Annotated in this window: 54 protein-coding genes (1 of these 54 running past the window's edge); 29 read left to right on the top strand and 25 right to left on the bottom strand. The window is 50.8% G+C overall.

The features are described 5' to 3' along the window. A protein-coding gene (locus tag AB1757_24055; protein ID MEW6130131.1) for a dipeptide ABC transporter ATP-binding protein crosses the window boundary here: on the top strand, positions 1-963 show its 3' portion. 87 nt of this gene lie to the left of the window's left edge; the window shows 963 of its 1,050 coding nt (coding positions 88-1,050); its start codon lies beyond the left edge, outside the window; it ends in the stop codon at positions 961-963. Positions 964-1,058: 95 nt separating this feature from the next. Here AB1757_24055 and AB1757_24050 read toward each other — a convergent pair whose 3' ends face one another. The 3 genes from AB1757_24050 to atpD form a co-directional block, all read right to left on the bottom strand. Beyond that, complete coding sequence (locus AB1757_24050) at positions 1,059-1,835, bottom strand: SDR family NAD(P)-dependent oxidoreductase (protein ID MEW6130130.1); 777 nt, start codon at positions 1,833-1,835, stop codon at positions 1,059-1,061. A 191-nt stretch (positions 1,836-2,026) separates the two neighbouring features. Then, positions 2,027-2,434 carry an ATP synthase F1 subunit epsilon gene (atpC, locus tag AB1757_24045; protein ID MEW6130129.1) on the bottom strand — a complete coding sequence of 136 codons (408 nt, stop codon included), beginning with the start codon at positions 2,432-2,434 and terminating at the stop codon, positions 2,027-2,029. Between the two features lie 158 nt (positions 2,435-2,592). Then, positions 2,593-4,086, bottom strand: a complete 1,494-nt coding sequence (atpD, locus tag AB1757_24040) for a F0F1 ATP synthase subunit beta (protein MEW6130128.1) — start codon at positions 4,084-4,086, stop codon at positions 2,593-2,595. Positions 4,087-4,278: 192 nt separating this feature from the next. Here atpD and AB1757_24035 point away from each other — a divergent pair, with 192 nt between their 5' ends. After that, positions 4,279-5,913, top strand: a complete 1,635-nt coding sequence (locus AB1757_24035) for an alpha/beta hydrolase-fold protein (protein MEW6130127.1) — start codon at positions 4,279-4,281, stop codon at positions 5,911-5,913. On the opposite strand, the gene AB1757_24030 is transcribed toward AB1757_24035, so the two are convergent. Continuing rightward, positions 5,910-6,350, bottom strand: coding sequence for a thioesterase family protein (locus AB1757_24030; protein ID MEW6130126.1), 441 nt, complete (start codon positions 6,348-6,350; stop codon positions 5,910-5,912). The two genes, AB1757_24035 and AB1757_24030, sit on opposite strands and share 4 nt — an antisense overlap. 485 nt (positions 6,351-6,835) lie before the next feature. Then, entirely contained in the window at positions 6,836-7,858 is a 1,023-nt protein-coding gene (locus AB1757_24025; GenBank protein MEW6130125.1) for an alpha/beta fold hydrolase, read from the bottom strand. Positions 7,859-8,192: 334 nt separating this feature from the next. Here AB1757_24025 and AB1757_24020 point away from each other — a divergent pair, with 334 nt between their 5' ends. The 3 genes from AB1757_24020 (at position 8,193) to AB1757_24010 (ending at position 11,707) form a co-directional block, all read left to right on the top strand. Next, positions 8,193-8,828 carry a PH domain-containing protein gene (locus AB1757_24020; protein MEW6130124.1) on the top strand — a complete coding sequence of 212 codons (636 nt, stop codon included), beginning with the start codon at positions 8,193-8,195 and terminating at the stop codon, positions 8,826-8,828. A gap of 121 nt (positions 8,829-8,949) precedes the next feature. Continuing rightward, the gene (locus AB1757_24015; GenBank protein ID MEW6130123.1) at positions 8,950-10,197 is read left to right on the top strand and encodes a DUF6599 family protein; all 1,248 of its coding nucleotides are present in this window, start codon (positions 8,950-8,952) and stop codon (positions 10,195-10,197) included. Between the two features lie 148 nt (positions 10,198-10,345). Continuing rightward, positions 10,346-11,707 carry a sigma-54 dependent transcriptional regulator gene (locus AB1757_24010; protein ID MEW6130122.1) on the top strand — a complete coding sequence of 454 codons (1,362 nt, stop codon included), beginning with the start codon at positions 10,346-10,348 and terminating at the stop codon, positions 11,705-11,707. Here the strand turns inward: AB1757_24010 and tmk are convergent, their stop codons facing one another. Together tmk and hfq are read right to left on the bottom strand one after the other, a co-directional pair. After that, complete coding sequence (gene tmk / locus AB1757_24005; GenBank protein MEW6130121.1) at positions 11,708-12,349, bottom strand: dTMP kinase; 642 nt, start codon at positions 12,347-12,349, stop codon at positions 11,708-11,710. Between the two features lie 32 nt (positions 12,350-12,381). After that, entirely contained in the window at positions 12,382-12,672 is a 291-nt protein-coding gene (hfq, locus tag AB1757_24000; protein MEW6130120.1) for an RNA chaperone Hfq, read from the bottom strand. Positions 12,673-12,961: 289 nt separating this feature from the next. Between hfq and AB1757_23995 the strand changes: the two genes are divergently transcribed. Together AB1757_23995 and AB1757_23990 are read left to right on the top strand one after the other, a co-directional pair. Continuing rightward, complete coding sequence (locus AB1757_23995; GenBank protein MEW6130119.1) at positions 12,962-14,005, top strand: DUF4912 domain-containing protein; 1,044 nt, start codon at positions 12,962-12,964, stop codon at positions 14,003-14,005. Positions 14,006-14,092: 87 nt separating this feature from the next. After that, entirely contained in the window at positions 14,093-14,695 is a 603-nt protein-coding gene (locus tag AB1757_23990) for a GNAT family N-acetyltransferase (protein ID MEW6130118.1), read from the top strand. Here the strand turns inward: AB1757_23990 and AB1757_23985 are convergent. The 4 genes from AB1757_23985 to AB1757_23970 form a co-directional block, all read right to left on the bottom strand. Then, positions 14,679-15,947, bottom strand: a complete 1,269-nt coding sequence (locus tag AB1757_23985; GenBank protein MEW6130117.1) for a S8 family serine peptidase — start codon at positions 15,945-15,947, stop codon at positions 14,679-14,681. The two genes, AB1757_23990 and AB1757_23985, sit on opposite strands and share 17 nt — an antisense overlap. A gap of 180 nt (positions 15,948-16,127) precedes the next feature. Then, the gene (locus tag AB1757_23980; protein ID MEW6130116.1) at positions 16,128-18,962 is read right to left on the bottom strand and encodes a CHAT domain-containing tetratricopeptide repeat protein; all 2,835 of its coding nucleotides are present in this window, start codon (positions 18,960-18,962) and stop codon (positions 16,128-16,130) included. A gap of 1 nt (position 18,963) precedes the next feature. Continuing rightward, positions 18,964-19,557: a zf-HC2 domain-containing protein gene (locus AB1757_23975; protein MEW6130115.1), complete on the bottom strand. Its 594-nt coding sequence runs from the start codon at positions 19,555-19,557 to the stop codon at positions 18,964-18,966. Positions 19,558-19,638: 81 nt separating this feature from the next. Further along, positions 19,639-20,211, bottom strand: a complete 573-nt coding sequence (locus AB1757_23970; protein MEW6130114.1) for a sigma-70 family RNA polymerase sigma factor — start codon at positions 20,209-20,211, stop codon at positions 19,639-19,641. Between the two features lie 115 nt (positions 20,212-20,326). Here AB1757_23970 and AB1757_23965 point away from each other — a divergent pair, with 115 nt between their 5' ends. From AB1757_23965 to AB1757_23950, 4 genes are all read left to right on the top strand, one after another. Beyond that, positions 20,327-21,472 (top strand): membrane dipeptidase, encoded by a 1,146-nt coding sequence (locus AB1757_23965; protein MEW6130113.1) that lies wholly within the window; start codon positions 20,327-20,329, stop codon positions 21,470-21,472. A gap of 69 nt (positions 21,473-21,541) precedes the next feature. Continuing rightward, complete coding sequence (locus AB1757_23960) at positions 21,542-21,778, top strand: DUF2281 domain-containing protein (protein MEW6130112.1); 237 nt, start codon at positions 21,542-21,544, stop codon at positions 21,776-21,778. Continuing rightward, a complete protein-coding gene (locus AB1757_23955) occupies positions 21,779-22,168 on the top strand; it encodes a type II toxin-antitoxin system VapC family toxin (GenBank protein ID MEW6130111.1) in 390 nt (129 codons plus the stop codon). A gap of 98 nt (positions 22,169-22,266) precedes the next feature. Further along, positions 22,267-23,856: a 1,4-alpha-glucan branching protein domain-containing protein gene (locus tag AB1757_23950; GenBank protein MEW6130110.1), complete on the top strand. Its 1,590-nt coding sequence runs from the start codon at positions 22,267-22,269 to the stop codon at positions 23,854-23,856. A gap of 249 nt (positions 23,857-24,105) precedes the next feature. Here AB1757_23950 and AB1757_23945 read toward each other — a convergent pair whose 3' ends face one another. Continuing rightward, a complete protein-coding gene (locus AB1757_23945; GenBank protein MEW6130109.1) occupies positions 24,106-24,804 on the bottom strand; it encodes a hypothetical protein in 699 nt (232 codons plus the stop codon). A 115-nt stretch (positions 24,805-24,919) separates the two neighbouring features. Between AB1757_23945 and AB1757_23940 the strand changes: the two genes are divergently transcribed. Continuing rightward, positions 24,920-25,105, top strand: a complete 186-nt coding sequence (locus tag AB1757_23940) for a hypothetical protein (protein MEW6130108.1) — start codon at positions 24,920-24,922, stop codon at positions 25,103-25,105. A gap of 93 nt (positions 25,106-25,198) precedes the next feature. Here AB1757_23940 and phoU read toward each other — a convergent pair whose 3' ends face one another. From phoU to pstS, 5 genes are all read right to left on the bottom strand, one after another. Then, the gene (gene phoU, locus AB1757_23935) at positions 25,199-25,858 is read right to left on the bottom strand and encodes a phosphate signaling complex protein PhoU (GenBank protein MEW6130107.1); all 660 of its coding nucleotides are present in this window, start codon (positions 25,856-25,858) and stop codon (positions 25,199-25,201) included. Positions 25,859-25,874: 16 nt separating this feature from the next. Next, positions 25,875-26,639 carry a phosphate ABC transporter ATP-binding protein PstB gene (gene pstB / locus AB1757_23930; GenBank protein MEW6130106.1) on the bottom strand — a complete coding sequence of 255 codons (765 nt, stop codon included), beginning with the start codon at positions 26,637-26,639 and terminating at the stop codon, positions 25,875-25,877. 181 nt (positions 26,640-26,820) lie between these two features. Continuing rightward, positions 26,821-27,657, bottom strand: coding sequence for a phosphate ABC transporter permease PstA (gene pstA / locus AB1757_23925; protein ID MEW6130105.1), 837 nt, complete (start codon positions 27,655-27,657; stop codon positions 26,821-26,823). After that, complete coding sequence (gene pstC / locus AB1757_23920) at positions 27,650-28,648, bottom strand: phosphate ABC transporter permease subunit PstC (protein MEW6130104.1); 999 nt, start codon at positions 28,646-28,648, stop codon at positions 27,650-27,652. Before pstC ends, pstA begins: the two co-directional genes overlap by 8 nt. A gap of 55 nt (positions 28,649-28,703) precedes the next feature. Further along, positions 28,704-29,780: a phosphate ABC transporter substrate-binding protein PstS gene (pstS, locus tag AB1757_23915; GenBank protein MEW6130103.1), complete on the bottom strand. Its 1,077-nt coding sequence runs from the start codon at positions 29,778-29,780 to the stop codon at positions 28,704-28,706. A 339-nt stretch (positions 29,781-30,119) separates the two neighbouring features. Between pstS and AB1757_23910 the strand changes: the two genes are divergently transcribed. Then, entirely contained in the window at positions 30,120-31,682 is a 1,563-nt protein-coding gene (locus AB1757_23910; protein ID MEW6130102.1) for a putative porin, read from the top strand. Between the two features lie 275 nt (positions 31,683-31,957). On the opposite strand, the gene AB1757_23905 is transcribed toward AB1757_23910, so the two are convergent. Then, positions 31,958-34,174, bottom strand: a complete 2,217-nt coding sequence (locus AB1757_23905; GenBank protein ID MEW6130101.1) for a S9 family peptidase — start codon at positions 34,172-34,174, stop codon at positions 31,958-31,960. Positions 34,175-34,434: 260 nt separating this feature from the next. Here AB1757_23905 and AB1757_23900 point away from each other — a divergent pair, with 260 nt between their 5' ends. Further along, positions 34,435-38,634 carry an HYR domain-containing protein gene (locus AB1757_23900; GenBank protein ID MEW6130100.1) on the top strand — a complete coding sequence of 1,400 codons (4,200 nt, stop codon included), beginning with the start codon at positions 34,435-34,437 and terminating at the stop codon, positions 38,632-38,634. On the opposite strand, the gene AB1757_23895 is transcribed toward AB1757_23900, so the two are convergent. The 3 genes from AB1757_23895 to htpX all read right to left on the bottom strand — a co-directional run bounded on the left by AB1757_23895 (position 38,628) and on the right by htpX (position 40,786). Next, the gene (locus tag AB1757_23895; GenBank protein ID MEW6130099.1) at positions 38,628-38,765 is read right to left on the bottom strand and encodes a hypothetical protein; all 138 of its coding nucleotides are present in this window, start codon (positions 38,763-38,765) and stop codon (positions 38,628-38,630) included. The genes AB1757_23900 and AB1757_23895 overlap by 7 nt on opposite strands. Positions 38,766-38,769: 4 nt before the next feature. Next, positions 38,770-39,825 (bottom strand): TerC family protein, encoded by a 1,056-nt coding sequence (locus AB1757_23890; protein ID MEW6130098.1) that lies wholly within the window; start codon positions 39,823-39,825, stop codon positions 38,770-38,772. A gap of 94 nt (positions 39,826-39,919) precedes the next feature. After that, on the bottom strand, positions 39,920-40,786 hold the full coding sequence (gene htpX / locus AB1757_23885) for a zinc metalloprotease HtpX (protein ID MEW6130097.1): 867 nt from the start codon (positions 40,784-40,786) through the stop codon (positions 39,920-39,922). A 1,235-nt stretch (positions 40,787-42,021) separates the two neighbouring features. On the opposite strand from htpX, the gene AB1757_23880 reads away from it, so the two are divergent. Both AB1757_23880 and AB1757_23875 read left to right on the top strand, forming a co-directional pair. Beyond that, the gene (locus AB1757_23880; GenBank protein ID MEW6130096.1) at positions 42,022-42,825 is read left to right on the top strand and encodes a histidine kinase; all 804 of its coding nucleotides are present in this window, start codon (positions 42,022-42,024) and stop codon (positions 42,823-42,825) included. A 4-nt stretch (positions 42,826-42,829) separates the two neighbouring features. Then, positions 42,830-43,600, top strand: coding sequence for a LytTR family DNA-binding domain-containing protein (locus AB1757_23875; protein ID MEW6130095.1), 771 nt, complete (start codon positions 42,830-42,832; stop codon positions 43,598-43,600). Between the two features lie 93 nt (positions 43,601-43,693). Here the strand turns inward: AB1757_23875 and AB1757_23870 are convergent, their stop codons facing one another. Continuing rightward, the gene (locus AB1757_23870) at positions 43,694-44,515 is read right to left on the bottom strand and encodes a DUF1330 domain-containing protein (protein MEW6130094.1); all 822 of its coding nucleotides are present in this window, start codon (positions 44,513-44,515) and stop codon (positions 43,694-43,696) included. A gap of 241 nt (positions 44,516-44,756) precedes the next feature. Continuing rightward, a complete protein-coding gene (locus AB1757_23865) occupies positions 44,757-45,332 on the bottom strand; it encodes a carboxymuconolactone decarboxylase family protein (protein ID MEW6130093.1) in 576 nt (191 codons plus the stop codon). A gap of 164 nt (positions 45,333-45,496) precedes the next feature. Between AB1757_23865 and AB1757_23860 the strand changes: the two genes are divergently transcribed. The 8 genes from AB1757_23860 to AB1757_23825 all read left to right on the top strand — a co-directional run bounded on the left by AB1757_23860 (position 45,497) and on the right by AB1757_23825 (position 51,835). Next, entirely contained in the window at positions 45,497-46,150 is a 654-nt protein-coding gene (locus AB1757_23860) for a TetR/AcrR family transcriptional regulator (protein MEW6130092.1), read from the top strand. 512 nt (positions 46,151-46,662) lie between these two features. After that, positions 46,663-47,193: a photosynthetic reaction center cytochrome c subunit family protein gene (locus AB1757_23855; protein MEW6130091.1), complete on the top strand. Its 531-nt coding sequence runs from the start codon at positions 46,663-46,665 to the stop codon at positions 47,191-47,193. 229 nt (positions 47,194-47,422) lie between these two features. Beyond that, complete coding sequence (locus AB1757_23850) at positions 47,423-47,866, top strand: hypothetical protein (GenBank protein ID MEW6130090.1); 444 nt, start codon at positions 47,423-47,425, stop codon at positions 47,864-47,866. Between the two features lie 218 nt (positions 47,867-48,084). Further along, a complete protein-coding gene (locus AB1757_23845; protein ID MEW6130089.1) occupies positions 48,085-48,774 on the top strand; it encodes a CPBP family intramembrane glutamic endopeptidase in 690 nt (229 codons plus the stop codon). A 113-nt stretch (positions 48,775-48,887) separates the two neighbouring features. Beyond that, positions 48,888-49,529 carry an amidohydrolase family protein gene (locus tag AB1757_23840; protein ID MEW6130088.1) on the top strand — a complete coding sequence of 214 codons (642 nt, stop codon included), beginning with the start codon at positions 48,888-48,890 and terminating at the stop codon, positions 49,527-49,529. Positions 49,530-49,660: 131 nt separating this feature from the next. Next, positions 49,661-50,149, top strand: coding sequence for a hypothetical protein (locus AB1757_23835; GenBank protein MEW6130087.1), 489 nt, complete (start codon positions 49,661-49,663; stop codon positions 50,147-50,149). A gap of 186 nt (positions 50,150-50,335) precedes the next feature. Further along, complete coding sequence (locus tag AB1757_23830; GenBank protein MEW6130086.1) at positions 50,336-50,683, top strand: CocE/NonD family hydrolase; 348 nt, start codon at positions 50,336-50,338, stop codon at positions 50,681-50,683. Between the two features lie 117 nt (positions 50,684-50,800). After that, positions 50,801-51,835 (top strand): hypothetical protein, encoded by a 1,035-nt coding sequence (locus AB1757_23825; GenBank protein ID MEW6130085.1) that lies wholly within the window; start codon positions 50,801-50,803, stop codon positions 51,833-51,835. A gap of 327 nt (positions 51,836-52,162) precedes the next feature. On the opposite strand, the gene AB1757_23820 is transcribed toward AB1757_23825, so the two are convergent. Together AB1757_23820 and fmt are read right to left on the bottom strand one after the other, a co-directional pair. Then, positions 52,163-52,396, bottom strand: a complete 234-nt coding sequence (locus AB1757_23820; GenBank protein MEW6130084.1) for a hypothetical protein — start codon at positions 52,394-52,396, stop codon at positions 52,163-52,165. A 60-nt stretch (positions 52,397-52,456) separates the two neighbouring features. Further along, positions 52,457-53,431: a methionyl-tRNA formyltransferase gene (fmt, locus tag AB1757_23815; protein MEW6130083.1), complete on the bottom strand. Its 975-nt coding sequence runs from the start codon at positions 53,429-53,431 to the stop codon at positions 52,457-52,459. Positions 53,432-53,804: 373 nt separating this feature from the next. Here fmt and AB1757_23810 point away from each other — a divergent pair, with 373 nt between their 5' ends. From AB1757_23810 to AB1757_23790, 5 genes are all read left to right on the top strand, one after another. Then, positions 53,805-54,512, top strand: a complete 708-nt coding sequence (locus tag AB1757_23810; GenBank protein MEW6130082.1) for an ABC transporter permease — start codon at positions 53,805-53,807, stop codon at positions 54,510-54,512. Continuing rightward, positions 54,512-55,273 (top strand): ABC transporter ATP-binding protein, encoded by a 762-nt coding sequence (locus AB1757_23805; protein ID MEW6130081.1) that lies wholly within the window; start codon positions 54,512-54,514, stop codon positions 55,271-55,273. Before AB1757_23810 ends, AB1757_23805 begins: the two co-directional genes overlap by 1 nt. Before the next feature lies 1 nt (position 55,274). Continuing rightward, positions 55,275-56,396: an MlaD family protein gene (locus tag AB1757_23800; protein ID MEW6130080.1), complete on the top strand. Its 1,122-nt coding sequence runs from the start codon at positions 55,275-55,277 to the stop codon at positions 56,394-56,396. A gap of 27 nt (positions 56,397-56,423) precedes the next feature. Beyond that, positions 56,424-56,660 (top strand): hypothetical protein, encoded by a 237-nt coding sequence (locus AB1757_23795; GenBank protein MEW6130079.1) that lies wholly within the window; start codon positions 56,424-56,426, stop codon positions 56,658-56,660. A 39-nt stretch (positions 56,661-56,699) separates the two neighbouring features. Beyond that, the coding region (locus tag AB1757_23790; protein ID MEW6130078.1) for a hypothetical protein at positions 56,700-57,671 on the top strand (972 nt) is incomplete at its 3' end.

The raw sequence follows: 57,671 nt of genomic DNA, 5'->3' as shown, positions 1-57,671 counted from the left end.
GCCGTTGATGGCATTTCGTTTTCCATCGAACGCGGACGAACGCTTGGACTCGTCGGCGAATCGGGTTGCGGCAAGACCACTGCGGGACGGACGATTTTACGATTGATTGAGCCAACCTCGGGGCGCGTGGTTTTCGATGGGCAGGAAGTTTTTAATTTAAATGCCAGTGAGTTGCGCAAACTCCGGCGCGACATGCAGATTATCTTTCAAGACCCGTATGGCTCTCTAAATCCGCGCATGACGGTTGGCAGTATGCTTGAAGAACCCTTGTTGGCGCATGGCATCGAATCGAGTTTGGTGAATGACAAACGTGATGCAAGTTCATCCGTCGCATCAGCAAATGGAACATCGAATAAACAATCGGCGAAACAGCAGGTCGCGGAACTTTTGCAACTCGTGGGACTCAGACCGGAATACGCCAATCGCTATCCACATGAATTTTCCGGCGGGCAACGCCAACGCATCGGCATCGCGCGCGCTTTGACGCTGCAACCGAAATTCATTGTTTGTGACGAAGCGGTGTCGGCGCTCGACGTTTCCATTCAAGCGCAGATTTTAAATCTGCTTCGTGAACTACAACAGAAATTCAACCTCACCTATCTGTTCATCGCCCATGACCTTGCCGTCGTTAAACATATTTCAGACCAGGTGGCGGTGATGTATCTCGGTGAAATTGTCGAAGAGGCTGATACCGATGAAATTTATGCGCGCCCGCTACACCCTTACACCCAGGCTTTGCTCGCGGCAATTCCGATTGCTAAACCGAGAGCCAAACGCGAGCGCGAAAAATTGCGGGGCGATGTGCCGACGCCAATCAACCCGCCCGCAGGTTGTCGTTTTCACACGCGCTGCCCGATTGCCACAGACGAATGCAAAACCGCGAAACCACCGCTTGTTGAAATTTACAAAGGTCATCGCGTCGCCTGCATTCACACAGATATATCGGCGGGAAGAATTTCGTAGAGAATTACAAATTCATAAGCCTCGCAGGGCTTTGCAAATATTCTGATTATTTTTAAGGCAAACGTTTGAAGCACAGATTGATTGAATCAATAACTTCACACCCAGCCGCCGTCAATTACATAACTTTGATTGGTAATCGCCGAGCTGTCATCAGCAGCAAGAAACAACACAAGCCTTGCAACATCTTCGGGCAGGAGTTGGCGCTTCAAGCATTGGGCATTCATGATTTCGGCTACATAGTCTTCGGTCATCCATAAACGCTTCTGCCGCTCAGTGAAAATCGCCCCGGGCAAAACGCAATTGACGCGAATGTTGGCTGCGCCCAACTCTTTTGCCATCGCGCGCGTGAGTCCGACAATCGCGGCTTTCGCGGTCACATAAACCGGCAATCCGGTTGAAGGAATTTTCCAGGCAATCGAACTCAGGTTGATAATCGAACCGCCGCCCGCTGCCATCATCATCGGCGCGACCGTTTGAATGGCGAAAAACTGATGGCGCAAATTTACCGCGAGGCGATTATCCCAGTAAGCTTCGGTCACTTCCGCGAAATTGTGACGGTCATCGCTTGCGGCATTGTTTACCAGCACGTTGACATTGCCCAGCCGCGTGGTGACTTGTTTTATCGCATTCTGTAAAGCAGCAATGTCTGTCACATCACATTGCAAAAATATTGGCGGAAGGGCGCAGCGCGAAGCTAAATCACTGACCAGCGCGTTGGCGTCTTCAGCGGCAATATCGAGAAACGCGACCTTTGCGCCTTGCAAAACGAAATGTTCGACGATTGCAGCGCCGATACCTGAACCGCCGCCGGTCACCAGTACAACTTTATCTTTGAGACTTGGATAACTGGCAAAACGCCCGGTTTCATTCATCGGTTCCCCCTCTTGCGTTTTCTGCGATGCAAATTCAAAAACTGAATTGAGAAAGTGATTGCCGTCTTTCATCATCGGCGCAGATGCTTACCTCTGGACGCGCAGGCGCGACGCTTCAATCAACAGTTTCTCAAACGGACGAATGACCTTTGGAAAGTCTTTGTGAGTTGTAGAGTTTTGCGAACGGAAAATTATTTTGCTTCAGCCAGTTGTTTTTCGAGGTTGGCGCGTTCGAGTTTCGCCAGGGCTTCATCAAGGTTGTGTTGCGAGGTATCGGTCATCGCCTGTTGCAACAGTTTTTCGGCGTGTTCGCGTTCGGCAATCGCTTGCGCCAAATCAATCTCTTCGGGGGTTACGGCTGAATCGGCAAGCACGGTGACGAGTTTTGGTCCAACTTCGACATAGCCGCCGCTAATGACCATCTTTCCGGCATGATCGCCTTTGTGATAGATCAACAGCCCTGCGGGTTTGAGCATCGACACCAGTTCCGTATGTCCGGGCAGAATGCCGAGTTCGCCATCAAGCCCCGGCACTTCCACACTGTCAATATCTTCATCGAAAACCTTACGCTCCGGCGTTACCACTTCAAGACGTATCATCTGTTTTTCACCTTCTCATTTTTCTGTCCGCGCCGCGCGCCAATCATTCAACTTTTGATTGAACCAACGCGCGCCGAGGTGAAGAGTTGAAATTAACCTCACCTCTTCACCGCTTTCCCCTCTCACCTCTTCATCAGTGACGGTCTGTCATTAACCGCTTATTGCATCGCTTTGGCGGCTTCAACAACTTCATCAATACCGCCTTTGAGGAAGAACGCCTGTTCGGGAATATCGTCGTGTTTACCATCGATGATTTCGCGGAAACCACGAATGGTCTCATCAATGGTGACAAATTTGCCCGGAATGCCGGTGAACTGTTCGGCAACGTGGAAAGGTTGCGACAGGAAGCGTTGCACTTTGCGGGCACGCGACACCGCCAGTTTGTCGTCTTCGGAAAGCTCATCGATACCGAGAATGGCGATGATGTCTTGCAGGTCTTTGTAACGTTGCAAGATGCGTTTGACATCCTGCGCGGTGTTGTAGTGGTCATCACCGACGATGCGTGGATCAAGAATGCGCGAGTTTGAGGCAAGCGGGTCAACCGCCGGATAAATCCCTAACTCGGCAATCTGACGCGAAAGCGCCGTGACTGCGTCGAGGTGCGCGAAGGTGGTCGCCGGCGCGGGGTCAGTGTAATCGTCCGCAGGGACGTAAATCGCCTGCACGGAAGTGACCGCGCCGCGTTTGGTTGAGGTGATGCGTTCCTGCAATTCGCCCATCTCCGTAGCCAGCGTCGGTTGATAGCCGACCGCCGAAGGCATACGACCAAGCAATGCCGACACTTCGGAACCGGCTTGGGTGAACCGGAAAATGTTGTCGATGAAGAGGAGCACGTCGGTTCCGACTTCGTCGCGGAAATATTCGGCAACCGTGAGTGCCGTGAGCGCCACGCGCAGGCGCGCGCCGGGCGGTTCGGTCATCTGTCCATAAACCAGCGCGGCTTTGGAACTGCCGACCGCTTTCATATCGACTTTGCTTAAATTGAATTCGCCGGTCTTTTCAAAATGCTCCTGGAATTCATCGCCGAAATCGATCACCCGGGATTCGACGAATTCGCGAATCAGGTCATTGCCTTCGCGTGTGCGTTCACCGACGCCGCCGAACACCGAATAACCGCCGCTTTTTTTGGCGACGTTGTTGATGAGTTCCATAATCAACACGGTTTTGCCGACGCCTGCGCCGCCAAATAAACCGATTTTGCCGCCGCGCAAAAACGGTTGAATCAGGTCAATGACTTTAATGCCGGTGGCAAACATTTCGAGGTTGGTTGACTGTTCGGCAAATGCCGGCGCGTGACGATGAATGGGGTAGTGTTTATCGGAAGTCACCGCGCCAAGTTGGTCAACCGGTTCGCCAATGACGTTGAGTACGCGACCAAGTGTTGCCGGTCCGACAGGAACGGTGATGGGTCCGCCGGTATCTACAGCTTTCATGCCGCGCACGATGCCTTCCGTGGGTAGCATCGAAACGCAACGACAACGGCCTTCGCCGAGGTGTTGTTCGATTTCAACGACGATGTTGATGGGTTCGGGAACCTCAAAACCTTCACTGACGACTCTCAGAGCTTGATAAATCGGGGGTAACGCTGCTTCATCGAATTCAACGTCCACAACAGGCCCGATGACCTGTATCACTTTGCCCTCGTTTGCCATTAAAAAATTCTCCTTTTGATATGCAGAGCGTATTCCTAGCGGTCAATAATTATGCCGTTCAAAGTGTGAGAAAATAGCATAAAGATTGCGGAATTGGCTAGTCTGTCTCAGCAATTCTGTTATAGCTTGAGCGTATCTGTAAAACAAGCTATGCTCGGCTGACAGCCGAATCGAATCGGAGTCTTTCTGCACATGAATAAATTTCTATTGGTTAGCTTCGCCTTACTGGTTACGGTTTTCGCTTTTTTAGCGGTCAGCCATTTCAATGAACCGATTTACGCGAATGAAAATGCGCCATCGGCAATTGCGCGCCTGCCCGTCGAATACGCTTTGTTGGCTACAGACTCGCAAAGCTCAAGTTTGAAATTTGAAGTGACGGTTGCCGCCGGATTACTCGACAAACCACAAAACGGCAGACTGTTTATGGTTCTCGGAAAATTCGCGCAACCCGAACCGCGCCTGTTGATTGGGCGCACCGGCATGGAATCCGCGCCGGTTTTCGCGCGCGACGTGGAAAATTTTGCAACCGGCAAACCTGGCGTCATTGATAATTCCTGTGTCGCATTTCCGATTGAAAGCCTAGCGAAATTACCGGCGGGCGACTATTTCATTCAAGCGCTTTTCGATATCAACAACGATTTAAAATCGGTGAACGCGCCGCATAATCTTTACAGCATGGTGCAACGCGCCACCATTGACCCGACAAAAGGCGGCACCATAAAAATCGAACTCACGCAAAAAATACCCGAAGAACAATTGCCTGCCGACAGCGACTCGGTCAAATTCGTCAAAATCAAATCCGCATTGCTCAGTAAATTTCATGGGCGTCCGATTTATCTGCGCGCCGGAATCATCTTGCCCAAAGATTTCGCCAAAGAGCCGTCGCGCCAATACCCTTTGCGGGTGCACATCGGCGGTTACGGTTCGCGCTTTACAGGCGTACAGCGCATGATGTCGCCGGGTTCGGAATTTTTCAGCGCCTGGAATGACGACAGTACACCGAAAATGATTGTGTTGCACCTGGACGGCGATGGCCCGTTTGGTGACTGCTATCAAGTCAACTCGGCAAATAACGGTCCCTACGGGGATGCCGTCACGCAGGAATTGATTCCTTTTGTTGAACAGAAATTTCGCGGCATCGGTGAACCTTACGCGCGGGTATTGGATGGCGGTTCGACGGGCGGTTGGGTATCGTTTGCCTTGCAGGTTTTCTATCCCGATTTCTTTAATGGCACCTGGTCATACTGTCCCGATGGCGTGGATTTTCGCGGCTTTCAACTCGTCAACATCTACCGCGATAAAAATGCTTATGTGAATCAATACGGCTTTGAACGCCCAAGCGCCAGAGAGATAAACGGCGAAACCCGCTTCACGATTCGCCACGAATGCCAGATGGAAAATGTCTTGGGCGCGGGCGACAGTTGGGCAATGTCAGGCGAACAATGGGGCGCCTGGAATGCGACCTATGGGCCGCGCGGCGCGGATGGTCGCCCGCGTCCGCTCTGGCATCCCAAGACCGGCGAGATTGATGCGAGCGTCGTCGAACATTGGAAAAAATATGATTTGCGACTGGTGTTGCAAACCAACTGGACGACGCTTGCGCCGAAATTAAAAGGCAAAATCAATATCTGGGTTGGCGAAGCCGATAATTATTTTTTGAATAACGCCGTGCATATGCTGGATGAACATTTCACGCAAGCTAAACCGTCAATCGAAGCGCGAATTTTTTACGGCGCGGGTAAAGGTCATTGTTGGCTCGGACTCACCCAAAGACAGATGATTGATGAAATGGCGGCGCGCATTGAGAAGTCGCGAAGCAATCATTAAACGCTTAACAAGGCGCTGCCTTCAAATTCAGCAATCATTTTTCGCATGGCATCGGGGACGACAACTGAGGCGAGGGTTTTCGGGTCTACGCAAACATAAATCGAAGTCGCTGTGCTGAGGAGTCGGTCTTCGCCTGCCTGGTAAATTTCAAATTCAAAGGTGAGGCTTTTGGCGCCGATTCTCGCGATGCGGGTATAGATTTCCAGCATATCATCGAATCGCGCGGGCGCTTTAAATTCAATAGTGGTTCTGGCGAGCACCGTATCGACGCCGGTGGTTTCCAGAAGCGATTGATAGTTATAGCCCATCGCCCGAAAGTATTCCGTCCAGGCGATGTCGTAATAGGTCATGTAATTGCCGTTAAAAACGATGCCCTGCAAATCGGTATCGGCAAAAATCACGCGGTAGGAGTGATGAAATTTGAAGTCCGTTTTCATACGCGGCTTATGATGAATGAATAGTTGAACGCAGGCAAATCAATATCGGCTGAAAAACAAAAGCGGCAGCCATTACTGACTACCGCTTTCGTTTTGAACTCCTGAGGTAGGGCTCGAACCTACAACCCTCCGGTTACGCTTTCTCCTATGCTTTCGCAAAGGTGCGGACTATTTCATCAACTTTTTCAAGTTGCCGGGCGCTCGTGGGAGTTTTATTGGATGGGTTCCTCAACTCCTAGTCTCTGCACGTTCCTGCTTACTTTGATACCCTTCAGCAGGCTTCGCTCAAGGTTGCCATGCTAACTTGCATTAGCGAAGGGTTCCTTGAATTCACCCAGTTTGTCAACCACAGTCGCCTGTGGAAGCTGCAACGGTTTACAGCCGGATGCTCTACCATTGAGCTACTCAGGAAAAATCCTTCGTGGTGAAGGAACCGATAACTTACCAAAGCCCGCGCAAAAATGTCAACGCCGAATCAAAATTCATCATTCGCTTTTTGCCAGTTTGGTTTTGAAAAATTTAAGCAGGCGTTCGCGATAATCGTGTTTGGCATGGCGCGCGGCTTTCGCATGGCGCACACCATCGACTATCCATAACTCTTTTTCAATCGTCAGTGCCTCGTAAATTTCCTGGGAATGTCTGACCGCGATTAACTCGTCGCCGGTTCCGTGAACCAGATAGACTGGGCATTTGATTTGCGGCGCAAGGGCGACGGGTTCGATGGCTTCGATGTCGAAACTGCCGCGATAATTCGCCCATTGTCTCGCCGTCCACATCACCGGATGTAAAACCACATTCGGCAAACGTGTGGCGCTTTGAATAAATTCGTGCGAGATGCGTCTGAGCGACGCAAACGGGCTATCTGCCCACACACAGCCAATCCAATCGTTCGCCGCGGCTACCTGCAAAGCAATCGCCGCGCCCATCGATTCGCCTACCAGCCCGATGCGGGTTTTATCAATCGCTTTATGGTTCGCCAACCAGTCAATCACCGATTCAACATCGCGGCGTTCGTTAAACCCGTAGGTCACATAGTAACCTTCGCTGTTGCCGTGCCCGCGTCCGTCAAACACCAGCGCATTAAATCCCGCGTGGTGCAATGCCAGGGCGGCGCGTAAAACATCCGTGCGGTTTTTTCTGACGCCGTGAATCACGATGACCGTGGCTGCATCTTTTCCGCTTTCAAACCACCAACCATGCAGTTGCGTTCCATCGAATGAAGGCATCTGGACATCTTCATACTCAATCCCCGCGTATTTGATAAACTCGCGCAGGCGGTGACTTTTGAGTTGCGCGACGCGCTTCATTTTGGGTCGAACCAGCAACCCTGAAAGCGGGAAACTTGCCGCGCCCACCAGCAAGGTCAACGACCCGGCTGCGCCTGCGGCAAACAACCCCGCAAGTTTCAGCCAGCGCGAAGCATGTTCTCTATCTATTTTGGGAAGCCAGCTCGCTGCCGTTGATTCAGTAATCGGGGTCTGGTTTATCTCTTTGTTATCTTCGTTCATTTCATCACCTCATTGATGAAATTCAAATTTGTTGTTGATAAGAAGTCTCACCTTGATTATAAGATGTCCGCCTGCGTGATGCGAATAGCGAACTTCGCTCGGTGATTAAAAACCAGCAGCCTTCAAATTGTCTCCATCAAGTAAATCGCTCACCAATGAGAGGTCAAACTTATCCCCGAATCAGGCGAATGAAAGGGATTTGGCGGATGGGTTTTTCAAAGTATTCGCTGAATGCTGAATAATTTTGCCTTTTCAGGCTTCGCCGCCGCATTTGTTCGTATGTTAGAATGACCGTTGAAGACAAAATTCCAACATAAGGTCAGCGAATAAATCTATGTTTTGTAATCAATGCGGCGCGAAACTCACACCCGGCAGCCGGTTTTGTAATAGTTGTGGCGCAGCCCTGCCCGCAGGTCAAAGCGCGCCTCCGCCGACGGCTCAAGGCGTTCCCAATTATGCTGCGGGATATACGCCATCAGCGCCAACGCTTGGGCCGATTGCCGATGAACACAACATCTTTACCCTCAGACCGACGTTGATTTTCGTGATGGTCTGGTATGCCATCGCGACTGTGCTTTTGCTGGTGGTCGCAGCTTTGCTCGGTTGGCTGAAAAGCGCCTATTTCAAGGATATGAGCAATGGCATCGCCTTTATCGTCATCCTGATTGTGGCGCTGGTGATTTACGCGATTCCGCTTTACAAACATTTTCTCCGCCGCCGCGAAGTTTATGTTTTAACCAATCACAAACTCGAAATGCGTTATGGCATTATCGCCAAGACCGTGCGCAACATTCCGCTGGCGAAAATTCAGGATGTCACGGTCACGGCTTCGGTCTGGCAACGTTTGCTCAAACTTGGCGACATTGAAATCGATAGCGCATCGGAAGGCGGCAAAATTGTCTTGGACGAAGTCCATAACCCTGAGCATTATGCCAACATCATTCTCACGGAATTGCGTCGCGTTAAATAAACCGGTTTGTCGGAACCGAATGAAAATTACAGGTGTCTAATAAAAGAAGTTACTGGTTTCCGGTTATTAAGCCTTATGAACCAGAAACCAGAAATCAGAAACTATCGAAGAGGTTTATCGGATGAAGCGCCTAAGCGTTTTATTATTCAACTTAATTATCGCTTTATTATTTACACAATCGTTTGCGGTCGCCCAGGACAATCAAAATCCCGCGCCACAAATTGTCACTATTGAACCTGCAAAACCCGCGCCCGCAAAACCGCTTGCCGAGTTATTGCCCGCAAGACTTGCGGGTATCATTGCGACCGGCGAAGCCAAAACTTTCAATGCCGAAAGCTTGAATCAACTGGTCGGCGATAAAGCCAAAATCTATCAGGAATACCGCACGGTTGCGGCAGCCTCGCGCGCCTATGGCAAGGTTCGCGTTGATATTTTTCAAAGCGATTCGCCGAGTGCTGCTTTTGGCGCGTTCACTTATCAAGCCGGTGAAACGTTGAGCCAACCGGTGAAATCGGCGATTGGCGCAAATAGCCTGGCGCTTGGCGACAGTTTGATTTTCTGGAAGCAAAATTATTTTGTTCGCATCGCAAGCCTTCAACCGGGGCGAACTGCTGGCGCAAGTTTTAACGCCGTTGCCACCGAGGTCGCGAAAAATATTTCCGCAGATGAAGCCTCGGCAGAGCGCCCGACATTATTCAATAGTTTGCCGAAAAATCCGGCGGCGCGCAGTGAACGTTACTTTCTCGGCGGCCAGTCCCTCGGTAAATATTTCCCGCGCGCTAGTGAAATCTTCATCTTCGATGGCGATGCCGAAGCCGCGTTTGCCGAATATCCGTTGACCGTCGCGACACCCAACCAAACAACTGTCGGAAAGCTTGTGGGTTCGCAAGCCAAAGCCTTGCAGTTAGTGATTGTCGAATATCACACGCCGCAATTTGCCGCAGACGCCGACGCCCAGGCGACCAGTTTTGTTGCATCGCTTTCTGCCGAAGCGCAACAACAACTCATCGTCAAACGCATCGGTAATTTTCTGGTTGGCGCTACGAATTTCACAGACCGCGAACAGGCAGAACAGTTAGTCGGTTCCATCGAATATCCGTATGTCGTCAAGTGGCTGCAAAATCCGGCGATTCCCACACGCGACCCGTTTCACGAACAAAAGGTCGCGCAGATGCTGCTATCGATTTTCAGCCTGATTGGTCTTGCAGGCGGGTTGATGATGTTTGGTGGATTGTTTTTCGGAACCTTTGTTTTTCTCAAACGCCGCAAACAAAATCGCGAATCGTTTTCCGATGCCGGTGGCATGCTGCGCTTGCAACTTGATCCGCTGGAAGACATCATTCTCGGCTTGCCGCCAAAGAAAGAGTAAAAAGGACTGAGGACTGAGGACTGAGTTGTAGAAAGTATGAAGTATGAAATATAAACGATGAACTGAGATTTTCTTCTTGTTCATCCTTCATCGTTCCTACTTCATCGTTTCTTCTCAGTCCTCAGTCCTCAGCACTCAGTCCTGACATATGCCCAATTCCGTTTTAATCGTTGATGATGAAGCAGGGATTCGCAGCACGCTGGCAGCGGTTCTCGAAGACGAAGGTTTTGCAGTTGAAACCGCCGCATCGGGTGAAGCCTGTCTTGCGGCATTTGAACAACGCATTTTCAGTTGTGTGTTGCTCGATGTCTGGTTGCCGGGGATTGACGGCATTGAAACCCTTGAACGCTTGAAAACCACTTTTCCCGAAACCGCCGTGATTATGATTAGCGGTCACGGCAATATCGAAACCGCGGTTAAAGCCACACGTCTCGGGGCGCTCGATTTCATTGAAAAGCCTTTAAAAATCGAACACACGGTTTTAGCCGTCAGCAACGCGCTGCGCCAGAAACAACTCGAAGCCGATAATCAAAGACTGCGCCAGCAACTCAGCGATGAATATGCAATGGTCGGTGAAAGCGTGCCGATGCGCGCCTTGCGCCAGCAGATTGCGCTTGCCGCGCCGACCAACGGGCGCATTCTGATTTACGGCGAATCGGGAACCGGCAAAGAACTCGTGGCGCGTGCTCTGCATCGCGAATCTGCTCGCGCCGCGCAGCCTTTTGTTGAACTCAACTGCGCGGCAATTCCTGAAGAGTTAATCGAATCGGAACTTTTCGGACATACGAAGGGCGCGTTTACCGGCGCGACTCAAGCCAAGCGCGGAAAATTTGAACAAGCCGATGGCGGTACGCTTTTTCTCGATGAAGTCGGTGATATGAGTTTGAAAGTGCAGGCAAAAGTGTTGCGCGTTCTTGAAGAGCAACGCTTTGAAGCAGTCGGGTCAAATACTCCGATTAAAGTTGATGTGCGCATCATTGCGGCTACGAATAAACAGTTAAATGAGGAAATCGAACGCGGCACCTTTCGCGCCGACCTGTTTTATCGTTTGAATGTGATTCCCTTTGAAGTGCCGCCGCTCAGGGAGCGCATCGAAGACATTCCGCTGCTCATTGATTATTTCAATCGCAAGTTTTCCGCAAGCTACAATCGTTTGCCGAAACATTTCACTGCCGATGCGCTTGAAACTTTAGCCGCGCACGCCTGGCCCGGCAATGTGCGGGAACTGAGAAATATTGTCGAGCGGGTGGTGATTATGACTTCCAAATCTGAGATTAAATCGAGCGATTTACCTTCGCTGGATTATAACGAAGAGGCGTTGCCGGTGCGCTTTGATTTCAATTCCTTCAAAGAGGGACGGGATGTATTCGAGCGCAAATACATTTTGCGCAAGCTGGCTGAACATGACGGCAACATCACCCGCACCGCCGAAGCGATGGGCTACGACCGCTCACATCTTTACCGCCGCATGAAAGCGCTGGGGATTAACGGCAAACTCAATCAGAATTGATTAGGGTTGCAGCAAAGGTAAAACTATCGCGAGAACCTGGTCGTGGGTTTCCTGTACGCCGCCGCCAGCTTCGATGATGCGAAAGCGCGAGGTGTGAGCTTTGGCAATCTCTAAATAACCTTCGCGAACCCGACGATGAAAATCCTCTTCTTCATCATCAAAGCCTTTCATTGCTTCCTGCGCTTGGCTCGCATCACGTTTATCGAGTCGCAACCGCGCTACCTGCAAATCCAAATCAAACAGCAGCGTTAAATCCGGCTCAAGGGCAGCCGTTGCCAAACGATTGAGTTCATCGACCGTTGCAATCTCTACGCCGCGCCCATACCCTTGAAACGCCACGCTTGAATCAGTATAACGGTCTGAGAGCACGATGTGACCGCGTTCGAGATGCGGTTTAATGAATTCGGCGACGTGTTGTGCGCGGTCAGCCATCAGGAGCAACAGTTCGGCAAGCGCCGCCAGACGGTGGTGTTCCTTAATCATCAACTCGCGAATTTGTTGACCAATACCGGTGCCGCCCGGTTGGCGGGTGGTGACGACCGGCAACCCGCGTTTGCCTAAAGCATCCGCAAGCATCTCCAATTGCGTACTCTTGCCGCAACCGTCTATGCCTTCAAAGGTGATGAAAAATCCGTTAGCCATTAGTTTCCGGTTGAGAAAATCCTAACGACTCGTTACTCCGGTGATGAATGTTCGGAACTTTCGGAATGGTCGCGGTCGCGGCTGTGATACGAATCTCGTCCCCCGCCCATGCGCGTGATGCAAACCGTTGAAATGGCGTGTTTGAATATCAACTGCTCCTGTGCGCCTGCTTCTAAGATCAATGAATATTTGTCAAAGCTTCGGACTTTACCTGACAACTTGACCCCACTCATCAAGTAAATCGTGACCGGTATCCGGTCTTTTCTAATGTGATTTAGGAAATTATCTTGTATGGTGTTTTGTGTTTGTGGATTTTTTTCCATTTTGCAAAGTCTCCTCCCGCAAAAAGTTAAAGCGGATATCCTGTTCCTGCAATCATGTGAAGAAATCGTTACCTTAGCGATAGCAACAGGGCTTGCGTTTGTTTAATTCGGCTACTGATTTTAAAGACCCTAACCGCTATTCGCAGCCTCTATTATGCTTTGAAACTTTTTGGTTTACAACTGATGTTTCAGACCCTGTAGCTAACTTACTTGACACTCGCCCGCTTGAGCCGACAAACTAGCTGCTTATTTTACTCGGAAAATTCGATCTGACTTAGGAGATATAAAATTGTTTGTACTGAGACCATCGTCGCCTTTTAAGACATCACCGATTCTGAAACCCGCTATATCTGAACCGCCGCTTTCAACCGCTTTGCCTGTACCGGATGCCCAGGCGCAACCCTCGGTAGATGCCGAGCCTTACATAGATTTGGGGTTGCCCATCCCTGAAACTTACGGCACAGACATTATTCGCGCCATGATTCAAGACCCGTTTCGCGTCTTCATTTACTGGGAGGTGCGCGAAGCCCATCTCGAAGCGCTCACCAGACTTTTCGCGCCCGCAGAGGTTGCCACTTTCAAAACCGTGTTGAAATTACGCGATATGAATGGCGGGCAGGAAGCCTTTTTCAATGTCAAAAATCGCGGGCGTTACTGGATGATGGTCTTTCCAGACCGCGCCTATCAATTTGAAATCGGCGTGCATTCGCCGATTCATGGTTACATTTCCCTGATTGCTTCAAACACCGTTCAAACGCCGCGCGGCACGATTTCGCCGCTTACCGCCGACGAAGCCGAATATCGGCTTGAACCGGTCGAGTTTATCGAGGTGCTCGAAAAATCGGGCTTTGGCGCAGAGCAATCCCTGGACATTACGGTCGCGGCGATGCCCGGTATCGAAGTGAGCGAAGATGCGATGGCGGAAACCCTCGATAAACTCTCTGATGATATTCGCGAAGCGATACTCTTTGTTTTAGCGGGGGGCAAGCTGACGGCGGATATGATTTCGGCGTTTCCCGAAAATATTCGCGACTTGTTGATGCAGTTGATGAGAGAAAGCGGCAGCGACATCGCGTCGGTTGGCTTGATGCATTTTTTGCCGGAACTCTTGCGCGAAGCCATCGAGGACGAACGCGAATGGGTCACAGACCACACCCATCCCGTGCATCTCGCGCCGAGATTTTTTGTCGGCGCATCGGACATGATGCAACTGCCGGTGAGCGAATTGCACTTTCCGAAATTACCCTTGCGGCGCATCAGTTCCGACGCCAAATATCAGAAGCCGGAACTCAGTTACGGCTCGACGCTCAGACAATTATTGAAAGATTTGTAAAGCTGGTGAGTTTGTGGCGGATACAGCTTTGCGGTCTTTGCCAACCTTTGCGTCTTTGCGTGAAATATATTTTTCACCTGGAAAACCGTGTTTCACGCAAAGGCTACCAGCAACCGACAGGCGCGCAACGACGCCTTACGTTTTCCCTCAATCAATTCTATGCATATGTCACGCATCATTGAAACGCATAGATTGAATCTGCGTCCGCTCAGCCCGGATGACGTGGAAGCGTTTTATCAACTCTGCATCGAAGCGGGTGTGCGCCGCTATCTTTTCGATGATGAAATTTTACCGCGTGAACAGATTGAGAGTTTTTTGCAAACCAGCACAGAGCTTTTTGCTGCGCAAAATTTTGGACTCTGGGGTGTGCGCCTCGGCGATACAGGGTCGTTGATTGGATTTTGCGGTTACTGGTTTTTTCACGAACCGCCCGAATGCGAATTGCTTTACGCGATTTCCGCAAGGCACTGGGGCAACGGCTACGCCAGCGAAGCCGCGCAAGCCGTGATTCAGTACGGCTTTGAACGACTCAATTTTGAGCGCATTCAAGCGAGCGCCGATGCCCCGAATACAGCTTCGGTTCGGGTAATGCAAAAGTTGGGAATGACTTTCTTAAAACGCCAGATAAGTAACGGACGCGATACCGTCTATTATGCGTTAATGCGCGATGCCTTTAATGCAGGCGACTGAGGCCAACCGCGTAAGCCGTATCAATGCGCTCGCGCACCGCTCCGCTGATATCTGCGCTGCTTGAAGTAATCCGTTGAATAATTTTTGACGGAGCAGATTTGGATAGCACCGAACGCACCAGTGCAGCTTCGCCGGCGACCAGTGGCGCAGCCATCGATGTTCCGCTCCAGGTGCCAAACCCGCCACCCGGAACGGTGCTCAAAACCAATTCGCCGGGGGCAGCAATTTCTACCCACGAACCGAAATTTGAAAATGATGCTAAGGTATCGAATTCGGTGCTCGCCCCCACCGAAATCAAACCGCTGACCGGTTCCGCCGCGGGATATTCGAGGGTGTCATACCCGTTATTGCCCGCCGAAGCGACGACGACAACGCCGGGTTTGATGCAAGGAAAAGCATCGGGCGATGTAATGTCCTGACAGGTCACGGCTCTTAAAATATCCTTTATCAGTTTGCTTCTTTCAATGGTGCTGAGACTGAGGTTAATGATGTTCGCGCCATCATTGGTTGAAAGATTATCATCAGGGTCAACGGCATAGAGCAACCCTTGGGCGAGCGTCCACAAACTGCCTTCCCCCCGCTCATTTAAAATTCGTATGGGCATAATGCGGGCGTCGGGCGCAACCAGCGCCACCAGACCGGTAACGTGTGTGCCATGCCCGAATCCGCGGTCTTCGCCATAAACACCGACTTCGGTCGGGTCATTATCGTCATCAATAAAATCATAACCCGGAAGCAAATGCCCGGCGAGTTGAGGGTGGTTGAAATCAACACCCGTATCGAGCACCGCAATCGTGTTGCCCGCGCCGCGCGTCACCATATGGGCTTCCGGCAAGCGAATTTTCAGGGGAACCCATTGCGTATAATATTCGGTTGCGCCGCCGCCCGCCGACCACAATACACGCCCCGAATCTTCCGGCGGTTCGGCGACGAAATTGGGTTCCGCATAAGCCACCCGCCCTTGCAAGTCAGCCATTAAAGCATCGGCTCTATCGTTAGGCGAATCGCCCCCGACAATTTTTAAAAGGTAAATCGGACGCGCGCCAAATTGGGCAATCGGCGTCGGATCAAGATCGTAATCAAGCGCCACCGCGACGAGATCATCGGGATTATTGAGTTTGACAACGACTTCGGTCGGCACCGTTCTGCCGCTTGGAGCCGCTTTCACGTTTTTCGATTGAGCACCAGGAAAGGCACACAGACAGAAAAATATCAGTCCGAGTAATAAAATAAAAATCCCGCTTCTACGCATCTTGGTCTCCTCCGAAATCCTTGCTCATCTTTAAGTGCAGAAATCCCTTTTGTATATAAGTGCAGCGAAGCGGTAAAAAAATACCTGTTGTTGCAAATAAAATTTCAAAGCGATTGGCGTAACCATTTCAGTTGTGCGAGTAGTAAAACGATTTATTGCGATTGAATGGGAGTCAAAGCCTCACCAGCGACCCATTAATACGAAGGGAGACCAGAAGAAAGGATGCGGCGCGCGCTTTAACATTTCACATTGCGCAAACCGCAAAGCCGCAGCGGGCGCGTTGCCTGCAAGCAATCGCCCGTAAAAAATTTTCATGAGTTCAGCGGTTGCGGCATCATCAACCGTCCATAAAGTGAGCAACAAGGTTGGCGCGCCTGCGGAAAAAAATCCGCGCGTCAAACCCAGCAATTCATCGCCCGGCGCAATCGCATTCATTCCCGTTTCACAGGCGCTCAAGGTCACCAGCCCACATTGCAGATTCAACTGATAAGCGTCGCGCGCCGTCAGATAGCCATCACTTAATTTCAAACTCGAAAACAGCGGATTATCCGAACGAAATTGCCCGTGACAAGCCAGATGCAAAACTTCCGCATCGGCAGCCTGTTCATTGAGCGCGGCAAGCGTTGCCGCCTCACCCAGAAATATTTTTGCCTCTGCAAACAACGGTTCGAGCGCCACTGCTTCATCGAGCACTTGTGGCGCTTGTTCGTCGGCAACGCCAAATAATAAAGCCTTTTGAAAATTGCGTTGCGGCGCATTCAAACAATGACTCAACACATTGGCGCTTGGCGCATAACAGATTTCGCGCCTTTCAATCACATAATGCTCGCCGTCATAAAGCGCGTGAAACGGCACATAATGCAGGGCGCGATGCGGCACCACGACGAGCCGTTGCGCCACCAAATTTTCTATAAACGGTCTGAGCAAGGCATCATAAAGCGACGCCAGATAATGGCGCGCGCGAACGGCAAGTTGCGACAAGTGGTTTTGCATACGCGCCGCGCCATAACGCAATGAATTGATTTGAAAGCGCAGGCGTTCAACCATTGAGGTGATGGCGCGTTCGCTGCCTAAATTGCGCGCCAGATGAATAGCATCTCCGGTGATGATGAAAGCGAGCAATTCATCATTGATGCTGAAATACTCAATAATCGCCGTCTCGCGTTCTAATTGCCTTTGCAGTTTTGCAAGGTCGAACGGTTCAACGCGAATCAACCGATCATCGCCGCGTTGTTGGATATGGCGCATGATTTCAAGCATGCGGGTTTCGCGCTCATGAACCGTTTCATAGAGCGCGGCGATATTTTTTGCGTGCTGTTCCGGGTCGGTTTCCGGCGGGCGATTGATTTGCCGGTAAAGCCAGTTCAACTCTTCGCGTAAGGTTTCAAGTTGGACAAGCATTCCGGCTTCAAACGGGTCGCGCGCTTTGGTTTTAAGTTGCACCGCGCCGCTCAACATATCGGCAAGTGAGCGTGAACGCGAACGCTCGACATAATCAATCGCTTCAGCCAGTCGGTTTTCATCTCGCAAACACAGTTCAACGAGTTTGATATAAGGAATCAGTTTGTCGGAAACAAAAGCGGTGCGAAATTCATCGCTCGGCAACAGGGCGCGTAAATCTTCGATGAGTTCAACGGCGTGTTTAAAGGCGGCTTCGGCGTTTAAAAATTCATGATGGTTTTCTTCGAGAAAACCCAGCGAGGTGTAACAGCGTTGAGCGATTTGCGGCAACCCCTGAATTCCGGCATCGCTTAAAATCGCATTGAAAATTTCGCGGGCATCGGCTTCGCGATTTTGGGCGCGGCAGGCTTCGCCGCGCAGCCATCGCGCCAGCAAAGCGCGTTCGCGCGCGCCAACCCTGGTAAGCGGCAATTCCGCTTTCAGCGCCCTCGCCTCGCACCGAGCGAAATCGCCGCGCGCGAAATCAATTTGCGCTTCGGCGAAATTGACCATCGCCTCACCGACCAGGTTGCCTTCCAAAACGTAAAGCGCGCGCGCCTCGGCAAGGCTTGTTGCCGCCTCTTTAAACTGACCGAGCAGAAGATGGGCGCGGGCATTTGCAGCCAGGGCGTGCGCCTGTTCGGCTTGCATTCCGAGTTTCGCAAAAACCGGGATGGTTTTGCTGTAAAGCGCCTCGGCTTCGGGCGCAAGATTGAGTTCAAGGTAAGCATTCGCAAGTTCCAAATCGGCAATTGCCGATTCATGCGCGAGGCCAAGCGCGGCATATCGACGACGCGATTTTTCCAGCAAATCAAGCGATTGATGATAACGCCCCTGCAACAACGCCAGACAACCCAGGTCGCATTCAATCGCCGCTTGTGCGATGACCTGTCCGGTCGCTTCGGCGCGCGCCAGGGCTTGCCGACAAAGCGCCTCGGCATCACGAAAGCGATGTTGATTGATGAGCGTCATCGCCAGCGAGGTATCAATCAACACCAATTGATTCTGGTCATCAACCGCAGCAAAACGCGCGCGCGCCGCGCGATATAATTTTTCTGCTTCATGGTAACGGTCGCGGCGAAAATAAATATTGCCGAGATTGTGTTCGATTTTCCCTGCGGCAAGTAAATCGCCCTGCGCCACCAAAACATCACGCGCCTGCGCGCCGCATTCGAGCGCCTCGTCATAACGCCCAAGCATCGCCAAAGCTCTCAGTTTACTGATGGAGGTTAGCGCCGCATCATGGGGTTTATGCATTTCCAGAAAACGCTGTTCGGCGGCATTGAGTTGCGCGAGCGCCGGTTCGATTTGTCCGTCGATTTCAAGCGCGGCAATCCCGGCAATCCAGTTGGCGAGCGCCGTGATTTCAGGATTTTTCGTGAAGGTGGCAAGCCCCGTGAGCGCATCTGATGCGCGCCGCGCAGATGCCGGGTCAGCAATCCTTGTGTCATAAAACAAGGATTTGAGCACGTAGGCAAGGTCAAGGTTAAGCGATGATTGATACTTGGCGAGCAGTTCGATTTGCTCTGCCGGGTCAGCCGCAATGAGCCTGGCGGCTAACTCATCTGCTGTCATATTAAGCCCCTAAGTTTAAATCAGAAACCTCTATTTCAATGTGATTCAAACTGAGAGTCAAGGCGTAGTTGCCAGCGGGAACCGGCGGCAACGTGAATTCACATAATTCATTGAGCGCGGTCTGTTTCGTCAGATTCGGGTTTTTAATGGCGATTTCACCGCCATCGCAATCGCCGAGGACTTGCCCGGAAACCATCCAGCCTTCATCTGCGCGAGTGATTTGCAATTGCAATTCGTGGTCGCCTGCCGAAAAGAGCATCTGGCGTTCCGCAGCCGCGCCTGAACGAACACCGAATGCCGGCATCATCTGTTGACTATCGAATTTTAATAACCCAACAAGGCGTTTCAATAAAGGAATACTTTGTCTGGCGCGTGGCTTGAACAAATCGACGACCTTGGCGACGGCATAACGCGGCGCGTCTTCCAGTTCATTTGCCTGCATCAGCGAAACTGCTCTTTCGAGTTTCGCGTGTTGCGCTGCACAGTCGGGGCAGGCGGCAAGGTGTGTGAGAACGGACGACGTTTCGTCTGCCGGAAGACGGTGGTCAATGAGGTCGGCAATTTTTGAAAATTCGATGTGCGGCTTTTGGCTCATGCTTTCAGCTCTCCATTTAAAGGCTTCTCTCAATCGGACAGTGCGCTGAGGTATGTAAAAAATACCTACTCGAAAATTAATTTAAACAAATCCCTGTCCCTGCAAAACCGTCAGCAGTTTTTGCAAACACCGTGCCCGGGTCGGGCCAATACTGCCAGAGGGAATGCCCAGCGCGGCGGTGATTTCCGCATAAGTCGGCGGCTCGCTCGTATAAAAGAGCATTTTCAATAAGCGGTGACAGCGTTCATCGAGAGTCTCGACGGCATTGCGAACCTGATTTTGCGCTTCCAGCCTGAGCAAGACTTCATCGGCGAGCGGCGCATTATCGGGCAAATCCAACGCTTCACTGCCATCAACTTCGTCGCGCAGAGTTTCGGTTTGCAGATTTTTTTGTTTGAAGATGAAGCGCCAGGTTTCGCGTTTCGCGGTGGTCACAAGCCAGGCTTGAATGCGGTCGGGTTGTTCGATGGTGTCGAGCTTTTCAATGAAACTGGCAAAGACGTTTTGAAAAATTTCGGTGGCGGTATCTTCATCAAGACCGGCGCGACGCGGAATGCTGTAAATCAATCGCTGGTAACGCAAAATCAATTTTTCCCATGCCGATTCGTCGCCATTTCTGCAAGCCTTCACCAATTCCGCATCGCTTTGTTCCATTCGTTATCTCGCGCTCAAGTGTTCGTTACAAGATAAGATTTACGAAGGTTTTTGTCTAGCAATTGATTAACGTGTAATATTTTGCAGCGTTACCGAAACCCGAAGAAGAGGAAAGATGATAAAAAAGAATTTGTCTCTGCTGTCGCGCAGAAGCTTTATAAAAAATGCCGCTGGGGTTGCCGCGCTTGCCCCTTTGGGACTGACCAAACCGATTAAGCGCCGAAAACCCGACTTCCCTTTTGTTGATGGGTTATGTCTGGCGATTCCTTCAACCCCTGACGAAGATTTTGCGGCATCAGGGCTTTCGGCATTAATTGCCGACGTATCACAAGCCACGCAACTGAAAACCACTGACGGCAGCATTCGTTACTGGCGCACCTTTGAAGCCTGCTCCAGTTCTATAGTGCAGGCGCGACAATTGTTACGAACAAAAAAACGCGCCTTTTTGGCAACTCGCGGCAGTGACATCAAAGAAGCGTTTCGGCAAGGTAAAACGGCGGTCTTTTTGCAATTTCAAGGTTGCGAACCGCTCGGCGAAGACCCTTCGCGCATTGATTTATTTTATGAACTCGGACTGAGAATTCTGCAAATCACCCATCACAACAACAACCCGTTTGGCGGCGGTTGCATTGAAAAAAACTGGATGGGACTGACGAAACTCGGCTTTGAAGCGGTCGAACGCATGAATGCGATTGGCATCATTGCCGATTTGTCACACGTTGCCGACCCGACTTCGCTTGATGTGTTGCGCGCCAGTCGCAAGCCGGTAATCCTTTCGCATGGCGCGTGTCGGGCGATTGTCAACAATGCGCGTTGCGCCTCGGATGAAGTGATTCGCGGCATTGCCCGAACCGGCGGCGCGATGGGCATTTTCATGATGAGTTTCTGGCTCACCAATAATTCAGCGCCCAACCTTGACGCATTGATTAAACAATTGCGTCATATCATCAAAATCGGCGGCATTGATACCGCAGCGATTGCTAATGATTATCCGCTGTCTGGCGAACCCAATTTAGTCAAACTCAAAAACAACAATACCGAAGGCGTCAAAGATTATCTCGACTGGTGGCGGTCGGTCGGCAAGCAAGGTGTACTGGGATTTGATAAAGACCCGCAACACGTCGTCATTCCCGAACTCAACAACATTAATCGCATGTTTACGATTCACGCGGCATTAGAAAAAAGCGGCTTTAAGCTGACGGAGATTGAAAAAATCATGGGCGGCAACTGGCTTCGCGTTTTAACCGAGTCGCTTGGCTGAGCGCGAATGGCTTCTCATTAAAATTGATTTCTGGCAGTATTGAACCGCATAACATCGGGAGTCAATCTGATGAGCCAAGAAGAGTTTTTGCGAGAATTCAATGCGCTACCACCTGAAGACAAGCGTCTGGTTGCCGACTTTATTGCATTTTTACAGAGTCGTTATAAAAAACCGAAGCCGAAAAAAAAATCAAAAAGGTCAGACATCAAAAAAGAAGCCTTTATTGGTATGTGGCATGACCGCGACGATATGAAAGACAGCAGCACCTGGGTTCGCAATTTGCGTGAGCGCGAATGGAAAGATTGAATGGCTGATTTCACGATTACCGATACGGATATTTTGATTGACGCAGGTCGCGGTGTAAGTGATGCCATTATTTGTTTGAACCACATTGAGCAAAAGTCTTATTTGGCAGCAAGCATCATCACCCAAATGGAATTGCTGGTTGGCTGTCGCAACAAAACAGAGGTCAAAGAGCTTGAACGCTTCCTGTCCAGATTTAAAATAATCAACATTACCGAAGAAATTTCAGAAAATGCTGTTGGTTTGTTGAAACAATATCGATTGAGTCATGGTTTGTTGATACCCGATGCGATGATTGCTGCTACTGCTTTGCAACATAACGCCGAATTCATTACCAAAAATCAAAGAGATTTCCGATTCATCAAAGGGCTGAAAATACTTGCCTATCCATAACTCGTTTGTTGAAAAAATCATGGGCGGCAACTGGATTCGCGTTTTGACCGAGTCGCTTGGCTAGAACTTAACCGATAATCACGCTAGGATTAGCAGCTATGGAACAAGGACTACTCGCCATTGTTTTACACGCGCATTTGCCGTTTGTGCGTCACCCGGAATATCCCGAATTTCTCGAAGAAGAATGGCTCTTTGAAGCGATCAGCGAAACTTACCTGCCGTTACTTTTCGTCTTTGAGAACATCGTCAACGAAAATATTCCTTTGCGCGTCACCATCGGGCTGACGCCGCCGCTTTGCGAAATGCTTGCCGACCCGCATCTGCAAGAACGTTACCTGCGTCACGTCAACAAACTCGTCGAGCTTTGCGAAAAAGAGGTCAGCCGCACCAAAAATCATCCGGCGATGAATGAGACCGCCGAGATGTATTTGAACCATTTCACCGCTTCACGCGATTTGTTTGAAGGCAAATATCAACGCAACCTGTTAAACGGTTTTCGCGCCCTTCAGGATGCCGGGGCGCTTGACATCATGACGTGCGGCGCTACCCACGGGTTTTTGCCGCTCATGACGCGCAACGAAGTGCGCCGCGCGCAGATTCAGGTTGCCAAGCGCAATTACGAAAAACATTTCGGGCGCTCACCTCTTGGCATCTGGCTGCCGGAATGCGCTTTTGCGCCGGAGGTTGACAGTTTGCTCGCCGAAGCCGGCATTCGTTATTTCTTCGTCGATTCGCACGCCATTCTATTCGGTTCGCCGCAACCGCGACGCGGCATCTATGCGCCGGTCATCACGCCCGCAGGCATAGCGGCTTTTGCCCGCGACGTGCAGACCAGCGAACAGGTCTGGAGCGCCGACATCGGTTATCCGGGCGACCCCGATTATCGCGAGTTCTATCGCGACCTCGGATTTGATGGCGATTATGAATACGTCAAACCTTACCTGCACGAAGACGGCGTGCGGCGCAATTTAGGAATCAAGTATCATCGCGTCACCGGCAAAGTTGATCTCGGACTCAAAGAGCATTACGTGCCGTCGTGGGCTACGAATAAAGCGGCGCAACACGCCGGGCATTTTATGTTTCATCGGCAGGCGCAGGTTCGCAGTCTGCGTTCGTGGATGGGGCGAAAGCCAATGGTGGTTTCGCCCTATGATGCGGAACTATTCGGGCATTGGTGGTTTGAAGGACCGCAATTTTTAAATTACTTGATTCGCAAAATTCATTACGACCAATCGGATATAAAACTCGCAACGCCGATGGATTATTTGAACGAATACACCGAAAATCAACATCAAGATTTGAGTCCTTCATCGTGGGGCGCAGAAGGTTACTATCGCGTCTGGATTAACAACGACACCGACTGGATGTATATGCACCAGCACGTTGCCGAAGACCGCATGGTTGAACTCGTCGAAAAGCACCCGCAGGCTGAAGGCTTGATGTTGCGCGCCTTGAATCAAGCGGCGCGCGAACTGTTGCTGGCGGAATCATCGGACTGGGCATTTATTATTACCACTGCGACTTCGGTGCAGTATGCGATTAAGCGATTCCGCGACCACATTCATCGCTTCACGAAACTCTACGAGATGATTCAAAAGCAGGAGATTGATGAAGCGTGGCTCGCGGAGGTCGAATCGCGCGACACGATTTTTCAGGAGATTGATTATCGCGTTTATGCAGGCAGGTAAAGAAAAAGTTTAGCGTCCCGACTGGGAAAGAAATTTTTGTATTGATCCTTCCACAAATTTGCTTTGCTGAATTTGGTCAGCCTAAAAAATCTTCACCGCCAACGCCTGTTCACCGCAGAGTACACCGAGGCAGCGCCGAAAGCGACTTGAACGCCTGAAACAAACTCAGGATCTGAGTGTGCAAAAATAAAAGCGGATTGCGAAGTTTAATCCGCAATCCGCAATTTGCAATCCGCAATTGAAGAAAGGTTATTTTTTCTTCGTGGCTTTCCATTTGCCCTTCATTTGACCCGCGAAATCATATTCGCCGTCAATCTTGTCGCCGACGACAACCCCTGTCAAAACGATGGCACCTTGCGGGCTATCGAGTGTAAAGCTGATTTTGTTGCCTTCGACTTTACCGTTGCTGAGTGGCACGCTACCCTGGTCGGAGGTGCTTTCACCCTTGAGCGCCGCGCCGTCCTGTGTAAGTTTGAGGGTAAACGGCATGGCTTGTCCCATGACATCGGCTTCACCAGCCCAATCGCCTGAAAGTGCCGGTGCTCCGCCCGCTGTTGGCGCGGCTGGCGCTGCCGGGGTGCCTGCGCCTTCCGTCTTGGCTTCCAAAGAGCCGCCGACGCCGCCCAAATCCCATTTGCCAGTGACCACGCCGTCTTTGATCATGCCTTCAACTTTGCCTTCCGTTCCGCCTGCATCAAACGTCATGGTGAACTTGCCGTCATCCGCGATGGAGCCGCCGGTAATTGCCGCTGAACCTTGCGCCGTATCAATCGAGCCAGAGAGTTTACCGTTGGTGTTGACCAGATTCACTTCGATGGGGAGATCGCCCATTGCATCGCTCTTTGCCACGCCCTTGTATTTACCCGAAAATTTATTTTGTGCCATTGCCGCTGTTGCGCCAATCAACAGAGCAACGACCGCGAGAGCCACTATTCTTTTTAGCTGCATTTTTATAGTCTCCTGAAAATTGATTTGAAAAATTGAAAAACTCACACCACCCTACGCTGGATGAGTGGCAAAAGTTCAGAGCCACCATGAATTTATACAGCAGTCATGAAACATTTTGCCAACTAAAAAATTGTTACGGACAAATGTTGAAAAAAGGAGTGGCATCGGCGCAAAACAAGGGCATGACATCGCCCTGACGCACGCTTTGCCGGGCAGCGCCTCGCAACTTTACGACGAACGACAGGGCTTTCGCTTCGCCTACACGCGCATCAAGTGGCAGTTACGTCAATCTGTCGCATAGCGGCGCAATGATCAGCAATAGCGATGGGGTGACCGGATGTGGGGCAATCGAATAAAACGTCTGTAAAACGGATAGGGCGAATTTGATTGGCGTTTACCAGACGGTGTGTTTGATGACCTGCCCGCGCGCCATATAAACAATCTGTTCACAAATATTGGTCACGTAATCGGCGATGCGTTCGAGATGTTTCAAAATCGACAGCCACTCGGCACCGCGCCTGATATTTGCCGGATTGCTTTCCATAGCTTCGAGGACTTGCGCCGTAAAGCGGTCATATAACACATCGACTTCGTCATCGCGGGCAATCGTGGCGCGCGCCCGTTCGGGGTCGCCCGAGGTGAAGGCATCAAGCCCGGCAATCAACATCTCCTGCACGATTTTTGACATTCGCATCACATCGATGTTGACGTTCATCTGTGGTTCATCATTTAAAGCCAGTGTGTGTTTGGCGATGTTCACCGCGTGGTCGGCGATGCGTTCAACTACGGGAGCGGTGCGCGCCGCCGAGATGACAAAACGCAAATCGGAAGCGGCAGGTTGTTTAAGCACCAGAACATCAACACAGAGGCGGTCTATTTCCAGTTCCATCTGATCGATGGCGTCGTCTTCGCGAATGACCGCTTCGGCAAGGTCGCAGTCGCGTTCCGTTAAGGCGCGCATGGTTCGCATAATCGCCTGTTCGGCAGCGCCGCCCATCAACAGCAATTTATCGCGCAATTGATTTAAATCATGTTCGATTAGTCGTGTGTGCATAAACCTGGTTCCTGAATCATCCGAATCGACCCGTAATGTAATCTTCGGTCATCTGTTTGTCGGGTTTGGTAAACATTTTCTCTGTTGTGTTGAATTCAATCAACTCGCCAAGCCAGAAAAACGCCGTCAAATCCGATATGCGACCCGCCTGTTGCATATTGTGGGTGACAATAACAATCGTATACTTCTCTTTCAACTCGGCAATCAACTCTTCGATTTTCTGCGTCGCAATCGGGTCAAGCGCAGAGGTCGGTTCGTCCATCAACAAGACTTCCGGTTCGACGGCAAGCGCCCGCGCGATACATAAACGTTGTTGTTGCCCGCCCGACAATCCATAAGCCGATTCATGCATGCGGTCTTTGACTTCATCAAGCAAGGCAGCAGCCTGAAGACTCGCTTCGACGCGCTCTTTGAGTTCGGCTTTCGAGCCCGTCAAGCGATTGATGCGCAGTCCATAAGCGACGTTATCGAAAATCGAACGCGGAAACGGATTGGCTTTTTGAAAGACCATGCCGACACGGCGTCTGAGTGAAACCACATCGGTTGACGGCGCATAAATATTTTCCCCGTCGATTTCTACAAGACCTTCAACCCGCGTGCCGGGTATGACATCGTTCATACGATTGAGCGTGCGAATCAACGTCGATTTGCCGCACCCCGACGGGCCGATGAAAGCGGTCACCTGATTTTCAGGCATGGCAAAGGTGATATTTTTGAGCGCGCGCGTTCGTCCGTAATAAAAATTCAAATTCTGAATTTTAATCACCGTTTTCTCGCGCATCGCCGTGTCTTTGACCTGCTCCGGTTCCGCAACCACCTGTTCCGATTTTACAGTTTGCGGAACGACGCTTTGAGACGCCGGGTTGCGACTTTGCAGATGGTCATTCATTCGTTGTGCATTTACAGATTCACTCATAATCAATTTCTCAATCACGAATTTTTCGCGCCGCTTTCACGCAAAATCACTGGTGGCGATTTCTGGTGAGCAGCCGAACCGTGACATTAATCGCAAAAATCATGCCGACCAGCACCAGCGTCGCTGCCCAAGCCATCGCGTGCCATTGCTCATAAGGCGAACCGGCATAGTAATAAATTTGATAGGTGAGCGAGGCGATGGGCTGATAAAGGTCCAGGCTCATGCCATTGTAACTGAGCGCGGTAAACAGTAGCGGCGCGGTTTCACCGGCGATGCGGGCGATAGCAAGCATTGCGCCGGTGGCAACGCCTGCGGCAGCGGCGCGCAACACCACGCCAAGGCTCATGCGCCAGACCGGCGCACCAAGCGCCAGCGCCGCTTCACGCAAATTTTGCGGCACCAGACGAATCATCTCTTCGGTGGTGCGCGCGACAATCGGCATCATGATAATCGACAGCGCCACGCCGCCCGAAAGCGCCGAAAAATGCCCCATCGGTTTGACGATAATTGTCCAGGCGACAACCCCGACGACGATTGACGGCACGCCCGTAAGCGTATCAATCAGAAATCTGAGCACCGTGCCAAAACGATTGGAACTGAATTCGGCTAAATACATGCCACCGAGTATGCCGATGGGAAGCCCTATACCTGACGCCACCGCAATCAAAATCAATGTACCGACGATGGCATTGGCAATGCCGCTTCCCGCTTCACCGACAGGTTTGGGCGTGTTGATGAGAAAGCCGAGATTCAACTCGCTTACGCCTTTGATTGCCAGATAGCCGAGAATCACCACCAGTACCCCGATGACCAGAACCGCCGAACCGCTGGTGAGCACAGTCATCACACGGCTCAACATTTTGCGTCGCCATAGGCTATCCATGCGCTGCACCTCCTTGCCGCCGGGTTGCCGCGTAAACCAGCAAACGGGCGCTGGCATTAATCAGAAAGGTGATGATGAAAAGGATGAGTCCTAATTCAACTAAGGCGTGGCGGTAGATTTCCGAAGTCGCTTCGGTGAATTCATTGGCAATCGCCGAAGCGATAGTAAACGACGGATCAAACAATGATGCTGAAATTTTCGGGCGATTGCCGATGACCATAGTTACCGCCATAGTTTCGCCGACCGCGCGACCCAGTCCGAGAATCACCGCGCCGGTGATTCCCGATTTGGCATTTTGCAAAATCATCTGGGTCGCTTCCCATTTCGTCGCGCCCAATGCAAAACTGGCTTCGCGTTGCGTATTGGGCACAGCCCGCATCACGTCCGTGGTGACGGCGGTGATGATCGGCACAATCATAATCGAAAGAATGATGCCGGCAGTCAAAAGTCCGAGTCCGTTGATATTGCCTTGAAAAATCGGCAGAAACCCCAGCGTTGATTGAATCAGCGGATAGATGTTATCGCGCAGCAGCGGCGCGAGCACAAAGATTGCCCACAGTCCGTAAACCACCGAAGGGATTGCTGCGAGGAGTTGAACGACGAAGGAGATGGGTTGCGCAAGTTTCACTGGCGCGTGTTCGACAAGAAAAATCGCCACGCCAAGGCTTATCGGCACGGCAATCAACAACGCCAGTATTGAAGAAATCACGGTGCCGTAAATGAACGGCAGTGCGCCGAACTGTTCACGCACAGGGTCCCACACCGTTTCGGTTAAGAACGTGAAACCGAATTTTTCAAAGGTCAACTGCGAGTTGCGCACCATCTCGTAGATAATCAAAACCACGAGTCCGGCAATCGCCAGCGCAAACAGCATGGTCGTTTGTTTGAAAAGCCAATCGGCAGGGCGCATCGAACCCATAAACCTGCTGAGAAGCGTTGGGTTTTGGGGCTTGGAAGACAGCAGTTCACTTGATGTATTGGTGGCTTTCATCGCTTTTCAACAAAGCGAAAGCGCCTGAATCTTGTTCGACGCTTTCGCTTTTTGATTAACTGGCGCGCAACGGTTTGCCCTGATAAGCAATTGAACCAATTTTCGCTTCGGTTTTCTTGACGACTTCCGCTGGCAGCGGCGCATAGAGCAGATCACGCGCCATCTGTTGCCCATCATGAATCGCCCACCACAGGAAATCCACCAGGGCTTTGCCTTTGGTCTGGTCTACCTGCTCTTTGTAAACCAGCAGGTAGGTGTACGAAGCAATCGGATACGCGCCAGCGCCCGGCGCGTTGGTAATCGACACGCGCAAATCATCGGGCATGGCGGTCGCTGCACCGGCGGCGGCTTCGGTAATCGAATCAAGCACCGGGCGCACAAATTCGCCCGCCGCATTTTTCACTTGCGCCACCGGCAATTTATTTTGCTCGGCATATTGCAACTCAACATAACCAATCGCACTGGGCGTTTGTTTAACCTGCCCGGTAACGCCTTCGTTGCCTTTTGCGCCAACGCCTGTGGGCCAACTCACAGAAGTTCCCGCGCCGACTGCCTGTTTCCATTCGGGACTGACTTTCGCGAGGTAATCGGTGAATACGAAACTGGTGCCACTGCCGTCCGAACGATGCACGACGGTAATCTCTTTGTCGGGCAATGCAACATCGGCGTTGGCTGAGGCAATCGCCGGGTCGTTCCATTTTTTCACCTTGCCGAGAAAGATACCGGCGATGGCTTCGGGCGTGAGTTTGAGTTCGGCTTTTACATCCGGCAGGTTGTACGTCAGGACAACTGCGCCAAGCACCGTCGGAATATGCAGCACGCCATTATTGACCTTCTGTAAATCTTCATCTTTCATCGGCGCGTCCGAGCCACCGAAATCAATGGTCTTTTCGGAAATCTGTTTAATGCCTCCGCCTGAACCGATGGATTGGTAATCGAATTTCACGTTTGCATGGGCTTTGTTGTATTCGCTGAACCATTTTTGATAAAGCGGATTGGGAAAGGTTGCGCCCGCGCCTTGAACTCGGACGTCGCCGCCACCATTCGATGAACGACTGCAACCGATGAAGGTCATTAACATTAAGATGGTGAGTGTAAAAACGGCTCGTGCTGCTGGTTTACGATTGCTCATGATGATTGGAATCCTCTCATTCGGTGTAGGTAATTTCTGCAAGTCGGTAGTATAGGCGGCGTGTGTTACAACAATGTAACATAGATATTAAATCTCTCTTAAACGACCTCTGTGGTGATGGATTCGCCTTACGACAATGTTAAATTGGACTTCTTTATTAAAGGTTATTTAAAGGTTTGTAAATTTATTGCAAACCAGCTACGTCGTTCGACAACTTTCACTGCTCGGACAAAAACGCGATATAGCAAATCGTTAAGTGTTCAACATCAGGTCATGCATTTCGATTTAGAGGGGATACAAATAATGAGAAAAATCATCAGAGCGGTTTGGTGTTCCGCTATGGCTTTCACTTTTTTGGTCTGCGTGAATACGAGCCAGGTACTGGCACAATCACAAGCGGCAGACCACGATAAAGCTCAACCTACAAGCAATCGTTCGACAAGTTCGACAAGCAGCGCGAATCCGAAAGATACGGCGTCCGATCTGGAGTCAATAGAAGGGCGATTGAAGGCGCTCGAACAAGTCATCGAACGCCAGCAACGCGAGATTCAAACCCTGCGCGACTTGCTCGAAAGTCGTAACCAAGAGGCAGCCAGTCACAACGCAAATGTGGCTGCTGCTACAACCCATCAACCGGCAGCACCGGTCGCAATTTCAACTGCCGGTCAACCGACAACCAACGTTGCGACGAACCATCCACCAAATATTTCGACAACTGCCGCCACCCAAAGCGAGGCGACACAAAAAAAGGTGGACGAGTTGTATAAAAAATTCGGGGCGATTCGCTTCAGCGGCGACCTCCGTTTTCGCACAGAGACTTTCGCCAATCAGGGTTTTGATAATTTAGTTGAATCGCCCGACCGCATACGCCACCGCATTCGTGCGCGCCTGGCGCTTGACGGCAGCCTCAATCCACATTTCGACTGGGGCTTGCGGCTCGCAAGCGGCACCTTCACAGACCCGATCAGCACCAACCAGACGCTCACCGATTTTTTCGAGCGTAAACCGTTCGCGCTCGAACGCGCTTTTGTGCGATACGACTCGAAAAGCGACAGCGTCGGCGTGCAACTCATCGGCGGCAAATTTGAACCGACATTTCGCCGCACCCAGATGGTCTGGGATGATGATGTCAATGTCGAAGGACTTTCCGAAGCCCTCTATTTCAAAACCAAAACCGCTTTAAATCAGGTGAAACTCGTAGCTTTTCAACTGCCTTTCAACGAAGTGGCAAATGGCAGAGATGGCTTTCTTTATGGCGGACAATTGCAGACCGATTGGAAATGGTCATCCAAAGTTTCTGCGAATTTCAATCTGGCTTACTTTGATTGGAACCGCGCCGATCAGGTGTTACTGGCGCTTGGCGCTTCGGCTACGCAAGTCAACGGCGGCATCAGTAACGGCTCTGGCGTAGCGGGCGGACAGAATGGTTCACTGGGTACAACCAATCGCATTCTCAGAAACGCAGGCGGCAGCCCTGTTGGATTTCTGGCGAATTTTCATCTGCTTGATGTTCTTGGCAACGTGACCTGGCAAGCGAGTTCTCGATTCCCTGTGACCTTTACGTTCGATTATGTTCGCAATATGACGAGCCGCATCAATGATGAAAGAAACGGCTACTGGACAGGCGCGCAAGTCGGGCAGGCAAGAGAACGTGGCGATTGGCTGTTTGGTTATTATTTCACGCGCATCGAGCAGGATGCGGTTTTGGTGCCGTTTAACTTCAGCGACATTCTCGCCTCGAACAGCCGCGCCCATATGCCGACCGTAAGCTATCAACTGAGCAACGGCGTCACCCTGCAATGGACGGGACTATTTTCTGGGCGGGTGAACCGCGTCGTTCAACTGTCGCCATTTAATCGTTATCTCAACCGCATGCAGTTTGATGTGATTTACAAATTTTAAGCTGGCAAGTGGCACTGCCTGTTTGAATATCCTGACCGCCGTATCAGCTAGGCTTACTTATAAAACCAACCGCTCACTAAGCAAAAGGAATCGTTTATTTTCGGATTGAGCGGATAAGGCGAATTGAACGGAGAATACTACAAATAAAATCCGTTCAAATCGCCTTATCCGAAAATAAATTTTTCATCATCAATGAGAGCGACTTCCCTCAGTGAAAATCATCCGGCATGGAAAAAACGCCATCTACTCTTGCAGATGATTTTGTGATGCAACCGTTATAAATTCTGCAAGATGAAATCGGTCATCATCGACCGCATATGTTTGACGAGCAGTGGGTCAGCGATGCCGTGCCGCGATTTCGGATAGAGCATCAATTGAAACGGCAGTCCGGCTTTCTGCAATTCGTAAGCCAGTTGAATGGTGTTTTGCATATGCACATTGTCATCAATCATGCCGTGCACCAAAAGCAGTTTGCCGCTTAAATTCTTAGCCGCCGCAATCACCGAACTCTTCCGATAGCCTTCGGGGTTCATCTGCGGCGTGCCCATATAACGCTCCGTATAAATCGTGTCATAGAGTCGCCAATCCGTAACACTGCCACCGGCAATGCCAATTTTGAAACTCTTGCTGTGCGTCAGGGCATACGAAGTCATAAAACCGCCGAAACTCCAGCCCGAAAGCCCGATGCGCGACGAATCAATGAAAGACAGGGTTTTTAAATAACTCACGCCGTCTTCCAAATCGCGGAGTTCCAGTTCGCCAAAATTTTTATAGACCGACCACGTCGATTCCGCGCCTTTGCCACTTGCCGTGCGATTGTCGCAGACCCAGATGATATAGCCTTTTTGCGCGAGCATCTGATACCACATCAAAGTTGTACCTTGCCACACATTACGCACCTGCGGCGCGTGCGGCCCGCTGTAGGTAAAACTCATTACCGGATATTTTTTCGAGGCGTCGAAATCCACAGGCTTAATCATCATCGCTTCCATCACGAAACCGTCGCGGGTTTTCATTTGCAAGAGTTCCGGCTTGCTCAGTTTGTATTGCTTGAGCACTTCGACTTTATTTTCATCAATGACACGGGCAAGCGCGCCATCGGCTTTGATGAGTCGCACCTGCATAGGCGTATGGAGGTCGCTCCAGTTGTCTATGAAAAGTGTTTTTTGCGGATTGAAATTCGCCGCATGGGTGCCCTCGCTTTGTGTGAGTCTTGTGAGTTCAGTGCCATTGAGTTTTACGCGATAGACCTGATAGCCGAGGTAGCTGTCTTTGGTGCCGGTGAAATAAATGAAGCCGTTGGTTTCGTCTATGCCGTTTACGACTTCGGCTTCCCATCTGCCATCCGTGACCTGGCGAATCAAGGTGCCATCCGGTTTATAGTGATAGATGTGTTGCCAGCCGGTGCGTTCGCTGGTCAGCAGAAAGGTTCCGTCTTTTAACCAGATGGGCAACTCGACGCCTTCGACATCAACCCACGCTTTAGTGGTTTCGCGCAGTAGCGTTATAGTCGCGCCGCTTGCGGGGTCTGCATAATTCAAATCCAACCAGGTCTGTTCGCGATTCTGCACTTCATAAACCACCTTTTTGCCATCGGGCGTCCAACCAACGCGCACAATCAGCGGTTCGACCGTGTTGTATTTGAACAGATCGACCCAGCGCGTTGCGCCGCCCGCCGCATCAACCACGCCGAGTCGCGCCGTTGGATTGGCATCACCGGCTTTCGGATACGACGTATTTTCGACCGTCTGAAAATGCGGGATGTGGTCAACGATGGTGAATTCCGCGACCGGCGCGTCATTGAGTTGCAGGTAAACAATGCGCGTCGAATCGGGACTCCACCAGTAACCTTTGAAATTGCCGCGCCCATAGAGTTCTTCCTGATAAACCCAGTTCAAGCGTCCGTTAAAAATTTTGCCGCTGCCATCGTTGGTGAGTGCGCGCTCTTTTTGATTCGCGATGTCAACGATGTAGAGATTATTGCTGCGCGCAAAACTCACCATGCGACCGTCTGGACTGAACTCTTCGCCCTCTTCGGGTTCGGGGGTGTTGGTTAAACGAATGGCGCGGTCGCTGCCGAATTCATAATAGAACAGGTCATTGGCGGTGTTGATGAGCGCCGCAGTCTCTTGTTCATTCATTAAATAAGCGCGTTGATGAGCAATCTCTTTGGCATCATCGGCGCTCATTCCGGCAAGCCCCGCAAACGCTTTTTCCATTTTCGCGGCATCATAAAAAGGCTCAGCCTCGCCGGTCGCGGCATTGACTTTCAGAAGTTGCCAGGCGCGGGTTTCGGGATTTGATTTGGCTTGCAGGTAATGCGTGCCGTTATTTAACCAACGCAATCCTGTGGGCGGGGTGCCACTGAAATTAACCCGTTTGACCGGGTCGAACAGTTCATCAATGGTTAAAAGTTTATTTTGCGCCTGAGTTGCCGGAGAGAGCGCAACAACACAGAAAATTAAAGCGAAAATTATCATGGTTCGTCGCATGGAATGACTCCTTTGAAGAAAAGGTTGGACTACTGACAAAGCGCCATTTTACAGGAAACCGGCGCGCCCGCAAAAGATTGAAAGCATCACACAAAATCGCAAGCGCAATCGACGAAATAACGAAAAATTAAATCTCTTTGAACTCATCTCAACTTGCTTGCTGAGCCTATACGGGTAGGCTACAATGCGGCTTCGTCTTGAGCGGTTTTAGTTACATTCCCCAAGCATTACTGCAAAACTAAAAATTAAGGAATTATTCTATGAAATTATTTGTCGCCCAATCGAAAAGATTTCGTCTGCTATTTTGCTGTTCAATCATTGTCCTTTTCATGCTTACCGTGGTAGGGGTCTACCATACCCGCAGAGTCTCAGCCGCCGGTACAATCAGCTTAACGACGCTTGGCAGTCCTTATACTCAGGACTTCAACACCTTATCGAACACCGCCGGGTCAACCACCAACAACCTGACCATCAACGGCTGGGCGATGACCGAGTCGGGTGGCGGCGCAAGAGACAACGAACAATATGCCGTAGACACCGGCGGCAGCAACACCGGCGATACCTATAGCTATGGCGCGGCGGGCAACACTGAACGCGCCTTAGGCGAGTTGCGAAGCGGCACCTTAATCCCGCTTTTTGGCGCAAGCTTTACCAATAATACGGGAGCAACCATTACCTCTCTACAAGTCGCCTTTACCGGTGAACAGTGGCGTTTGGGAACGGCATCGCGCACAGACCAATTGAATTTTGAATACAGCACCAATGCCACTGACTTGACGACCGGCACCTGGACGAATGTATCGGCTCTCAATTTCGTTACGCCCAACACGGTGACGACCGGCGCGAAAGACGGCAACGCCGCCGGCAACCGCACGGCGCTCAACTCGACCATCACGGGACTGAGTATTGCCAACGGAGCAACCTTCTGGATTCGCTGGACCGACACCGATGCATCGAGCGCCGATGATGGATTGGCAGTTGATGATTTTTCGCTCACGCCAAATGGCGGCGTCGCCTTGCCCAACTTAACGATTAATGATGTAACCCTGGCTGAAGGCAACAGCGGCACCACCACCTTCACTTTTACGGTGAGCCTCAGCGCACCGGCTGGCGCAGGCGGCGTGACCTTCGATATTGCCACGGCAGATGGCACGGCTCAGGACGGCAATCCCATATCTGAAGACAATGACTACGTTGCCAACTCACTCACCGGACAAACCATTCCGGCTGGCAGTTCAACCTACACTTTCAGTGTGACAGTCAATGGCGACACCACGCCTGAGCCGAACGAAACCTTCTTCGTCAATGTCACCAACGTGACCGGCGCCAACGTCGCCGACGGGCAGGGACAAGGCACCATCAATAACGATGATGTAATCCTCATACCGATTCACGATATTCAAGGACCCGGCGCGAGTTCGCCAATCGTTGGCAGTAGCATCACCACACGCGGCATCGTCACCGGCGTGAAATCCAACGGCTTTTTCATTCAAGAACCCGACGCCATGGTTGACGCTGACCCGGCAACCTCTGAAGGCATTTTCGTCTTCACTTCAAGCGCGCCGCCTGCCGCAGCGGCTGTCGGTAATAATGTGCAAGTAACCGCAACGGTTTCCGAATTCGTGCCGAGCGCAGACCCGCTGCAACCGCCGCTTACGGAACTCACTGCGCCCACCGTCAGTTTACTTTCTTCGGGAAATCCATTGCCCGCGCCGATCCCGCTCACTGCGACTTTCCCAGACCCTGCGGGCGTGCATGACCAGCTTGAACGACTCGAAGGCATGCGCGTCAGTGTCGCTTCACTGACAGTCGTTGGTCCAACCGGAGGCAACATCAGCGAAGTGAATGCCACGTCAACCTCGACCGGCGTCTTTTTTGGCGTAGTCACGGGGGTGGCGCGACCTTTCCGCGAAGCGGGCATTCAAGCGCCAGACCCGCCGCCTGCGGGAACCATTCCGCCAATTCCGCGCTTTGATGCAAATCCCGAACGCATTCGCGTCGATAGCGACGGACTGACCGGCGGACCCGTTATCGATGTTGGCACAGGCGCAGTGGTGACCGGACTGGTCGGGCCGCTTGATTATTCTTTCCGCACCTATACGATTTTGCCTGATCCCGGCGCATCAGTTGGTGTAATGGGTGGGCCGACGCCCACGGCAGTCACTGCGCCCGTCGCGGCAGAATTCACGGTTGCGTCGTTCAACCTTGAACGTTTCTTTGACAACGTCAATGACCCGGCAATTGGTGAACCGACGTTGACTACAACCGCGTTCAATAATCGTTTGAATAAAGCCAGCCTGGCGATTCGCGATTTCCTGAGATTGCCGGACATCATCGGCATCGAAGAGATAGAAAACCTGACGACCTTGCAAACCCTTGCAGCGCGTATCAGCACAGATGCAATTGCCGCAAGTCAGCCCGACCCGCAATATGTCGGCTACCTTATCGAAGGCAATGATGTCGGCGGCATTGATGTAGGGTTTTTAGTAAAGACCGCGCCGGTCAGTGGCATGACGCCGCGCGTTTCGGTTATTGAAGTGCTACAGGAACTTGATGGCACCCTGTTCGTCAACCCTGATTCATCCACTGAAACACTGAATGACCGCCCGCCGCTCAGGTTGAGTGCCATCATTAATTATGCAAACGGCACGACCTATCCGGTCACGGTCATCGTCAATCACCTGCGGTCGCTGAATGGGGTTGATGGGGTTGGTACCGGGTCGAATGGCTGGGCAACCGAAGGCGACCGGGTGCGCGCCAAACGTTTGAAACAAGCCGAAGACCTCGCCAATCTCGTGCAGGCGCGACAAGTGGCAAATCCCAATGAGCACATCATTCTCGTCGGCGATTTCAACGCTTTTGAAGTCAATGACGGCTTTGTTGATTCGCTGAGCGTGATTGCCGGAACCCCTGTGCCCGACAATCAAACTGCGGTTCCCGGCGATGGTGTTGACCTGGTCAATCCCGATTTCGTCAATCTGTTCAACACGCCGCCCGCCAGCGAGCGTTATTCGTTTATCTTTGACGGCAACGCGCAATCACTCGATCACATATTGGTGAACGCGCCATTGATTTCTTCTACGACGGCGCGACGCGAAGAGCATCCGCGCATTGACAGCGATTTTCCCGAAACCGCGCGCAACGACGCGAATTCGCCGACGCGCCTTTCCGACCATGACCCGGTGGTTGCTTATTTTACGGTCACGCAAAATCAACCGCCGGTTGCTCAATGTCAAAACGTCACGGTTTCCGCAGGACCAAGTTGTACGGCAGACGCTTCGATTAACAACGGTTCATTCGACCCCGATATGGGCGATATGATTACGGTCTCTCAATCACCCGCAGGACCCTATCCGAAAGGCGTCACCACGGTAACCCTCACCGTCACCGATAGCCATAACCTCAGCACTTCTTGCACAGCCACAGTCACGGTCAATGACACGACGCCACCAACCCTCAGTTGTCCGGCAAACATCACGACTGATGCCGCACCGGGACTCTGTTCGGCAGTTGTGAATTACGCCGTGCCAGTGGCGACAGATAACTGTTCGGGAGGTGGCACAGTCACTTGCTCACCGGCAGCGGGGTCAAGTTTTGCGAAAGGCATAACCACAGTGAGTTGTTCCGTGCAGGATAGTTCGGGTAATTCCGCGAGTTGTTCGTTTACGGTTACGGTAAATGATACGCAACCGCCGTCGCTTAGCTGTCCGACGAATATCACGGCATCAGCGCAAACTGCCCAGTGCACTGCGGTAGTGAATTACACCACTCCAACCGCTTCGGATAATTGTCCGGGCGCGACAACCATATGTACGCCGGCTTCCGGTTCAAGTTTTCCGCAAGGCACGACAACCGTGACCTGCACGGCGACCGACGCCAGCCTGAATACAGCGAGTTGTTCATTTACTGTGACGGTCAATGACACGCAAGCGCCATCGCTCACTTGCCCGGCAAACATCACCGCCGTGGTGCCCAGTGGTTGCCCGGTCGCAAGCGCCACCATCGTTAATTATGTGACGCCTGTAGCCACAGACACCTGTTCACCCGCAACCACCGTTTGTTCGCCGCCATCGGGTTCGATGTTTGCTGTCGGCACCACAATCGTGACCTGCACAGCAACCGATGCGAGTGGCAATAGCGCCTCGTGCAGTTTTTCCGTGACCGTTTATTCCGGTTGTTTGCAGGATAATTCCAATTCCGGCAACGTGGTTTTATTCAATCATCTGACCGGCGCTTATAAATTCTGTTGCAACGGCACGGTCATCGCGTCCGGCAATGGAGTCATTCAACTGAGAGGTTGCACGGTGACCATTCAACATAACACGACCACCAAGCGTGTGCTGATTCAATTCGACGCTTCGCAGCAGAAAGGCAGCGCCTCGGTGCAATCGCCGATTGGCACCACTGCCTGCACGATTATCGACAGCAACACCGCTAATAATAATTGCAACTGTCAGTAGTTCGGGCATTGCTTCATCGAGTAAAAATTTAAAGCCGGTTCGGGTTTGAATTGCGAACTGCAATTCAAACCCGAACCGGCTTTTTTCAAAGCGTAGCGTTCAGGTTGCTTTCCCGGAATTTTCAACAACATTTTTTTACGCCAAATTGCTCTTGCCAGCTTTCAACTTGGGATCGGGCACCGGCACTTCGAGTTTTTTCGGAAACCACAATGACAAAACGACCGACACCGCCATGACGCCGCTGATGATGCCAAGCGACAGGGCAATCGGAAATTTGCCATTGTACAGATCATTCAACCAGACCATCTTGAGTCCCACAAAAATCAACACCACCGCCAGACCGTATTTGAGCATATAGAATTTATCGATGGCTCCGGCGAGCATAAAATACATGGCTCTGAGTCCCAGAATGGCAAAGATGTTCGAGGTAAAGACGATCATCGGTTCTTTGGAGACCGCGAAAATCGCCGGCACCGAATCGACCGCAAATATTATGTCCGTGAGTTCCAAAAACAATAATGCGATAAACAACGATGTAGCGTGCCACCGCTTATCGAGTCGCACAAAAAAGCGTTTGCCGTGCCCTTCATTGGTCACTGGCATGAAACGTTTAAACAGTCGGATGACAAAATTCTTTTCCGGTTCGATTTCCCTGTCCGGCGCAAACATCATCTTTGCGCCGGTGAGAATCAAGAATCCGCCGAAAACCCAGATGACCCAGTGGTACTGCATCAACACCGAACCCAGCGAAATGAAAATCGCGCGAAAGAAGAATGCGCCGATGATGCCGTAAAACAGCACCCGATGTTGATACATCGCCGGCACCGCAAAATAGGCGAAGATCACCACAAAGACAAAGATATTATCGACGGAAAGCGACTTTTCGATAATGTAACCGGTCAGAAATTCCAGCGATACCTGCGAAGCCGCAGCCGACGGGTCGAATCCCGGAATGCTCAGCAGACGCGCATCTTGCGGGAATCTCCACATCGCATACTTATAGAGCATGAAATTAAAGCCCATCGCCATCGTCACCCAGGCGATGCTCCAGGTGGTCGCCTCTTTGAATGACACGGCGTGGGCTTTGCGATGAAAAACGCCTAAATCCAAAACCAACAACAAGGCGACAAACCCCGTAAACACGGCGTAAAACCACCAGTAATCCGCAAACGGAAACAAGCTAACGTCCATCTCTCTTCTCCTCCACCTTAAAAATCTTCCAGCCCCTTGGCGAATCGGTTGCCGCCTTCATCAGTTTTTTATTGGTAAATCAAGTTAATTTTTATCAGGCAGCGACGCGCAAACCGGATTGCGCCAATCGCTCCAGACGTTCAACCCGCGCGTCGGTCGTCGGGTGGGTGCTGAACAGTTTGAGAAACCCACCGCCCGCAAACGGATTGATGATGAATAGATGCGCAGTCGCAGGCGTTCCCGCATGGATGGGAACTTCGCGACTCCAGGTTTCGATTTTTCTTAACGCGCGGGCAAGCGCCAGCGGATTGCCCGTGAGTTTCGCGCCCTCTTCATCGGCGATAAATTCACGCGAGCGCGAAATCGCCATCTGAATCATGCTAGCCGCAATCGGCGCGAGGATAATGCCAAGCAGTCCGCCAAGGGGGTTTCCGCCTTCTTCATCATCGCTTGAACTGCCGCCGAAAATGGCGCTCCACATCGCCATATCCGCAAGCATACTCAAAGCGCCGCCAAGCGCCGCCGCCACGGTCATAATCAAAGTGTCGCGGTTTTTAACGTGTCCGAGTTCATGCGCGATGACGCCCGCGAGTTCTTCAGGAGTGAGCAACCGCATCAACCCGACGGTCACTGCCACCGCCGCATTCTGCGGATTGCGACCTGTGGCAAAGGCGTTCGGCGGCGCTTCGGGAATGATGTAAACCTTGGGCATTGGCATTGCGGCGCGAGCGGTTAAATCGCGGACGATTTGGAAAAGCTCCGGCGCATCTTCGCGAGTGATTTCCTGCGCGCGATACATCCGCAAAACGATTTTGTCGGAAAACCAGTAAGCGCCGAAGTTCATTATCCCAGCCAAAGCGATAGCGATGATGAGGCCGGTTTGCCCGCCGAGCGCCTGCCCGATAAATAAAAACATGGCTGTCAGCACAGCCAGCAAAAACATAGTCTTCATTCTGTTCATACCCTTAAACCTCTTTTGCCCAAAATAAAAAGACCTTTTGCAGCACGTGCCGCAAAAGGTCTTGATCCGAAAAGCTTAAATTCGCTTTCGCTGATGAACCGGATTGCCTGGGCATTTATGGCAATCGTATTGACGGCTCAATCAGACTGGAGTGATCTACTCCCCTATTCGATTGTGAAATTTCACTATAAAAACTTTTTCATTATTCTGTCAATGATCACGCTGGGTTAAAAGACTCAACCGTTGGGGAATTACTTCTCTTGTTGAAAATCAATCTCTGGTGCAAACGAAATCCGATGAAATTCATGTCCATACTCCCATAAAGACAGGTGTTGGAGGTGCAGACGCCAATTCTCAATCACACCTTGCATTGGTTACACATGTTCTCAAAGAACAGACAGTCCATCACCTGGTATCGGCTCCGCTTATCCAAGCAATGACTGATAGCCTGACGCCAACCGTACGGATTAACTGCGGAGTCGTGTTGCAGAAAGTCTTTCTTGCGCTGATTTCAATCCCTGTATGGACGATGATAATTTTGTTATGGCCGTTTGATGCCTATGCAACATCAAAAGAAGTATTAAGCCATATAACCTGTAAAAGCCAGTTCAAAACGCGCATTAATCAAACGCGATTTTCGTGATAGATTTCGGTCAAATTAGGATTTCCTGCATATTTGACGGCGAGAAATAGCGGTTCGCAATTGAACGCTCTATTCATGAGATTTGGATGATGTCAATGGAATCAAGTTGATTCAAGAATTGTTCCACCATCCCATTTTCATCCGCCTTAGATACTCGCCATGCTTTCAGTTTTCACGGTGCTTGAGTATCCTCCTCAAGGAAGTATAAGGTTAACCGGTTTTCTGAACATTGAGTGAAAAATGAATCGATAGCTTGAGGGCAAATTTTCAACAATGCCAGGCAGGGCAAAGCAAGAAAGGCAATGGCATCCGAATGAGCGTAAACAAATTCTTGAAAATTGGTTTGGTGGCGTTGGGATGGACAGCGATTGGACTGCTTGCTGCCACCCGCCTCAAGTTAAGCTACGCCTATTCTAACAATCCGATAGCTTGGCGCGAAGCGCTGATTCTCGCATTTACAGACTGGTATGTCTGGGCTGCTCTCTCACCCGTAATCATCTGGTTAGCCAGACGTTTCCCATTTGAATCGCGAGGTTGGAGGCGCGGACTATTCGTCCAACTTCCGGCAAGCGTTTTTCTTTCGATTTTGAAGATGACCATTGAGTTCTCTGCGCGACGACAGCTTGCACCGAATTTCACTCAACGTTTCCCTAGTCTGGAATTCTCTTCAACATTATTCACCTTCTGGGCGATGGTTGGTGTTATCTATGCCTTCGAGTATTACCGCAAGTATCGGTTGCATGAGTTGAGAGCCTCGCAATTGGAAATCCAACTTTCGCAGGCGCAGTTGCAGGCGCTCAGAATGCAGTTGAATCCTCACTTCCTTTTCAATACGCTACACGCTATATCATCGCTGATGCGGAGGAATGTTGAGGAAGCAGACCGGATGATTGCTCACCTTAGCGATTTACTGCGACTTTCGCTTGAGCATACAGGGCAGCAGGAAGTGCCATTAAATCAGGAACTGGAATTTCTCAAACGCTATTTGGAGATTGAGCAAACACGCTTTCAGGAGCGGTTGCGAGTTTGTATGGAGATAGCACCAGAGACCCTGGATGCGCTTGTCCCCAATCTGATTCTACAACCGCTGGTTGAGAACGCAATTCGGCATGGCATCGCTCCCCGCGCAGCCCCTGGCACAGTTGAGGTTTTTGCCAGACGACAGGGGGAAACCCTCGAAATTCAGGTGCAGGACAATGGTTGTGGTTTGCAACATAACGATTCAAGTGGGCTGACAGAAGGGGTCGGATTGGCGAACACGCGAGCGCGGCTTATCCAGCTTTATGGTGCTGCGCAACATTTTGAGTTGAAAAATCGAACTGAAGGGGGGGTAACCGTCAAGCTAATCATTCCTTTTCGGCAGTGCAGCGCACAGATTGAAAAAGGCAACAGGTAAAGTAATGACAAAACTCCGGATATTGATTGTTGATGATGAATCTCTGGCGCGCGAGAAACTTGCAGTTCTACTCGCAGAGGATGCGGAGATTGACATTATAGGCGAGTGCAGTAACGGGCTGGCTGCGGTCGCTGCTATCGAAGAGCGCTCTCCCGATCTGATTTTCCTGGATGTACAAATGCCTGAACTGGATGGTTTTGGTGTGCTGGAAACCATTAAACCAGATACTCTACCATTCGTCATTTTCGTGACCGCATACGACCAGTACGCGCTACGCGCATTCGAGGTGCATGCGCTTGATTATTTGCTGAAGCCCTTTGACCGCGAACGATTTGAGAAGGCGCTTTACCGAGCAAAACGCCAGATCGAACGGGAACAAACGCGCAGCATCAACCACCAACTTGTCGAATTGCTGGCTGACCTCAAAGCGCGACCAAAATTGCTTGAACGGCTGGTGATTAAATCAGGTGGTCGGGTCTTTTTTCTACGGGTCGAGGAAATAGACTGGATTGAATCAGCAGCCAATTATGTCCAACTGCACGTCGGTCAAGAATCACACCTTCTACGCGAAACTATTAATTCACTGGCTGTCCGGCTCGACCCTGACAAATTTCTGCGCATTCATCGCTCGCTCATCGTCAATATCGAACGCATCAAGGAGTTGCTTCCCTGGTTTCACGGCAAATATACGATTGTAATGCGGGATGGCACACAGTTGACTTCAAGTCGAGGCTATCGTGAGCACCTGCAAAAACTACTGAATCAGTCAGGCTAATTTCCGCATGGGGGAGTTGATTGAAAAGATTTCCGACCAAGGTAGCATTCGGGAAAATGTTATCTTGGTCGGACACAATTTGCGCCTCTTACATTACCTTCCATCAACTTCAAAATGAACTTTGGAATGGATCACAACCATACGAGAGAGGGCATCATCCCGTTGCGGAATCATTTTGCCGAGTTGCGGATCTTTGACGAACTGCTGAAAAGCTTTCATACTCGGCCACTGGTTGAGAGCCATTACTTGAGGCATGAAATCGCCAGCGTAAGTTCCTATAGGCTGAAAATGCGCTAATGGTTTCACCCCGTATTTCATAGCGACGGGCATAGCCTGTTCAAAATACTCACTAAGTTGGTTAGCTTTTCCCGGCTTGATCCAAAGGGCAGCTAATTCGACGACATCACCTTCTTTAAGCGATACGCTTACGGACTGTTGCACACGGGTATGCGTATTGATTAGTTGTTCAAGCGCATCATCTCGCTCCGAAAAGTGGCTTTTCACTTCTGCGTCGTTGACGAAATTCCGAAAGGCTTCCTCGCTGGGCCATTCGTTTACAAAGAATAAGGAGGGATGTACATCACCGGCAAAAGTGCTCTCTGGAATAAAAGATACGACAGGGCGTACACCATATTTTATGGCAAGCGGAAAAACTCTGCCAAAATATCGCATCAATTGCTGCTGCTTTTCAGGTTTCACCCTGAGCATAGCAAACTCATACATCTTGTCTGCCTTGAACTCAATGGTTCGGTTTACAGGCACAACACACAGTGCAACCGGCTTCGCGCGAACCTTTTTGCTACTCTTTATTTTTCCATCATTCAAATTCTTGGTATTCCAAGCAACAGCAATATTAGCCCCAAACAGCAAAGATGCCGCTATCATCAAAGCAACATATATTTTCTTACTGACCATTTTTTCTCCTCTAAAGCCTCGCCGTTTCTGCGACGAGAAAAATTAAATATTACTTGAGACCGCCATAAAGCGACCCTTTCAGATTGTTCCGACCTATTGGGCATCAACCGTGTTTCAGTATGCTGCTGATACCCGAAACTTTGGACTGTTTCCCCTGTAAGTCAACGTCCTTGATTAGTTTCTGTTGTGAATTCAGCATTAGCTCAATTAGGTCGGAACAAAATTGCTTATGCCTCTGCGCTCAAAGAAAACGCACTTCAGCATTAGCCCAATTGGGTTGGAATCCTGCGAACTGCTCATTCACAGGCGGATTAGCAATGTGGTTGGCATAGTTGGTCAAGGTCTTAATCGCTATGCCAAAAATCACTTCGAGAATCTGTGCCTTAGTGAACCCGGAGTTGAGGAACAGTTCAAGCTCACTGTCGGTTACTAAACCGCGGCGGTCGAGAATTTCTTCTGCAAAGTGACGCAGAATTTCCAACCGCTGGTCAGTCAATCGCCGCCCCTGTTGCAGGTTTTCGATTTCATTCCGGTCGATGCCAAGCTTATTGGTTAACATACTGTGAGCTGCCGTACAGTACTCACACCGGTTTTTCACTGATACAGCAAGCAAGACGACTTGTCGCTCAATTGGCGACAGTGTCATCTCTTTGGCATCGAATGCGCTGATAGTTCCCAGCAAACCCCTGAGCACCGCCGGAGACTCCGCGAAGACCCCTGCGAGGTTGGGTAAAAATCCGTAGTTCTGTGCAATCATTGACAAGGTCTCCCTTGAACCAGCGGGAGCAGTGTTTAGATCATGGATTTGAAAGATCATTTCGATTTCTCCTAGAAATAATTTGGATTAGTCACCATCTGAGGCGACAAATTCTAGTTTTGGACAAGCTTGAACAGAACTTGACAGGAAGATACCAGTTTTGTACATTTGTGTCCAGTATTTTTTAGACAATATTGTCCAGATATTATTTTGGAGGTGGTGTAGTGGATGAAAAGGTGAGTGAGTCTTTGCAAAACAGAACCGGGCGACCGGTGGGTTTTGTACGTGAAGAAGCCGTCGAGGCAGCAATGAATCTGTTCTGGAGAAAGGGATTTCTAGCTGTTTCAGCAAAAGACTTAGCTGATGCAATGGGAATTCAGCGTTCGAGTTTTTATAACAGTTTCGGAAGTCGTGAAAGCCTGTTCAGTGAGGCGCTTCAACTTTATGCAACACAAACACCTGATGTGCCGCTCAGTAAACTGGAAACAGGTCAGCCTGTCATCCCTGTGTTAGTTAGGGTTATGCGCAAGATATGCCAGGTTCGAGCCGCTGACGCAGAAGCGCGCGGCTGTTTGGTTTGCAATAGTATCGCGGAATTGGTTGGCGTCGAAAATTCTATAGGTCCAATGCTTGAGGAACTTGTAGAAACTCAAGTGACAGTGCTTGAACAGTTGCTGCAACAAGCTATTCATCAAGGGGAGGTTGAACCTCTTGCAGACGTAAACACGGCTGCAAGAACTTTCGTTGCCTTTCTTATTGGATTGAATACGATTTCCAAAGTTATCCGTGAGGAGAAACAGTTGTGGACTATGTGTCGTGAATTTTTGCTGGGATTAGGAATCCCTAAGCCTGCTTTGGAAAACCTGAGAGACAACTGACAAGGCACATTTATTTCATTCCCATCGCTTAGTTGAATTAACGAGTAGCGAGATTTGCTTTAGGTTTTGCTCATCGCCTTCTTGCTTAGGAGATGAGACACCCTCGTTTTTTCGCTCATTACTCGAACTTTTTTCTTTGAAGGGGCAGATTTTAGTTGAACGCGAGTTAATTGGTTCGATAAGCCATACTGAGTCCAAACAACTGTCCCATAATTTCGGCAAATTGCCCCTTAAAGCTTGCACTCCATCCCAATTGAATGGCGGAGTCAAGCGCGCGCCGCTAGATTAGTGCTGACGAAAACTTAACATTACTTTGCAAACAAAGAGGGATTCGTATGATGCGAGAGAAGGTTACATCCCTTGTGGTAGAAGGAAACCGGCTTCTGGCAGAGGCATTTTTCCCGACAAAATTCTGTTGCTTAAAATTCGTAGAAGTCAACAGGCGACGACATTTCGACGGAACTGTCTCCCCCACTGAAACCGAACAATTTAAATCTTGAGGAGATTATACAATGCAAAAAAATACTATTAACCGCACACTCACCGGGCTTTTGCTCGTTTTGGTATGCCTCTTTTTGCTGAACAATCAAGCAATCATCACCGACGCTTCTGCGGCGATGAATAACTATCGAGAGGATCGGTTTATTGCTGAAATGCAGGCAACGCAGGCTGGCGGGACTCAAAACGCCAAGAATCCGTTGATAACGGCGCTTGAAAAGCAGATTGCCGGGCAAGAAAATAAACCCGCTGAACAGGTTTTCAAAAATATTCAACTGTTCAAAGGTATGCCTGCCGGACGCCTCCTGCGGGTAATGGAAGTGGCGTTTAATACCTCGCTTGGCGTCGACTGCGCGCATTGTCATATTCCTGACCAATGGGAAAAAGATGATAAAGAAGCGAAACAGACGACGCGCAAAATGTGGCAGTTCATGGGCAAGGTCAATGAGGAATTGAAACAAACTATTGGAAAAGGCTCCATCAATTGCACGACGTGCCATCGAGGACAAATCAAGCCTGCCACCAATATGCCAGCTACAAGGTGAGTTCTCAATTCAAAAGGGCTGCAAGACCAACTGGCAACTTCATGCTTTTGCATTGTGAAATAGCTCTCAAGGTTATCGTAAGAAGCGGGGGGAGTTTTACACTCCACTTGAGCCGGTAGTTTTCACTCGCGCAATCGGCTCACTCATGACCCTAAGCCGAGCCAACTGGCGTTCTGAAAAGAAAACTAGCACTCACGCGAAATCTGGAAGCAGGCATCGGAGAATAACGATGAAGCAAAAAAATGTAAATCAAGTTCTTCTTATAGGAATAGTAGTAATGCCTCTTTTCATTGTATTCCTTCTAAATCTGCCGGAGACAGGCGCGAAGTCTAAGGGGCAATGGTTATTCACTATGAGACCTAATGAGTCGGCGGGTTTAACAACACCCATGATATTTCAAAAAAATGGAAGGGGAATCGGCGGCACTGAAATTAGCGGCGGACCTTTGGCGTATCAAGAGACCGCCACCGAATTAAAAGTGAGTTGGGAGTTTGCAGGACCGGTTTTTCCGGCACAGTTTACCAGCGGACCTTCGACAATCATTTTGCGGGGAATGAAGGTGGGAGAGAATTCTATAATCGGCAACTTGGTGATTATCACCGATCAAGTTGATGAGAGTTCCCCAACCGGTTATGTAATGAAAAGCGGAACATTTACTGCCGTTCGCCAATAATATTGGGAATTTGATTCCTACAACTCACAGGCTTTCAGTGTAATAGGGTTAGGTTTCCTCTTAATGGCGTTTTTGGTTTTGGATGTTGAGCGCGTTTGAATTTCATCAAACTCCCGGTCTCAGTGATGCCAAAGTGTAATTGCTCTCGTGCTTGTTGAAAACCTCCGACAAGGAATTAAAGAAATGCAGAAGTAGATTCTCATCATAGGAGTGATTGTATGGGTTTTATATCCTCAAACCAGCGTGTGAAGCCTTACCTCCCGGATTCGCGTCTGTTGAGTGGCTTTGAACTTGCGCTGGGCGCTGCCATTGTGATTGGGTACAACGTTTTCCATGTAATTCCGAACGAAGTGCCGATTCTCGTCGTGCTGGGGCTGTTATCGGTGCGCCTGCGCAATGGCGGATTTTCGGCGTTGGGGTTCAAGCGACCCGATTCCTGGAAGCGCGTGATTCTGATTGCGCTGGGCGCGGCGGCGTTGAGAATTGCGCTTGCCGCAATTGTCATTGACCCGCTCACCGAGCGAATCTGGCCTCCGGCAGTAGCTCCCGCCGGGGTTGATGCGATCACAGGCAACCCGCTGGAGGCGCTGCGCTGGTTGGCTATCGTCTGGAGCTTCGCCGCGTTCGGCGAAGAGATCGTCTATCGCGGCTATTTGCTCACCCGCGCCGCCGACCTAGGTCAACGAACCAAGGTTGCCTATTGGGCGGGAATGATCTTGGTCTCCGTTCTATTCGGGATTGGACATTATTACAAAGGGCCTGCGGGAATGGTGGATTCCGGCTTTGCAGGTTTGATGTTTGGTATAGCCTATCTATTCTCAGGCCGCAATCTCTGGGCCAGCATTCTGGCACATGGATTAGTGGATTCGTTTGGAGTCGTGATGCTGTACTTCGGACTGGCTTCTTGATTGGCAATAAATCTGCCGCAAAAAATCACAAGCTTGCGTTAGTGGAGCATCCGGTCGTTTCGTCTTAGGAGACGATCAATGCCGGAAAACACAGCATCGCACACGGATTTTTCTTGCCGCTTTCCGGTCGCACAAAAGAGCAACGCGCCGAGCTGTTCCGCGAATTCGCCGCCAACAATCTGGCAGTCGTCCCGACGCTGATTGTCGGTGAAGCCCTGCTGACTCCTTATGACAAAGTGGCCGAGGTGGTTGCGGACAGAGAAGGAAAGATTGAGGCGCGCAGAAAGTACCTTTCCGGCTACTTGATAGAAGACTGGCGCGAACAACTCGCGGAGAAGAAGGAAATGAAGCTCGACTTGACGAAGTTGATAGCAGAGCGGTTGCGCGACATGCGCGAGATGCGCGAAGCAGGAGTCCGACTGATGCCCGGCACGGATGCGGCAGTGCTGCTGATTTTCCCCGGCTTCAGTTTGCATGATGAACTGCGATTGTTTGTTGAGCAGATCGGCATGACCCCGATGGAAGCCATCATCAACGCGACTCGCTGTCCGGCGGAATTTTTCGGAATGGCGGATTCACTTGGAACTATCGAAGCGGGAAAAATCGCCGACCTGGTTCTGCTCGAAGCCAGTCCGCTTGAAAACATCAACCATACGCAAAAAATCGCGGCGGTTATGGTCAATGGCAAATACTATGCGAAACAAACCCTGGCAAGGATGATGGCGGATGTTGAGTCCGCTACGAGCAAGAAATAGGTTGACATTATTCCGAAGCGGCTCGCAGCGATCCGTGCCTCTGAGCGATCACTTGTGGGCATTACGATCTTCTTGAATCAAGGGGAGTTTGCTGGCAGAGGCAAGAAGCGAAACTCTTTTGGAGAGGGTATATGACAAAGGTTTTCCTCATATTTTGTGTTGCGTGGCTTTTTGCCATGCCAATCTCTTCGCCCAGGGGGCAACAGCCCGCTACCGAAAGTCCGGTCAGAGCATTGACTCTGCGAATTGAAAAAAGAATAGTTGAGATCGACCCGGCCCATGAACCCAAAATCTTTGGAGATAGCCAGAGCCTCCTCGAGTCATGCTGGTATGTCACTGACAACAACATCGGGCTGGCAAAATGGAGCCAGGAACTGTCGTCCGAATCATACTTGCTATTAGCTTATGCAAAACCTATCGAAATATCTCCGATGCCGCATCAAAACATTCGTGTGTCGGAGTTTCTCTGGTTACTTCCGGGACGCATTCTTGTTCGGGATAAGGATCGAGTTGTAGCAATCGATAAATGCGATGGGTACAAGCTGCTCAGGCTGATTTGCAGATCAAGCCTTTCTGAGTATTTGCCGGAGAGTTATAAAGGAAATTGTCGCCTTCTGTAATTGCCGAAATGACATTGCTACGTCTTTCCAGTCAAGTGAGCCTACCGACTGTACAGCGTTGGCTTGCAGGCTGAACGCGAGTCTGTCGATAGTCAGTGTCAAGATTGTGTGAGTAAGCAAAACCGATATTTAATGAGGGTCGAATGAAGCGCAATAATTTGCATAGTTGGAGAGTTCACTTAATTCATGATCATCATGGCTAGTGTAATGGCGTCAAAGCCCGGCGTGGTCAAGAAAAGGGAAGATCGATTGAACTTTCGCGAAATTCCAATCGCAGAGATATGGAAGTGCCTCATCTCATTCGCCCTGGTTCCTGCTCTTACTGTGCAAGCGCGGTGCCAGCAAACGGGCTACGCGGTTGTCAAAGAGGCGAATGTCAAGATTCCCATGCGCGACGGGATTCGCCTCGCAGCAAACATTCTCCGGCCGGACGTGCATGGTCGCTTTCCCGCCATACGGTCGCGCACGCCTTATGGCAAGACCGAGATGCAATTTCTGGCGGAAGTGGAAAATCGCCAGTACCAAATGAGTTAGGGCTGACCTTGGGCGGTTGGAGTGGAGAGCTTGTGAGGCTGAGAGCGATTTATCTTTCGAGAAAGCATTGAGGATGGCGTAGGCATTTCGAGTATATCGTTAGGAGGCATAACGGAGATGGGCAAAAAGCCGACACTAAGATGGCTTGCTGTGATAGCGCTTTTGCTCCCTACCCCAGCGACTACTGTGAAGTGTACCTACGAGACCAAACAGCAGAACCCCATAACCGATGCAATGCTGCTGAGTGCTGACGATAAAGCGGAGATCGCTGAGACGTTTCGTTTACAGAGGGAATTGGGTGATCAGGTGTGGCCTGGGCTGAGCCGAGCCAACATTCCGGTCATTCTTTTCAACGAAAGCTATGAATTTCTAGTCGGCGAAAGGAATCCACCACCGCCCTGGACGGTTGTTGAAGGGGATGCCTTCAATGGGAAGCTCTATCACCGCCGCAAAGCTAACGAGCCACAAGCCTTCCCTGTGCAGGTTGGCAAACGGTGGGCTGGCAGCTTAACCCTGCTTGATTTGATAAATCGTAGGTCTCCATTGAAGCTCAGCCGCGACTTTCATGTCGCGCTTCTCCTTCATGAAATGTTCCATGCTTTTCAAGCCGGACAGGCTTCGGATCGCTTTAAGCAGGCGACGAAAGTTTATTCCGCAGAAGCTCGCTATCCGAGTAGGGATGATAAATTTGCGGCTGAGTGGGACAGAGAGGGAAGCTTGCTGGCAGCGGCGCTCAAAGCTACAGATAAGATGAGGGTTCGTCTCGCCGTCCGTGAATTTCTACAAGTGCGCGATGCGCGCCGGGCGCGCGCCGCTCTGAGTCCTGATCTGCTTGCCTTTGAACGTGAACTGGAATGGTTGGAGGGGTTAGCGAAATACGCGGAGATCCGGTTTTACGAACTTGCGGCGGCGCGCGCAGGCGACCCAAGGTATTCAAGCTATCGCCCGGAACTGTCTTATTGGCGATGGGATTTCATAAGGCTAGAGAAGCAACTGGGGCGACAGGAGGGAGACTTGCGCTTCTATCTCAGCGGCATGGCTCAGGCGCGGCTGCTTGATGGACTCGGTTCTAAGTGGAAAAAGAAGTTGATGCGCGGTGGTGTTTATCTGGAAGAGTTACTGCGCACCTCTATCGGATCAGGTGTAAAGTGATGCTTTTCCCCTCAAGAATTATAACTCACCAAGAATTCTAAAAGGGCTTGTATAGGAAACGTTCTGTGTTGAAAAGTCGAGCGACAATCTTGAAGAAATGCAAGATGCACTTGGGCACAAGAACATCTTGCTGACACGGATTCACGGGCGATGAATTTTAGTGAAATGTGACATCTATCGCAGAGAATTTAAAACCTGTTGCGCAATAAGTGCTTCAAGCACTTCTCCACAGTATGATGTAGTCTTTGAAAAATCAAAATCGCAATATGTTGGGTATGAGCCTCACTTGCAACAAAACTTTTGCAAATCGCTTGCCATTGATAAAAGTCAGTTGGAAAATTCTTCCGCCAAAGTTTCCGGCAGGTTTTTATCTTTTTTCCTTTGACGGTTGCGCCAACGATCAAGGCGTGAAGCGAAGGGATGAATCACCGGATGCTCTTTGCCAAGCAATGAAGCAGCAGCAATAAAACATGGAATACAAGGCAAAATCGGAATAACCGCACCGACCACGCCTAAAAATATTAGCCCGAACCCGCTGATGGTTTTTAATTTTTCTGACAATTATTTTCCCCCGTATAGCAAAAGCCTGTACGCATTGATTGATTATTTGTTCTATCACTTTTAATTGACCGAGTGAGTATCCGTGATGGCATCGCCAACCGTCAACCTTGCGCCATTGAGAAAATCTCTGGCAGGAATGCGACGTTTGCCTTCGATCTGCACTTCGCCAATGTGTAAAAACGTTTGCCTGCCGCAAGCGATAACGAATCCCTGTTTATCAATTGCAGTGATTGTTGCGAATGGAGTTGTGGCATTCAAATTTGCTGAATCGTTGCTAATTGGAGATTCATCTGCTTGCCATAAAAACAATCGCGCGCCGCGAAACATCGTATAGGTCGCAGGCCAAGGCTGAAAGGCGCGCACCCGACAAGCGATTTCTCGCGCCGACATCTGCCAGTCAATCAACCCATCTTCGCGTTTTAAAATCGGCGCATAGGTTGCCGCCGCTTCGTCTTGCGGCTCCGGCATGATTTCGCCGCGTTCAATGCGCGGCAGGGTTTCCGATAACAACGCCGCGCCGAGTTCGGCAAGTCGCGCAGTGAGTTCGACAGCAGTTTCCGTTTCACCAATCGGGGTTGCGCATTTAGCGAACATTGCGCCGGTATCCAGTCCCACATCCATCTGCATAATCGTCACGCCGGTTTCCCACTCGCCGTTGGCAATCGCCCAGTTAATCGGCGCCGCGCCTCGGTATTTCGGCAATAGCGAGGCGTGAACATTGATGCAACCGAGTCGCGGAATGCGCAGCATCCATTCGGGCAAAATTTTTCCGTAAGCCGCCACTACGCAAGCATCCGGCGCGAGCCGTTCAAACACCGCCCGCGCCTCTTCATTGGTTTTGATTTTCGCCGGTTGATAGACCATCAACTGATGTTCAAGCGCAAAGCTTTTCACAGGCGGCGCGTGCAGATGTTTACCGCGCCCGGCGGGTTTATCGGGTTGTGTAAATACCGCCGCGATGTCGTGCCCATCGCTTAGGAGTCGCGCTAAACTCGGCACCGCAAATTCCGGCGTTCCCATAAAAATCAATCGCATAGTTTCATTGATAAACGCATTGCCTGAGTTTTTCAATCAAGATTTAGCGACCGACGATAACCGGATGATTCAAACCGCAAAAAGTGAAGAGATGGTTTTGATTTAAATGCTCTCGCTGAAAGTGCGGTCTCGCAAATGCAAAGCAAATGATTGGCGCGGGTATTTTAAGTTCGGATGAATCTCTTGATCGCCGCTTCACCCTTTCAGTTTTCTCTCTGTGCCGGCGGCGACGCTCTGGCACTCTTCTTGCCTCTTAATTTTTCCGGTTGGCGAGGAGTGATTTAGCGTTATGACCGTAAGTGAAACAGTATCGGAAAGAAAGATTTTTTTCTTTCCTCTCTTCGAGTGGTTCGGCGAGGTAGGAAAATTTTGTTTGCAATTCGTAAAAGCAGCGGTGACGCCGCCCTACGAAGGACGCGAATTGCTGCGTCAAATGGATGAAATCGGAGCAAAATCCCTGCCGCTTGTGGCGTTGGCGGGCGCAGCAATCGGCGTGGTGTTGTCTCTGCATACACGTGACAGTTTGATTCAGTTTGGCGCGAAGTCGGTATTACCGGCGCTCATTATCATCTCCATCGTCAAAGAGAGTGGGCCGATTATCACCGCTCTGGTAGTCAGCGGGCGCGTGGGTGCAGGCATCGGCGCGGAGTTAGGCTCTATGAAAGTCACCGAACAGATTGATGCCATCGAAGCCTCGGCGGTCAACCCTTACAAGTTTCTGGCAGCGACGCGCATCATTGCCTGCATGTTGATGCTGCCCCTGCTGACCATTGTGGCGGATTTCTGCGGCATCCTCACCGGCTGGTTGGTGAATGCGCTTGCCGAACCGACGCCATTCAAACTCTTTCTCAACTACGGTCTCGCGCAAGCGGATTTCGCAGACTTTTTGCCATCGACTTTCAAGACCATTGTCTTTGGCTTCATCATCGGGGTGATTGGATGTTTCCAGGGGATGCATGCCAAAGGTGGAACTGCCGGTGTGGGTCGCGCCTCGACGAGCGCCGTCGTGCTGGCTTCACTGTTTGTGATTTTAGCCGATGTGATATTGGTGCGATTGATTATTACGTTTTTCCCGGAGTGATGATGGAAAGCGCCCATTACAAACCCGCGATTCATGTGCAATCGCTGAGCAAATCATTTGGCGAGCAAAAGGTGTTAAACCGCCTTGACCTTGAAGTCGCGCGGGGCGAGACCTTGACGGTGCTGGGTCGCAGTGGCACGGGCAAAAGTGTGTTGCTCAAATTGATTATCGGTTTGCAAAAACCTGACGATGGAGAAATCGAAATCAACGGTGAAGCAATCACCAAATTATCGCTCGACAAATTGAATGCGGTGCGTAAAACCATGGGCTTTCTCTTTCAACAGGCGGCGCTTTATGACTCGTTGACCGTAGAAGCGAATGTCGCTTTTCCTCTGCAACGCCACACGCGAATGAGCGAACGCGAGCGTCGTGACCGCGCCCGCCAGTTGCTTGCCCGCGTCGGCATGGATGACGCTGTAAACAAGATGCCCGGCGACCTTTCAGGCGGCATGAAGAAACGTGTTGGGCTGGCGCGGGCGCTTGCCCTCGACCCCAAAATCATGCTGCTGGATGAGCCGACGGCGGGACTTGACCCGATAACCGCTGACGAAATCAATCAACTCATTCGCGACTTGCAGCAAGAGCGGCAAATCTCTTCGATAGTGGTCACCCACGATATGCGCAGTGTGAAGGTTGTTGCCGACCGCATCGCTATGCTCAATGAGGGCCGCATCATCATCGAAGGAACTTTTGAGGACTTGAAGCAAAGTGACCATCCGATGATCGCGAAATTTATGCAAGAGTCCGGGGAGGTGAGTTGATATGTCCAGCACGATGCGTCTTGGCGCGTTTATTCTCACCGCGTTAATCGTTTTCGCGGTGATGGTCTTTTGGATAGGCGACCGGCGATTTCTTTTCAGCCGCACCTATCGCATCAGCGCCCCATTCGATAATGTCGCGGGACTTGATGAAGGTGCGCCGGTGCGCGCCGGCGGCGTGCGCATCGGCACGGTTGAAAAGATTTTTCTGCCGCGCCGTCCTGACGATAAAGTGAAAATCGAGATGGAGCTTGAAAACAGCACCCGCGAGGTGATTAAGCAAGATTCCATCGCCTCGATAGAAACCGAAGGGCTGCTCGGCAGCAAATACGTCGCCATCTCTTTCGGTTCCGAGGAGAGCGAATCGGTGCGCGATGGCGAAGCGATTGCGAGCCGACCGCCACTCGATTATGCCGATGTGGCAAAGAAAGCCAGCGACATGCTGGATTCAGCAAAAGAGGCGATTGATTCGTCGAAAGTCGCCATTGGCAATATCAACGACATGAGCGGCGATTTGCGCTCCATTACCGGCAAAATTGACAATGGGCAAGGAACCATTGGCGCGATGGTGAATGACCAAACCCTGTATCGCAACCTCAACAGCACCATCGGACAGGCAATGGCAGGCGTGACTTCCTTTCAGGAAAATATGGAAGCCCTCAAGCACAACTTTTTCCTCAAGGGCTTTTTCAAAAAGCGGGGTTATTTCGACTCGTCCGAGTTGACCAGGCATCTGGTCGCTAAACTTCCCGCCCGCGCCCCGCAACAGAAATTCACTTTCGCGGGCAAAGACCTTTTCGATAAGACCGACACGGCGAAATTCAGGAAAGAGAAATTGCTGAATCAAGTCGGCAGCTATCTCGAAAGCAATCCTTTCGGACTGGCAGTCATCGTGGCACAGACCAGTTTGGCAGGCTCGAAGGAAGATAACCTGATTCTGTCGCAGGCGCGGGCGATGGTCGTGCGGCAATATCTGGCGCAAAAATTCAGAGTGGATGATGCGCGAATCAAAACTCTGGGAATGGGTGAAGCGGGGCAAACCACGGTGGATAGAGGCGGACAGGTATCCGTAGTGATCTATCCGGGCGGCGGCAACCAACATTCCATCGCGGCAAAAAACCGTTGATAGAAAATCAACTTTCGGAGGTGCGTTATGAAAAAGAACGTGAGCAAATTTCTCACGAAGATTGCTAAGAAAGAGCGAAACCTGACCATACCTGAAATTGCTTTGATTGGTGGCACACGCGCGGCGCTTGGCGCGGGCGTCGGGCTGCTGCTTGCCGGTAAACTCAATGACAATCCCCGCAGAGCCGTTGGCATGACGCTCTTTCTGGTCGGCGCTTTGAGTACCATTCCCATCGTTAGAAATGTGCTTGCCAAGAGCAAATAAGCTACAGGTGAGCCTGCTTTAATTGGAATCGAGGAACTGATGGCGGTGAGTTTTGAAGAAGAGGAAGGCGACCGGAAAACCGATATGCAGGTCTGGCTCGGCATGGTCGAAAGTCTCTGCAAGGGGTTCGGCTGGGCGGCAGATGAACTGCCGATTGAGATGATTCAGACTCACATCTCCATCATCTTGCTCGGTAAGCGACAGGCGCTGAAGTTGAAAAAACCTGTGGATTTCGGCTTTTTAGATTACACGACGCTGGCAAAACGTCACCGCGCCTGCGAAGCCGAAATCAATTTGAATCGTCGGCTTTGCCCGAATACCTACCTTGCCGTACAACCGATTGTCGAGGTGAACGGACAGCCGCAACTCGCCAATGCCGGACACATTATTGATTATGGTGTGTTGATGAAGCGACTCCCCGGCGAACGCATGCTTGATCAGATGCTGCTAAAGAATGAGGTTTCTGAATCCCTGATGGCTCGCGTCGCAGAGCGCCTCAGCGCCTTTCATCGGGAAGCACGGCGCGGCAGTGAGGTCGATTTTTATGGCGGCGCGGCAGTGATTCGGCGTAACTGGGAAGAGAACTTCACCCAAACCATTCCTTATGTCGAGCGCACCGTTGCAACCGCGGAATTCGATCTGATTCGCAATCGGGTTGCGGATTGGCTTGAAGATTTTGATAGGTTGTTTAACAAACGTGTGCGGGAAGGACGAATCTGCGACGGGCATGGCGATTTGCGTTCCGAGAGCATCTGCATCACCAATGGCATATGCATTTTCGACTGCATAGAGTTTAACGACCGTTTCCGATGTGCAGACGTTGCCAGCGAAGTCGCGTTTCTGGCGATGGATTTGGATGCGCGCGGCAGACCCGATCTCGGTTACTATAGCTTTCAAGAAAATGATATTTCAAAAACACGCGCTCAGGCAGCCCAAGCCAGTTCCTCTGGTAGGCTGCACAACGACAAAATCGCTTGTGGCGCTTGCGCGAATTTGCTCAGTGCCTGCTCG

The sequence above is a fragment of the Acidobacteriota bacterium genome (genome assembly GCA_040754075.1).
Lineage (GTDB): Bacteria > Acidobacteriota > Blastocatellia > UBA7656 > UBA7656 > JBFMDH01.
Note: the sequence above shows the minus strand (reverse complement) of the source record. Positions and strands in the feature narration are given on the sequence as shown.

Coding starts and splice junctions, on each gene's coding strand:
- AB1757_23845 (MEW6130089.1), top strand. CDS start 48,085: ATGGGTTTTATATCCTCAAACCAGCGTGTGAAGCCTTACCTCCCGGAT.
- AB1757_23835 (MEW6130087.1), top strand. CDS start 49,661: ATGACAAAGGTTTTCCTCATATTTTGTGTTGCGTGGCTTTTTGCCATG.
- AB1757_24050 (MEW6130130.1), bottom strand. CDS start 1,835: ATGAATGAAACCGGGCGTTTTGCCAGTTATCCAAGTCTCAAAGATAAA.
- AB1757_23890 (MEW6130098.1), bottom strand. CDS start 39,825: ATGGACGTTAGCTTGTTTCCGTTTGCGGATTACTGGTGGTTTTACGCC.
- pstB (MEW6130106.1), bottom strand. CDS start 26,639: ATGCGCGAGAAAACGGTGATTAAAATTCAGAATTTGAATTTTTATTAC.
- AB1757_23900 (MEW6130100.1), top strand. CDS start 34,435: ATGAAATTATTTGTCGCCCAATCGAAAAGATTTCGTCTGCTATTTTGC.
- AB1757_23945 (MEW6130109.1), bottom strand. CDS start 24,804: ATGCAGCTAAAAAGAATAGTGGCTCTCGCGGTCGTTGCTCTGTTGATT.
- AB1757_23955 (MEW6130111.1), top strand. CDS start 21,779: ATGGCTGATTTCACGATTACCGATACGGATATTTTGATTGACGCAGGT.
- AB1757_23975 (MEW6130115.1), bottom strand. CDS start 19,557: ATGAGCCAAAAGCCGCACATCGAATTTTCAAAAATTGCCGACCTCATT.
- AB1757_23980 (MEW6130116.1), bottom strand. CDS start 18,962: ATGACAGCAGATGAGTTAGCCGCCAGGCTCATTGCGGCTGACCCGGCA.
- AB1757_23895 (MEW6130099.1), bottom strand. CDS start 38,765: ATGTTGTTGAAAATTCCGGGAAAGCAACCTGAACGCTACGCTTTGAAA.
- AB1757_24030 (MEW6130126.1), bottom strand. CDS start 6,350: ATGAAAACGGACTTCAAATTTCATCACTCCTACCGCGTGATTTTTGCC.
- AB1757_23830 (MEW6130086.1), top strand. CDS start 50,336: ATGATCATCATGGCTAGTGTAATGGCGTCAAAGCCCGGCGTGGTCAAG.
- AB1757_23805 (MEW6130081.1), top strand. CDS start 54,512: ATGATGGAAAGCGCCCATTACAAACCCGCGATTCATGTGCAATCGCTG.
- AB1757_23960 (MEW6130112.1), top strand. CDS start 21,542: ATGAGCCAAGAAGAGTTTTTGCGAGAATTCAATGCGCTACCACCTGAA.
- AB1757_23910 (MEW6130102.1), top strand. CDS start 30,120: ATGGCTTTCACTTTTTTGGTCTGCGTGAATACGAGCCAGGTACTGGCA.
- AB1757_23795 (MEW6130079.1), top strand. CDS start 56,424: ATGAAAAAGAACGTGAGCAAATTTCTCACGAAGATTGCTAAGAAAGAG.
- hfq (MEW6130120.1), bottom strand. CDS start 12,672: ATGGAAAAAAATCCACAAACACAAAACACCATACAAGATAATTTCCTA.
- atpC (MEW6130129.1), bottom strand. CDS start 2,434: ATGATACGTCTTGAAGTGGTAACGCCGGAGCGTAAGGTTTTCGATGAA.
- AB1757_23985 (MEW6130117.1), bottom strand. CDS start 15,947: ATGCGTAGAAGCGGGATTTTTATTTTATTACTCGGACTGATATTTTTC.
- AB1757_23970 (MEW6130114.1), bottom strand. CDS start 20,211: ATGGAACAAAGCGATGCGGAATTGGTGAAGGCTTGCAGAAATGGCGAC.
- AB1757_23800 (MEW6130080.1), top strand. CDS start 55,275: ATGTCCAGCACGATGCGTCTTGGCGCGTTTATTCTCACCGCGTTAATC.
- AB1757_24010 (MEW6130122.1), top strand. CDS start 10,346: ATGCCCAATTCCGTTTTAATCGTTGATGATGAAGCAGGGATTCGCAGC.
- AB1757_23850 (MEW6130090.1), top strand. CDS start 47,423: ATGAAGCAAAAAAATGTAAATCAAGTTCTTCTTATAGGAATAGTAGTA.
- pstC (MEW6130104.1), bottom strand. CDS start 28,648: ATGAAAGCCACCAATACATCAAGTGAACTGCTGTCTTCCAAGCCCCAA.
- tmk (MEW6130121.1), bottom strand. CDS start 12,349: ATGGCTAACGGATTTTTCATCACCTTTGAAGGCATAGACGGTTGCGGC.
- AB1757_23870 (MEW6130094.1), bottom strand. CDS start 44,515: ATGGTCAGTAAGAAAATATATGTTGCTTTGATGATAGCGGCATCTTTG.
- AB1757_24020 (MEW6130124.1), top strand. CDS start 8,193: ATGTTTTGTAATCAATGCGGCGCGAAACTCACACCCGGCAGCCGGTTT.
- pstA (MEW6130105.1), bottom strand. CDS start 27,657: ATGGATAGCCTATGGCGACGCAAAATGTTGAGCCGTGTGATGACTGTG.
- AB1757_24015 (MEW6130123.1), top strand. CDS start 8,950: ATGAAGCGCCTAAGCGTTTTATTATTCAACTTAATTATCGCTTTATTA.
- fmt (MEW6130083.1), bottom strand. CDS start 53,431: ATGCGATTGATTTTTATGGGAACGCCGGAATTTGCGGTGCCGAGTTTA.
- AB1757_23950 (MEW6130110.1), top strand. CDS start 22,267: ATGGAACAAGGACTACTCGCCATTGTTTTACACGCGCATTTGCCGTTT.
- AB1757_23875 (MEW6130095.1), top strand. CDS start 42,830: ATGACAAAACTCCGGATATTGATTGTTGATGATGAATCTCTGGCGCGC.
- AB1757_24035 (MEW6130127.1), top strand. CDS start 4,279: ATGAATAAATTTCTATTGGTTAGCTTCGCCTTACTGGTTACGGTTTTC.
- AB1757_23905 (MEW6130101.1), bottom strand. CDS start 34,174: ATGCGACGAACCATGATAATTTTCGCTTTAATTTTCTGTGTTGTTGCG.
- AB1757_23965 (MEW6130113.1), top strand. CDS start 20,327: ATGATAAAAAAGAATTTGTCTCTGCTGTCGCGCAGAAGCTTTATAAAA.
- AB1757_23880 (MEW6130096.1), top strand. CDS start 42,022: ATGACCATTGAGTTCTCTGCGCGACGACAGCTTGCACCGAATTTCACT.
- atpD (MEW6130128.1), bottom strand. CDS start 4,086: ATGGCAAACGAGGGCAAAGTGATACAGGTCATCGGGCCTGTTGTGGAC.
- AB1757_23855 (MEW6130091.1), top strand. CDS start 46,663: ATGCAAAAAAATACTATTAACCGCACACTCACCGGGCTTTTGCTCGTT.
- pstS (MEW6130103.1), bottom strand. CDS start 29,780: ATGAGCAATCGTAAACCAGCAGCACGAGCCGTTTTTACACTCACCATC.
- htpX (MEW6130097.1), bottom strand. CDS start 40,786: ATGAACAGAATGAAGACTATGTTTTTGCTGGCTGTGCTGACAGCCATG.
- AB1757_24025 (MEW6130125.1), bottom strand. CDS start 7,858: ATGAACGAAGATAACAAAGAGATAAACCAGACCCCGATTACTGAATCA.
- AB1757_23865 (MEW6130093.1), bottom strand. CDS start 45,332: ATGATCTTTCAAATCCATGATCTAAACACTGCTCCCGCTGGTTCAAGG.
- phoU (MEW6130107.1), bottom strand. CDS start 25,858: ATGCACACACGACTAATCGAACATGATTTAAATCAATTGCGCGATAAA.
- AB1757_23825 (MEW6130085.1), top strand. CDS start 50,801: ATGGGCAAAAAGCCGACACTAAGATGGCTTGCTGTGATAGCGCTTTTG.